47 protein-coding genes and 7 tRNA genes are annotated in these 52,162 nt (G+C 42.0%); 20 read left to right on the top strand and 34 right to left on the bottom strand.

Annotated features, from left to right (window positions below; all coding sequences use genetic code 11):
• Positions 1–236: 236 nt before the first annotated feature.
• A complete protein-coding gene (locus H6G05_RS19660) occupies positions 237–1,565 on the bottom strand; it encodes a sensor histidine kinase (protein ID WP_190580646.1) in 1,329 nt (442 codons plus the stop codon).
• A gap of 55 nt (positions 1,566–1,620) precedes the next feature.
• Positions 1,621–1,962: a DUF3181 family protein gene (locus H6G05_RS19655; RefSeq protein ID WP_322096403.1), complete on the bottom strand. Its 342-nt coding sequence runs from the start codon at positions 1,960–1,962 to the stop codon at positions 1,621–1,623.
• Between the two features lie 205 nt (positions 1,963–2,167).
• Between H6G05_RS19655 and H6G05_RS19650 the strand changes: the two genes are divergently transcribed.
• The 6 genes from H6G05_RS19650 (at position 2,168) to H6G05_RS19625 (ending at position 8,910) form a co-directional block, all read left to right on the top strand.
• A complete protein-coding gene (locus tag H6G05_RS19650; protein ID WP_190580644.1) occupies positions 2,168–2,833 on the top strand; it encodes a Uma2 family endonuclease in 666 nt (221 codons plus the stop codon).
• 134 nt (positions 2,834–2,967) lie between these two features.
• Positions 2,968–4,359, top strand: a complete 1,392-nt coding sequence (gene argH, locus H6G05_RS19645; RefSeq protein ID WP_190580642.1) for an argininosuccinate lyase — start codon at positions 2,968–2,970, stop codon at positions 4,357–4,359.
• Positions 4,360–4,458: 99 nt separating this feature from the next.
• Positions 4,459–4,701, top strand: a complete 243-nt coding sequence (locus tag H6G05_RS19640; RefSeq protein ID WP_190580640.1) for a 2TM domain-containing protein — start codon at positions 4,459–4,461, stop codon at positions 4,699–4,701.
• Between the two features lie 156 nt (positions 4,702–4,857).
• Complete coding sequence (gene patD, locus H6G05_RS19635; protein ID WP_190580638.1) at positions 4,858–5,202, top strand: heterocyst frequency control protein PatD; 345 nt, start codon at positions 4,858–4,860, stop codon at positions 5,200–5,202.
• A gap of 249 nt (positions 5,203–5,451) precedes the next feature.
• A complete protein-coding gene (locus H6G05_RS19630) occupies positions 5,452–7,326 on the top strand; it encodes an NAD(P)H-quinone oxidoreductase subunit F (RefSeq protein ID WP_190580636.1) in 1,875 nt (624 codons plus the stop codon).
• 60 nt (positions 7,327–7,386) lie between these two features.
• A complete protein-coding gene (locus tag H6G05_RS19625; protein ID WP_190580634.1) occupies positions 7,387–8,910 on the top strand; it encodes an NADH-quinone oxidoreductase subunit M in 1,524 nt (507 codons plus the stop codon).
• Positions 8,911–8,954: 44 nt separating this feature from the next.
• Here the strand turns inward: H6G05_RS19625 and H6G05_RS19620 are convergent, their stop codons facing one another.
• The 14 genes from H6G05_RS19620 to H6G05_RS19555 all read right to left on the bottom strand — a co-directional run bounded on the left by H6G05_RS19620 (position 8,955) and on the right by H6G05_RS19555 (position 15,939).
• Positions 8,955–10,169: a glycosyltransferase family 4 protein gene (locus H6G05_RS19620; RefSeq protein ID WP_190580632.1), complete on the bottom strand. Its 1,215-nt coding sequence runs from the start codon at positions 10,167–10,169 to the stop codon at positions 8,955–8,957.
• 4 nt (positions 10,170–10,173) lie between these two features.
• Complete coding sequence (locus tag H6G05_RS19615; protein ID WP_190580630.1) at positions 10,174–11,088, bottom strand: class I SAM-dependent methyltransferase; 915 nt, start codon at positions 11,086–11,088, stop codon at positions 10,174–10,176.
• 111 nt (positions 11,089–11,199) lie between these two features.
• Entirely contained in the window at positions 11,200–12,420 is a 1,221-nt protein-coding gene (locus tag H6G05_RS19610) for a DUF4336 domain-containing protein (RefSeq protein WP_190580628.1), read from the bottom strand.
• A 169-nt stretch (positions 12,421–12,589) separates the two neighbouring features.
• Positions 12,590–12,661: transfer RNA gene (locus H6G05_RS19605), tRNA-Arg, on the bottom strand.
• A gap of 40 nt (positions 12,662–12,701) precedes the next feature.
• Complete coding sequence (locus tag H6G05_RS19600) at positions 12,702–13,172, bottom strand: hypothetical protein (RefSeq protein WP_190580626.1); 471 nt, start codon at positions 13,170–13,172, stop codon at positions 12,702–12,704.
• Positions 13,173–13,321: 149 nt separating this feature from the next.
• Positions 13,322–13,394 (bottom strand) — tRNA-Thr (locus tag H6G05_RS19595).
• Positions 13,395–13,445: 51 nt separating this feature from the next.
• Positions 13,446–13,522 (bottom strand) — tRNA-Met (locus H6G05_RS19590).
• Between the two features lie 71 nt (positions 13,523–13,593).
• Positions 13,594–13,665, bottom strand: a tRNA-Pro gene (locus tag H6G05_RS19585).
• A 245-nt stretch (positions 13,666–13,910) separates the two neighbouring features.
• Positions 13,911–13,983, bottom strand: a tRNA-Leu gene (locus tag H6G05_RS19580).
• Positions 13,984–13,997: 14 nt separating this feature from the next.
• Positions 13,998–14,070 (bottom strand) — tRNA-Asn (locus tag H6G05_RS19575).
• A 110-nt stretch (positions 14,071–14,180) separates the two neighbouring features.
• Positions 14,181–14,254, bottom strand: a tRNA-Phe gene (locus H6G05_RS19570).
• 202 nt (positions 14,255–14,456) lie between these two features.
• Positions 14,457–14,843, bottom strand: a complete 387-nt coding sequence (locus H6G05_RS19565) for an alr0857 family protein (RefSeq protein ID WP_190580624.1) — start codon at positions 14,841–14,843, stop codon at positions 14,457–14,459.
• Positions 14,844–14,930: 87 nt separating this feature from the next.
• A complete protein-coding gene (locus tag H6G05_RS19560; protein ID WP_322096404.1) occupies positions 14,931–15,389 on the bottom strand; it encodes an HNH endonuclease in 459 nt (152 codons plus the stop codon).
• Between the two features lie 250 nt (positions 15,390–15,639).
• Positions 15,640–15,939, bottom strand: coding sequence for an acylphosphatase (locus H6G05_RS19555; protein WP_190580619.1), 300 nt, complete (start codon positions 15,937–15,939; stop codon positions 15,640–15,642).
• A gap of 92 nt (positions 15,940–16,031) precedes the next feature.
• On the opposite strand from H6G05_RS19555, the gene H6G05_RS19550 reads away from it, so the two are divergent.
• The 3 genes from H6G05_RS19550 to H6G05_RS19540 all read left to right on the top strand — a co-directional run bounded on the left by H6G05_RS19550 (position 16,032) and on the right by H6G05_RS19540 (position 19,104).
• Positions 16,032–16,367 carry a hypothetical protein gene (locus tag H6G05_RS19550; RefSeq protein ID WP_190580617.1) on the top strand — a complete coding sequence of 112 codons (336 nt, stop codon included), beginning with the start codon at positions 16,032–16,034 and terminating at the stop codon, positions 16,365–16,367.
• A gap of 434 nt (positions 16,368–16,801) precedes the next feature.
• Positions 16,802–18,139, top strand: a complete 1,338-nt coding sequence (locus H6G05_RS19545) for a glutamate-5-semialdehyde dehydrogenase (RefSeq protein WP_190580615.1) — start codon at positions 16,802–16,804, stop codon at positions 18,137–18,139.
• Positions 18,140–18,276: 137 nt separating this feature from the next.
• Entirely contained in the window at positions 18,277–19,104 is an 828-nt protein-coding gene (locus H6G05_RS19540; protein WP_190580613.1) for a hypothetical protein, read from the top strand.
• Between the two features lie 139 nt (positions 19,105–19,243).
• Here the strand turns inward: H6G05_RS19540 and H6G05_RS19535 are convergent, their stop codons facing one another.
• Both H6G05_RS19535 and H6G05_RS19530 read right to left on the bottom strand, forming a co-directional pair.
• Positions 19,244–20,380: a glycosyltransferase gene (locus H6G05_RS19535; protein WP_242025663.1), complete on the bottom strand. Its 1,137-nt coding sequence runs from the start codon at positions 20,378–20,380 to the stop codon at positions 19,244–19,246.
• Positions 20,381–20,697: 317 nt separating this feature from the next.
• Positions 20,698–21,210: a Dps family protein gene (locus H6G05_RS19530; protein WP_190580611.1), complete on the bottom strand. Its 513-nt coding sequence runs from the start codon at positions 21,208–21,210 to the stop codon at positions 20,698–20,700.
• Between the two features lie 164 nt (positions 21,211–21,374).
• Between H6G05_RS19530 and H6G05_RS19525 the strand changes: the two genes are divergently transcribed.
• Complete coding sequence (locus H6G05_RS19525; protein WP_190580609.1) at positions 21,375–25,445, top strand: GAF domain-containing protein; 4,071 nt, start codon at positions 21,375–21,377, stop codon at positions 25,443–25,445.
• 175 nt (positions 25,446–25,620) lie between these two features.
• Entirely contained in the window at positions 25,621–26,757 is a 1,137-nt protein-coding gene (locus tag H6G05_RS19520; RefSeq protein ID WP_190580607.1) for a SpoIIE family protein phosphatase, read from the top strand.
• A 57-nt stretch (positions 26,758–26,814) separates the two neighbouring features.
• On the opposite strand, the gene H6G05_RS19515 is transcribed toward H6G05_RS19520, so the two are convergent.
• Together H6G05_RS19515 and H6G05_RS19510 are read right to left on the bottom strand one after the other, a co-directional pair.
• Positions 26,815–27,159 carry a hypothetical protein gene (locus H6G05_RS19515; RefSeq protein ID WP_190580605.1) on the bottom strand — a complete coding sequence of 115 codons (345 nt, stop codon included), beginning with the start codon at positions 27,157–27,159 and terminating at the stop codon, positions 26,815–26,817.
• A gap of 68 nt (positions 27,160–27,227) precedes the next feature.
• Positions 27,228–27,584, bottom strand: coding sequence for a hypothetical protein (locus H6G05_RS19510; RefSeq protein ID WP_190580603.1), 357 nt, complete (start codon positions 27,582–27,584; stop codon positions 27,228–27,230).
• A gap of 143 nt (positions 27,585–27,727) precedes the next feature.
• On the opposite strand from H6G05_RS19510, the gene H6G05_RS19505 reads away from it, so the two are divergent.
• On the top strand, positions 27,728–29,686 hold the full coding sequence (locus H6G05_RS19505; RefSeq protein ID WP_190580601.1) for an ABC1 kinase family protein: 1,959 nt from the start codon (positions 27,728–27,730) through the stop codon (positions 29,684–29,686).
• Between the two features lie 36 nt (positions 29,687–29,722).
• Here the strand turns inward: H6G05_RS19505 and H6G05_RS19500 are convergent, their stop codons facing one another.
• On the bottom strand, positions 29,723–30,595 hold the full coding sequence (locus tag H6G05_RS19500; protein WP_190580599.1) for a hypothetical protein: 873 nt from the start codon (positions 30,593–30,595) through the stop codon (positions 29,723–29,725).
• A gap of 17 nt (positions 30,596–30,612) precedes the next feature.
• Positions 30,613–31,380: a 3-methyl-2-oxobutanoate hydroxymethyltransferase gene (gene panB / locus H6G05_RS19495; protein WP_190580597.1), complete on the bottom strand. Its 768-nt coding sequence runs from the start codon at positions 31,378–31,380 to the stop codon at positions 30,613–30,615.
• A gap of 149 nt (positions 31,381–31,529) precedes the next feature.
• On the opposite strand from panB, the gene petP reads away from it, so the two are divergent.
• The 7 genes from petP to H6G05_RS19460 all read left to right on the top strand — a co-directional run bounded on the left by petP (position 31,530) and on the right by H6G05_RS19460 (position 37,178).
• Positions 31,530–31,721, top strand: a complete 192-nt coding sequence (gene petP / locus H6G05_RS19490) for a cytochrome b6f subunit PetP (RefSeq protein WP_190580595.1) — start codon at positions 31,530–31,532, stop codon at positions 31,719–31,721.
• A gap of 65 nt (positions 31,722–31,786) precedes the next feature.
• Entirely contained in the window at positions 31,787–32,104 is a 318-nt protein-coding gene (locus H6G05_RS19485; protein ID WP_190580593.1) for an HU family DNA-binding protein, read from the top strand.
• Positions 32,076–33,137 carry a Get3/ArsA fold putative tail anchor-mediating ATPase NosAFP gene (locus H6G05_RS19480; protein WP_190580591.1) on the top strand — a complete coding sequence of 354 codons (1,062 nt, stop codon included), beginning with the start codon at positions 32,076–32,078 and terminating at the stop codon, positions 33,135–33,137. The genes H6G05_RS19485 and H6G05_RS19480 overlap by 29 nt, the downstream gene beginning before the upstream one ends.
• 11 nt (positions 33,138–33,148) lie before the next feature.
• A complete protein-coding gene (locus H6G05_RS19475; RefSeq protein WP_190580589.1) occupies positions 33,149–34,645 on the top strand; it encodes an Ig-like domain-containing protein in 1,497 nt (498 codons plus the stop codon).
• A gap of 169 nt (positions 34,646–34,814) precedes the next feature.
• Positions 34,815–35,378, top strand: coding sequence for a Uma2 family endonuclease (locus tag H6G05_RS19470; RefSeq protein ID WP_190580587.1), 564 nt, complete (start codon positions 34,815–34,817; stop codon positions 35,376–35,378).
• The gene (locus H6G05_RS19465) at positions 35,362–36,528 is read left to right on the top strand and encodes a beta-ketoacyl-ACP synthase (protein ID WP_190580585.1); all 1,167 of its coding nucleotides are present in this window, start codon (positions 35,362–35,364) and stop codon (positions 36,526–36,528) included. The genes H6G05_RS19470 and H6G05_RS19465 overlap by 17 nt, the downstream gene beginning before the upstream one ends.
• 80 nt (positions 36,529–36,608) lie before the next feature.
• Positions 36,609–37,178, top strand: coding sequence for a biotin transporter BioY (locus H6G05_RS19460; RefSeq protein WP_190580583.1), 570 nt, complete (start codon positions 36,609–36,611; stop codon positions 37,176–37,178).
• A 66-nt stretch (positions 37,179–37,244) separates the two neighbouring features.
• Here the strand turns inward: H6G05_RS19460 and H6G05_RS19455 are convergent, their stop codons facing one another.
• The 9 genes from H6G05_RS19455 to H6G05_RS19410 all read right to left on the bottom strand — a co-directional run bounded on the left by H6G05_RS19455 (position 37,245) and on the right by H6G05_RS19410 (position 47,242).
• On the bottom strand, positions 37,245–37,670 hold the full coding sequence (locus H6G05_RS19455) for an STAS domain-containing protein (protein ID WP_190580581.1): 426 nt from the start codon (positions 37,668–37,670) through the stop codon (positions 37,245–37,247).
• 483 nt (positions 37,671–38,153) lie between these two features.
• On the bottom strand, positions 38,154–39,491 hold the full coding sequence (gene rimO / locus H6G05_RS19450) for a 30S ribosomal protein S12 methylthiotransferase RimO (RefSeq protein ID WP_190580579.1): 1,338 nt from the start codon (positions 39,489–39,491) through the stop codon (positions 38,154–38,156).
• Between the two features lie 220 nt (positions 39,492–39,711).
• A complete protein-coding gene (locus tag H6G05_RS19445; protein ID WP_190580577.1) occupies positions 39,712–41,196 on the bottom strand; it encodes a phospholipase D-like domain-containing protein in 1,485 nt (494 codons plus the stop codon).
• 527 nt (positions 41,197–41,723) lie between these two features.
• Positions 41,724–42,077 carry a YkgJ family cysteine cluster protein gene (locus tag H6G05_RS19435; RefSeq protein WP_190580575.1) on the bottom strand — a complete coding sequence of 118 codons (354 nt, stop codon included), beginning with the start codon at positions 42,075–42,077 and terminating at the stop codon, positions 41,724–41,726.
• 246 nt (positions 42,078–42,323) lie between these two features.
• Positions 42,324–43,211 carry an alpha/beta fold hydrolase gene (locus tag H6G05_RS19430; RefSeq protein ID WP_190580573.1) on the bottom strand — a complete coding sequence of 296 codons (888 nt, stop codon included), beginning with the start codon at positions 43,209–43,211 and terminating at the stop codon, positions 42,324–42,326.
• Positions 43,212–43,279: 68 nt separating this feature from the next.
• Positions 43,280–44,095, bottom strand: a complete 816-nt coding sequence (gene pstB, locus H6G05_RS19425; RefSeq protein WP_190580570.1) for a phosphate ABC transporter ATP-binding protein PstB — start codon at positions 44,093–44,095, stop codon at positions 43,280–43,282.
• A gap of 48 nt (positions 44,096–44,143) precedes the next feature.
• Positions 44,144–45,115 carry a phosphate ABC transporter permease PstA gene (gene pstA, locus H6G05_RS19420; protein WP_190580568.1) on the bottom strand — a complete coding sequence of 324 codons (972 nt, stop codon included), beginning with the start codon at positions 45,113–45,115 and terminating at the stop codon, positions 44,144–44,146.
• Complete coding sequence (gene pstC / locus H6G05_RS19415) at positions 45,108–46,070, bottom strand: phosphate ABC transporter permease subunit PstC (RefSeq protein ID WP_190580566.1); 963 nt, start codon at positions 46,068–46,070, stop codon at positions 45,108–45,110. Before pstC ends, pstA begins: the two co-directional genes overlap by 8 nt.
• An 80-nt stretch (positions 46,071–46,150) precedes the next feature.
• Positions 46,151–47,242, bottom strand: coding sequence for a PstS family phosphate ABC transporter substrate-binding protein (locus H6G05_RS19410; protein ID WP_190580565.1), 1,092 nt, complete (start codon positions 47,240–47,242; stop codon positions 46,151–46,153).
• Between the two features lie 441 nt (positions 47,243–47,683).
• Here H6G05_RS19410 and H6G05_RS19405 point away from each other — a divergent pair, with 441 nt between their 5' ends.
• Positions 47,684–48,805 (top strand): esterase-like activity of phytase family protein, encoded by a 1,122-nt coding sequence (locus H6G05_RS19405; protein ID WP_199310659.1) that lies wholly within the window; start codon positions 47,684–47,686, stop codon positions 48,803–48,805.
• A 10-nt stretch (positions 48,806–48,815) separates the two neighbouring features.
• Here H6G05_RS19405 and H6G05_RS19400 read toward each other — a convergent pair whose 3' ends face one another.
• The 3 genes from H6G05_RS19400 to H6G05_RS19390 form a co-directional block, all read right to left on the bottom strand.
• Entirely contained in the window at positions 48,816–50,555 is a 1,740-nt protein-coding gene (locus H6G05_RS19400; RefSeq protein WP_190580560.1) for a helicase HerA domain-containing protein, read from the bottom strand.
• Between the two features lie 133 nt (positions 50,556–50,688).
• Positions 50,689–51,021 (bottom strand): RNA recognition motif domain-containing protein, encoded by a 333-nt coding sequence (locus H6G05_RS19395; RefSeq protein ID WP_094532620.1) that lies wholly within the window; start codon positions 51,019–51,021, stop codon positions 50,689–50,691.
• Positions 51,022–51,391: 370 nt separating this feature from the next.
• A complete protein-coding gene (locus H6G05_RS19390) occupies positions 51,392–52,063 on the bottom strand; it encodes a hypothetical protein (RefSeq protein WP_190580552.1) in 672 nt (223 codons plus the stop codon).
• Positions 52,064–52,162: the final 99 nt, after the last annotated feature.

The raw sequence follows: 52,162 nt of genomic DNA, 5'->3' as shown, positions 1-52,162 counted from the left end.
GAAAATCTACCTATCATTTTTGATGAATATCTTCCTAAATGGAATTATAGAGCTATTCCTCAAAATAACTGAAATGCATAAGTTATTTATTTTTCATTCCTAAGCAAAACTTACGTTGCTATAGCAAAAATAGAGATGCCGAATTTCTCTCCATATTCACGGTTAATTAGCGTTGTTTGAGATGAGGTAAGAGGCTTATCACTAACTTGTATTCGGCTAAGTTCGTATTCGTATAACTAAAGATTAGAATTAAAAAAACTTACCGTAAATATTGTTCCCTGTCCGACCTTGCTCTCCACCTTGATTTGTCCCTGATGACTTTCAGCGATCGCTTTGGCAATTGCTAATCCTAGCCCAGAACCACTGGTATAGAGATTACTAGATTTAGAACTAGATTTACTATTTTTTTGCGGTTGGTAACGATAGAAACGCTCAAAAATTTGAGATAGCTCTGCTTCAGGAATCCCCATCCCAGTATCTTGAACTTGAATTTGAATTTGATTTTGAGAAGTGATCAACTGCGCGGTAATTTGGACTTTCCCACCTGCGGGAGTATAAGCGATCGCATTACTGACGAGATTGGTAAACAAACGCCCTAGGCGATCACGATCACCTGACACAATTAGTTTTGGTTCTAAGCTAGGTAACTCCAAACTGATTTGTTTTTGTTGTGAGATCGCCTGTTGCTCCTCGCCCACTTCTCTCAAAATTTGCGATAAATTGCAAGGCTCACGCCTTTGATTAGTAATACCACCATCATGTCTTGCTAAAAATAGCAAATCTTCGATTAATCTACCTAACCGTCTAGTAATTCTCTCAATTGCTTCCAGTTGCGATCGCTGAAATTCTAGATCAGGATGAGGATCTGCTAAAGCAACTTGGACATTCGTTTGAATTACAGCGATCGGATTGCGAAGCTCATGGGAAGCATCGGCGGTGAACTGTTTTAAACGTTGGTAGGATTCGCGCACAGGTTCCATGGCGATCCCTGCTAACCACCAACCGCATAGTAAAACCACAAATACCATCAGCGTTGTGCCGATCGCCAAATCGAGAAACAACTGCTTGACAGGTTTAGTAACTTCAAACCAAGGATGACTAATTCGCAAATATCCCAATAGTTTGTCATTAATCACAATTGGCTCAATCATCTGTCGCAATGGCTCTGCTTCTGACAAATGGACAGTGCGATAAAGTGGTTGTAAGATTCCTCTCTCTCGCTGTTGTAATGGCTCCGTATTCGCATTAGTCGTCCAGAGAATCTCTCCACTGGGGCTAAACCAGTCAATATCAATATGATCAGCATCGATCGCTTGAGCATTTGCCGAAAAGCTGCGACTAAAATCTGATTCTAAATCAATTAAGTTAGACCGAATCAGCGATCGCTCGATTACTTCCGCAACATGGTCGATTGTGTCGTCAATGCGATCGATTAAGGTTGTCTGCACATATAGATAAAAGCCTGTCGCAAACACAATTAATAAAATTGCTGTGACAATCGCATACCACAGCGCCAAACGGCGGCGCATTGACTGAAAGACAGGATTAGGAGTAACAATGGTCATGAGTAATTTAATGGCTAACCTGTAGCGCACGATGTGCGCTACAGGGCTTAGGGTTTTAATATTCAAACTCTTCTAAAATCGTTACTAATCGATTTTGACAAGACTTAGGAATCAAGTCACTTAAAGGAATTTCACGATTACCACCACCGATCGCAATCATCGTTTCATTTAATACTTTAGTAACATCTGCTGCTTGAATCCCCTTTAGCAACATGGGATAGAACTTTTCAGCAAGTGGGCGATGCAAATGCGCGTCATTTAAGTACAAGTGCCACTTGGCAATGTCAATATAAACATCTTCGGCGATTATGGCAGCTAGTTGTTCGATACGTTCTGAGGTACTCATTTGTTTAGTAGTTAGTGATTTATAGCGATCGCTATCATGGAGATGGCGCAAAGTCCCACCTACATGATAGCGATCGCTATATCTGAATTACCCAAGATTAGGACAATATGACAAGTTAAATCACATCAATTACCGATCAAACGAACCACAAGAAGAGTTTTGAAAGCGTTGCTTCGCAACACTTTCAAAATTCTTCTTGGTTTGGGTCTGAGCGCAAAGCGCTGTATGATCATTTGTGTTGCGCGATCGCAAATTTATGACTACTACTCCCCTCCCTCTCAAGCCAGAAATTGCTACAACAAACATTAGTAATGCGAGTAATGCTGTACTAAAAAATATTAGCTGGCAAACCTATCAAGCCATGCTTGCTGACATGGGCGATCATCGCTCTATTCGCCTAGCCTACGATCTCGGAACCTTAGAAATCAAAATGCCATTAGAATTTCATGAAGCTATTAATCGGCTCCTAGAGAGAATTATTGTCACATTGACTGAAGAACTAGAGCTAGATATCAAAAGCTTTGGCTCGACAACCTTTAATCGCAAAGATTTAGAAGTTGGTGTAGAGCCAGACTCCTGTTTTTACATTCAAAATGCTCATCTCGTTCGCAGATTTCAGATAGATATTGAAAAAGATCCTGCCCCCGATCTCGTAGTTGAAGTTGACGTTCATAGTTCTAGCATCCGCAGATTGGATATTTACAAACAGTTAGGCGTACCCGAAATTTGGAGATATACCAGAACAGGGATAAAAATCTATAATTTACGAGATAGTGAATATGTTGAGCAGGAATATAGTGTTACTTTTCCGATAATGTCTGGCGAGGTTTTAGATCGCTTCTTGGCTTTATCAGAATCAACTGATGACAACAAATTGATTCGTGAGTTTAGAGCATGGCTCAAACAAAGGCTAGGTCAGTAGAAACCAAAATAGATTGTCAGCGCTTTGCATCGAAAATCTATTTTGGTTTCTACAAATGATGAGTTCATAACAAAAAAGCGCAAAACCGCCTTTCAAAAAGTAAACTAAATCTTCAAGTACTACAGTTTTTTTGTATGAGCCAGCCAACAGCCCCCCAACCTTGGAGTCAGCGTTTCGAGACAGCGCTGCATCCTGCGATCGCGCGATTTAATGCCAGCATCAGTTTTGACATTAATTTAATTGAATATGACATCACAGGATCGCAAGCGCACTCGCGAATGTTGGCGAAAGTGGGGATCATTAGTGCCGAAGAAGGGGAAATGCTTGTTAATGGTTTAGAGCAAATCCGCCAAGAATATCGGTCTGGAAATTTTAACCCTGGGGTTGATGCCGAAGATGTGCATTTTGCGGTAGAGCGTCGCCTGACTGAGTTGATCGGTGATGTTGGCAAAAAAGTGCATACTGCGCGATCGCGTAATGATCAAGTTGCTACCGATGTGCGTTTATATTTGCGTGACCAGATTCGCAAAATTCAAACTGATATCAGGACTTGGCAGCAAACTTTAGTGAATAAAGCTGAGCAGTATGTCGAGACTTTTATCCCAGGATATACCCATCTGCAACGCGCTCAGCCGATTAGCCTCGCCCATCATCTGCTTGCTTACTTTGAGATGGCGCAACGCGATTGGACAAGACTTGATGAAATCTATCAAAGAGTCAATGTTTGCCCCCTTGGTTCGGGCGCATTAGCGGGTACACCGCACCCCATCGATCGCCATTACACCGCCGAACTTTTAGATTTCGGCTCCGTAGGACGCAATAGCCTTGATGGTGTATCCGATCGCGACTTTGCCGTAGAATTTCTCTGCGCGGCAAGTTTGATCATGGTGCATCTCAGCCGCCTTTCTGAAGAGGTAATTCTGTGGTCATCACAGGAGTTTAGTTTTGTGAAACTAAGCGATCGCGTCAGTACAGGCTCTAGCATCATGCCCCAAAAGAAAAATCCTGACGTTCCCGAATTGGTACGTGGCAAAACAGGGCGTGTATTTGGACATTTGCAAGGTTTACTGACTATTATCAAGGGCTTGCCTCTGGCTTATAACAAGGATATGCAAGAGGATAAGGAAGGTATCTTTGATGCAGTGGTCACGGTTCGCGCTTGTTTGGAAGCAATGACAATTTTGATTGATGAAGGGATTGAATTTCAGACCCAACGTCTTGCAGAAGCAGTTGCTGAGGACTTCTCTAATGCGACTGATGTTGCCGATTATCTAGCATCTAAAGGGGTTCCTTTCCGTGAGGCATATCAACTGGTTGGCAAACTTGTGAAAACCTGTACTAGTGAAGGGATTTTACTCAAGGATTTGTCAGTGGAACGTTGGCAGACTTTTCATCCTCAGTTTGAGGCGGATATTGTTGAGGCGATCGCCCCTGCCCAAGTCGTTAAGGTGCGTAATAGTTACGGTGGTACTGGCTTCGAGCAAGTCAGAATCCAAGTAGAAGCTGCCAAAAAACTTATTGCTTAAATCCAAAAATTAGTGTCAGCACTTCGTGCTGACACTAATTTTTGGATGCTTTTGCGTTAGCATAAGTTTTAGTTAATTTTGCCAAATTTTCGATTTTCTATGCCCAAGTTATCAAAACCACCAGATCCCAACGATCCTGAATACCAAAACCTCGAACGCAGAGTTAACTTTTATCTACACCTTGCTATCTATTCGGCTTGCATGACCTGTATGTGGTTTATCCAGTCAATTACTGAGAAGGTCTGGATCTGGTCAATTTGGGTCGCTGTGATCTGGGGAATACTAATCCTCGGACATGGGATTTGGGTATTGACTCAAGAAAAGCTGATTCAGAAAGCTTGAGATAGTCAGGCTAAGGTTAGAAGTAAAATTTTTTAAGATTTACACAAAAGAACGAAAAGTAGGGGCAACTCATGAATTGCCCTTACGTTAAGATAAGACTTTTAGAACATTTTTGCGTAAGTCCTAATTTTTGTAAAAACAAGGTCTATTAATTAAGTGGCACAGGACTATGGAGCTTTGATTGATGATTTGCAAGAGCAGTTAGAAAGATTGCAAATATCGATCGCTCCACAGTCAGACCCCGCCTCTGAAATCGTCAAAGAATGGCGGCGATCGCTTGATGAAATTCAAAAGTTTTTTCAGTCAAAAATTATCAACACCAATTTAGAGATAACGCCCCAAAATTTATCTTTGCAAGTAGAAATTGATAAACAATTAAAAATGCTCAACGTGGATTTGAGCATGTTGCAAACTTCCCGTAGTCAAGCCACATGGCAAAAGCGACATCAACAAGCCTGCGATCGCTTTACTTTATTAGCCCGCTATTGCCAAATGCATTAGCATCTCTCCCCCCTAGGATGGCATCGCAAAGCACTGCCATCCCAGAGGCATTTGGTCTGAACTAGTAATGCTTCTTTTCTATGAATATAGAGTCTTGGATAAAACCCTCTCTAGGTAAGATTTGCAATCTCTCAAAAGATAGAATTATTCTTTAGTTTGAAGACTGAGACACGAAACATTTTGATGTAGACTTATGGAACAATCGATAGATCTTAATATAAACATAGTAAAAACTCTATAGTAGAATCAATGATCCTAGAAACAGCTTGGTTACTTCCTTGCTATGGTTTGCTGGGCGCAGGGCTTACCCTTCCTTGGTCATTAAGGATCGTACGTCGTACTGGTCCCCGTCCTGCGGCTTACCTAAATATTTTAATGACAGCACTTGCCTTGGTGCATAGTTGTTGGTTATTAACATCAGTTTGGGGGCAACCTCCTCAACAATTTGAGTTTATATGGTTTCAAACGTTTGATTTAAATATAGCCTGCTCCTTTGAGCTTTCCACGATTAGTGCTGGTGCATCAGTGATGATCGCCACCATGAGCTTAATCTCACAGGTCTATGGGTTAGGATCGCTAGAAACTGACTGGGCGATCGCCCGATTTTGTGCCTTAATTGGCTTCTTTGAGGCGGCGATTACAGGGATAGCCTTTAGTGACTCCTTATTTTTTAGCTATGCCTTACTAGAAATGCTGACCCTCTCCACCTATTTATTAGTGGGATTTTGGTATGCACAGCCCCTAGTAGTCACCGCAGCGAGAGATGCTTTTTGGACAAAGCGGGTCGGTGACTTGTTTTTGTTAATGGCTGTAGTTACACTCGCCAATCTTACGGACAGTCTAAATTTTTCTGATCTAAACTCATGGGCTGCCGCACCACAAACGATCGCCTATTTTGCCGAACATCAACAATTTGGCACTTTATTGGGGCTAGCTCTAATTGCGGGTCCATTAGGTAAATGCGCTCAGTTCCCACTGCACCTCTGGCTTGATGAGGCGATGGAAGGACCAAACCCAGCGTCGATTTTGCGAAATTCGGTAGTTGTGGGCGCTGGAGCCTATGTGCTGATCAAGTTTCAACCTGTATTGTCTTTGTTTCCTGTTGCTGCGGAAGTCTCGGTGATCATTGGCGCAATTACCGCGATCGGTGCATCGTTAGTAGCGATCGCCCAAATCGATATGAAACGCGCTCTATCCCACTCCACCAGTGCTTACCTCGGTCTAGTTTTCATCGCTGTAGGGATGCAACAACCTGATCTAGCTTTGGGTCTACTCTTTAGTCATGGCATCAGCAAAGCTCTGCTATTCCTAAGTTCAGGTGCGGTGATGATGTCTACCATGACTCAAGATCTCACGGAAATGGGAGGCATTAAAACGCGAATGCCCGCCACCCTAGTCGCCTTCATTGTCGGCTCCTTGGGATTAGTAGCACTGGTTCCCTTTGGAGGATTTTGGACACTCTTACGCTGGGAAGAAACTTTTTGGAATAGTGACCCTTGGCTAATTGCGATCGCCTTATTAGTGAATAGCATTACCGCCTTTGGACTGATGCGACTATTTGGGCTGGTATTCCTCGGTCCCGTTCAACCTAAAACCCGTCGTGTTCCTGAAGTCGCTTGGCAAGTTGCAATTCCATTAGTCTCACTGACAATCATTACTTTACTTGTTCCCATCTTGCTTCCATCATGGGATTTTGTGGATATTGACTTAGATACAGTCGATATTTGGGGTGCGTTAGTGTTATCTGCTTCAGGCTTATTTGGTTTTGGGGTAGGTGCATACATCTATATCAAACCCTATTTTGCCACTACCACTTCAGTATCTATGCCTCCCAAATTTATTCGCAGTTCATGGAAAGCGGTACAGGATTTACTTGCATACGATCTCTATGTGCAGACTATCTATAAATATACGGTGGTCTTAATTGTGGGTGGTGGATCTAAGATTTTAGCTTGGATAGATCGCTACTTAGTTGATGGTTCTGTCAATTTTTTGGGATTTGCTTCGATATTTAGTGGCGAGAGTCTGAAATATACGGTGACAGGTCGCTTACAGCAGTATGTACTGACGATCATGATTGGACTTATTCTGATCGCCTTTGCTGCTTTTTATGGTCTTCATTAAAAGTTCAGGGTCAGAAATACTGAACTTTTAATTTTTTTAATTATTATTTTTTAATCAAACATGCTTAGTACATTAGTGTGGCTTCCGATCGCAGGTGCGCTGCTGATCGTTTTACTAGGAGCAGTCCTCGACTCTCAAAATTTACGACGAATATCATTAGGAATTGCGATCGCTACATTTGGCTGGTCGATCTTTTTACTGACTAAATTTGATATTAGTCTTGCCACAATCCAATTAAGTGAATCCTTAGCTTGGTTAGATCCCATTGGGCTTACCTATCGGCTTGGTGTAGATGGTCTATCTTTTCCACTGGTTTTACTGAATGGATTGCTACTGATGATCGCCATCTACATCAGCAATGATATTCAACGCCCTCGACTGTATTTTCCATTAATACTAATACTCGGCGGTGGCGTAAATGGAGCTTTTCTTGCTCAAAATCTCCTCCTCTTCTTCCTCTTTTTTGAGGTCGAACTAATTCCACTCTATCTCTTAATCGCCATTTGGGGCGGTGAAAGACGGGGCTACGCAGCTACTAAATTTTTGATTTATACCGCCATCTCAGGCGTTCTAATCTTAGCAGCTTTCTTTGGTATGGCAGTCTTCGGTAGTGCTGATGGAATTGCCTTTACCTTCAACTATCAGGACTTAAATCTCGAAGGAGTATCAAAAACCACTAAAGGAATTTTACTAATTCTGCTACTCCTCGGATTCGGTATCAAAATTCCGATTGTGCCATTACATACATGGCTACCCGATGCTCACGTTGAAGCCTCAACCCCAGTTTCCACCTTACTTGCAGGAGTACTTCTTAAACTGGGAACCTATGGCATATTGCGCTTTGGACTAGGTTTGTTACCAGAAGCATGGCAAGAGATCGCCCCTTTTCTCGCAGGTTGGGCTGTAGTCAGTGTGATCTATGGATGTCTTACCGCCATCACTCAAACTGACATGAAAAAAATGGTAGCCTATAGCTCCGTTGGTCATATGGGCTATATCCTCCTCGCTCTAGCTGCGGCTACGCCCCTTTCTCTAGTGGGTGCAACCTTCCAAATGGTCAGTCACGGTTTGATTTCGGCACTGTTATTTATTTTGGTAGGTATTGTTTACAAGAAAACAGGAACCCGCAATATCAATTCTCTTAATGGATTACTCAATCCTGAACGAGGCTTACCGATCACAGGTTCACTGATGATCTTGGCAGCAATGGCAAGCGCAGGTACACCAGGGATGGTGGGATTTATTGCCGAGTTTGTGATTTTCCGTAGTAGCTTTGCAGTTTTCCCTGTGCAGACGCTTCTCTGTATGATTGGTACTGGTTTAACGGCTGTTTATTTCCTCATCATGATTGACCGCGTATTTTTCGGTCGTCTTGCGGTTGAGAAAACTGTGAATAAACCACCAATCAGTAGTTTTCCCTTTGCCAAGTGGCAAGAAAAATTCCCTGCGATCGCCCTAGCCCTAATCATCGTTTTCTTTGGATTAATTCCCAATTTTGCTACCCAAATAATCGAGAATTCGGCAAAGGCGATCGCGCCAAATCACACTAAAAAAACTCAAGTTGCTTTAGTACAATCAACTTAACAGTTATTTAAAAGGCTTGCTTTACAAGCCTTTTAAATAACTGTTTACAAAATCTTTTTATATAGCTCAATGTAACGCTTAGCTTGTAGTTTTAGAGAATATTCAGCAAGGGCGATCGCCCGACAATTAACACTCATTGTCTGCCGTAATTGATCATCTTCTAGTAACATCACAATACCCTTACAAAAATCCTTAGCATCTTCAGATTTTGCTAAATAACCAGTGACCATATGCCTTACTAAATCTGGAACACCACCGATATCAAAGGAAACCATTGGAGTTCCACAAGCCATACTTTCTTGTAGGACTAGAGGTAGGTTGTCAGCACGGGTAGGAAAAATAAACAAATCAGCCGCCGAATAAGCAATAGACTTTAAACGATCACTATTAATATATCCCAAATTAATAGTTTGCATTCCTAATTCAGAGGTAATAGTTTCACCACCATTACCAAAAGTTAGAAGTACTGTTTCAGATTTTAAAAATCGAGGTAATTGTTGCAGAGTCTTTAATAATAAATCTCCTCCTTTTCGTTGGTCTTTAAGGCTATCTGCACCAAATAGAAGAACTCTTTTATTCCTAGGAATATCTAAAACAGCTTTACATAACAGACGATCTAATGGTTGGTAGGAATTTGTATCAATACCATTAGGAATGTGGTAAGTGGGAAAGCGATTGAGCATACTTGTTTTAGATTGCTCCGTTAACCAATTGCTGAGAGTAATGATTGTCAGATTTGATTTACTGTAAACCCAGTTTTTGAGCTTCCATTCAAGGCTAGTACTATCACGATAAATAGCAGGATAAGTTTCAGGATAAGGACATTTACCGCAGCCAATTTTCCAGCGATCGCAGTCATAGCTATAGGCACAATGTCCAGTAAAACTCCACATATCATGGAGAGTAAAAATAGCAGGTTTAGTTTTAGTTAATGCAGAAATAGCTAAATAGTTAAAGTAACCAGTATGTAAATTATGAAAGTTGAGAATATCTGCATCTTGATAAAAATTATGTTTTGGAATATTAAAACTGCTAAACAGATTAATATAGTTAAGCCCAGAATATTTTGTAAACCGATTCAGTTGATTTTCAAAACGTGATTTACGAGGGAAAGATGCTATGCGATCACTATCAGTCTTCATAGTACCAACTAGCATCTTAGAATCAATTCCTTGTTCTAATAACCCTTGATGGAGACGATATCCTGCGATCGCTGCACCACCAGAAATATCAGATTGATTAATATGAAGTACTTTCATTCTGTTAACATGACTTACTAAAACAAATGTATATAGTATGACCAGTAATTAATCTTCTTAAAAACAAGCTTTTTTTCAGTAATGGTTTTATAAAAACTTGAATTGCTTTATTAGCAATACGACTTAATGCCCATATCTTTGGTAGTCTTGCTATTTGAGTTCTGAGATACCAGTCAACGTGGTATTCAGCTAAAGGTTCGTAACTATAATGCTCAAGTTTTATGGGAAGTAATTGAGTCAAAGAATGAAAAGTTGTAAGACTCCACTGGGTCATATGATGTGGAGGTTGATCCAGCAGATTTTTGTCACAATATCTAGTAAATGATAGATAGTTAGGAACAGAAATAATTAATTTGCCATGTGGTCTTAGTAATTGAATCATAGATTCAAGAAAATGAATAGAATCAGGAATATGTTCTAGAACTTGAAAAGTACAAATTGCATCAAAAGAGTTAGGTTTTTCTGCTGCTAAGTCATGAATATCCTGCTGATAAATAGGCACTCCATGTCTTTGACCATAATCAACAGCTATACTGTTTAATTCTATTCCTTGAGTTTTTATTTTTTCCTCTTGGCACAGACGTTGGACAAAATCGCCTCTCCCACATCCAACTTCTAAAACTTCATTACATCCTCTCAAATCTTCCACAGCGACATCATGCTCCCATTTACGAGGCATATAGTACCAGTCAAACTCTTCTAACTGTTCATACAGTTTATCAGATCCAGCAATATCAAATGGGAAAAAGAATCTAAGTTTGCTTTCATTGCATTGGAATAAATAGACTTCTGGGTAATTGTGTAATTCTTCAGTTATATCTATATTAAAAATATTTTTCCAATCATTAATCAACTGATCAGTATTAAATGTTTTTAGTAAGGTTAGATTTTGAGAATGAGTTAGGGGGCTGGTTATCATAGCTGAGATCTCACACCATTCTAGAAAGGGGTTGGGGTTTAAGAAAGAATAAAAATGAAAAAGAAGGACATAGCAGTAAATTAAATAGCGGTTATGAAAAGATATGTCAGTTTAAATTTTTTCCTTGGCTTCAAAAATAATTCGATTGCCCTGTAAAATATTATTGATTTGATTGAGAACTTCAAAGTCTTCTTCAGGCAGGTTCGTAATTGTAGAAGGTTGCGGATTCTTTTCTAAAAAGCTAAAGGCTTGACGAAACTCGGTGGGTGTTGCCGCGATCGCATTGTCAAAATGACAAGGAACAATCCGCACAAAATTCCAGCTAGCAACTTTATCTGCCCATGCAATTACTGTTTGCGGATCGCGATTGAGAATGAGAGTCTGAAGGATGGGCGCGACAAAAATGCGTCCATTGCCTCGTAGAGATTCAAAGGATTGATGCCAGTTATATTTCCAGCGAAAAGGGTATAGACCGAACAAGGCTTTACGCGATCGCTCAGGTGCTTTGGTAATATCTAGTAAGGCTTGAAAAAAGGAAACAGTTTCCAAAACTTGTGGACGGAAATAGAATAGAAATAAAGCCGTTCTTTGCCAACCGCGAATCCGATTCACTTCTGTATCGACAATTGGTTCATCTGCGCTGTCTCTTGCATGAAAAAGCAATGGATAAGGATCAATTTGTAATATTTCTGGCGGCTTTTCAGGAACGGAAACAATCGTGTCCGTAACTAAAAGAGTCTGCGATCGCTTGTCAAATAGTGCTACCTCCGCAAATTTTCCTAATCCCAGTTCAATCGAACCTAGAACCGCATAGTCCAACTGATCAGCAAAGGGAACCTTTGAGCTATCCTCAGGTAACAGCGATGTGCGTCCCCAAGGTAAACCTAACCAACTGAGCGGCAAATTGAATGGGAAGCTCCATTGGTGTGGCGAGACATAAACGTGAGCCTTGGGAAACTGCCGTGCAAATGGCCCCACAAAAACCTTATGCTCAATTCCTGACACGGTGGGCAAAATGATGTATTTGATATCGCCATGCTCAGCGACCAATTCATTTACGAGGCGAATACATTCAGGAGTCGGAGCAACGGGCGCATATACCAGCAGTCCTCCAGCCGCTAGTTTCACCACCGTCATGCTGATTGGAACAACTACATAAAAAATCCCCTGAATCTGCTCGAAAGTCCAGATGGCATCCTTAACAATTTCTTTGCGAATAGTGCGTCTCTGACCATAGGGATACAGCGGCACGACCTGCCAAAATTTCCACGACCAGTCCTTTGGGCTGCTTGGCTCATGCTCAGACTTGTGATGTGTTGTTTGGGCAGTCATTAACCTCGCTCTCAGTACGCATACTATTTACAGTGCAAATATCATAATGCGATCGCTATCCCCAATCAAACTTTCATTAAATAATCGCATGTTTTGCGTGAGCTATAAGTACATCGGTTTAAAAAGCAAAAGAATCTGATTTGCCCACGAAGCGGGCAAATCAGCTTTACAGGAATGGTAGGACTCGAACCTACACAGATCGATTTAGAAGATCGATGCCCCTCCATTAGGCGACATTCCCAAATAAAAATAGAGAGTGGGCAAAGCCCACTCTCTATTTTTTAAAGCAAGCGTTTTGCTTCACATAGCAACCCTGTTTCAGGATGAACATAAAATTCGTCATACCTTCTGCCAAAACATCCGTCGCCAAGGTAGCGAGGTTGATATGGCTTACGGCAGGGTTTGCCATCAACAATTTCGACATAGCGTTCCACGTACTGCCAGAGATGCGTAACCACATGCTGTCCAGTCGCCGTTCTTTGGTCAAGGCGATCGCATAGTTTGCTATACACCAAATCCCAAGGTTGACCAACATGCGATCGCAAAAATCGTCGTAATGGAGCCAGATGATCGGAGAAGTATTTGGTTTTCTGTCTTACTTTAATTAAGTAGGGACTGAGTAAACCATCTTCGGCAGCCACAAGGGTTAAGCGATCGAGTTTCTTTCGTACACCTTTTAATCTGCGAGAGCTTTGTCTCATGCCACCACGCGGACGTTCGATCACAATTTCTTCGAGGCGATGTTCGCTCATAATCTCAAATATCTAATAACGGAGTGCTGAATGCTGATGATGCAGTAGAGAAATTTCAATGAATGGGATAAGTAAAAATGCAACATGATCGTTCTCCTGAATTAGTAGGCAATAGATTTCTCCGTAGGAGAAATCTATTGCGGGTTTTAAGCTGATGACAGGAATTGAACCTGTAACATTCTGTTTACAAGACAGATGCTCTGCCAGTTGAGCTACACCAGCAAAAGTATTTTTAGATTCATCGTGCTTTGCACGATGAATCTAAGTGATAGTTGGTTGCAGAGGCAGGAGTTGAACCTGCCGATTTTGAGGTTATGAGTCTCAAGAGCCTCCCTTGCTCCATCCCTGCATAGCTTTTCCAATTCAAGAAAAACTTACTTCGCAAGTTTTTCTTGAATTGCTCTCAGCGCTTAGCGCTGTATCCAAGTGATAGGGATTGAACCTATGACCTTCTGCTCCCAAAGCAGCCGCGCTACCTCTGCGCCACACCTGGTAATACCAAATCACAAAATGGCTACGCCATTTTGTGATTTGAAAACCCTTACTGGGTTTGGGTTTTAACCCCCAAAAGTGTAGCCACACTTTCGGGAATTGGTATAATACTAGTTTTGAAAATGGCTTTGCCATTTTCAAAACTCACAAACTTTACTGGATATAATTTCCAATGACCTGATGTAGTTAAATCAAGCAATTGTTATGAAGAGAATAGAAGTAATACAAAGTATTACTTCTATTCGATACTCCTGAGAGGATTTGAACCTCCAACGCTTCGGTTCTAAGCCGAACGCCTCTTCCATTGGGCTACAGGAGCGAAAAAAATACCAACTGCCTTGGTAGGCATTGAACCTACGACCTCTCGCTTAACAGGCGATCGCTACTACCACTGAGCTACAAGGCAATAATCCAAGTTTTAAAAATGGAAAAGCCATTTTTAAAACTTCAAAACCTTACTGGGCAATGATTTTAATCATGTGAAGTGTAATACACTTCACATGATTATGGGATAAGCCCCTTAGGTCAGAATTGAACTGACGACCTCCTGTTCTTCAGACAGGCGCTACTACCAACTGAGCTACTAAGAGTAATGTTTTATAGTTTTGAACTTGTGATGATTATTCAGTTGTCAAGGTTCAGAGGCTTTTGTAATTGCCTTGTAGTATATTTGTAGTACATGTACTACAAGATTGTCAAGTGGTTTCTCAAAATTATTTTGATTCTCTTTGAAAAGCTTTTCAAGAAAGATGACATGTATTTCCTAAGCAATACATGTCATCTTTCCGAATGTCAATTTGCGAATGTCAAAGTAGACTCGCTGATCTTCCAGAGTTTGTGTAAATAGAACTCAACGCGATCGCCTAAAGCAGTCACTAGAGTTCCTTCCTCAGCACAGAGATCGCTAGATATCCAAGTACCACTGAAGCAAACTTCAACATAGCGATCGTCAACTCTATCCACACTAAGCTTATTAGAGAGGCGATCGGACATGACAGACTTTAGTAACAATAAATCCACAACATCCGCAGTTAATAGAAATGCTGCTCGACTGGATTCGATATGTATTGATAAGCCAGAACGCAAGCTGAGCAACATCCGATTGGTGACAAACTCCTCTAAGGAGATATCTAATCTCTCTAAGTGCAATCCAGCTTCAGTGTAAGTGAGTTTCAACATTGGGATTGATTCTCCAGAATATACAACTCTAAATTGGGAGCGATTTTCAAGCTGTCATCGGCAACTTGAAAATCGCGATATGGATCGCTATCCACTGTTTATTTCTTGCTGCGATCGCCAGAATTGTTCAGCAAAGGCAACGGTAGGATGCATTGGGGCTTTGGGCTTAGTCCGCAAAGTCATATTGGCTTCATGAGGCGTGCGATTTCCCTTACGGTTATTGCAAGGTTCACAAGCAATGACAACGTTTTCCCAAGTGTTCAAGCCACCCTTAGCGCGGGGAACGACGTGATCGATCGTCAGGTTTTTAGTGTTGCCGCAATATTGACAAGTGTGATTGTCACGACGCAGGATTTCTCTACGGGCGACAGGTGGAACTCGCCAAAATCGTTCCGATTTCGTCAGCGTCAGACGGATATGCTCTGGCACTTGCAGGACGAGTCTGGGGGAAACAACTTGCCAAGTTTGTTGGCTCATTAGTTCCAAGGGTTCAGCGCGACCTGTGACGAGCAAAGCGATCGCACGTTTGATATTGATACGGCTCACAGGCAGATAGTTTTGCGAAAATACGACTACCGATTGCCTCAATACATCTGGTTCATACTGGTTGATAGATTGCACTGGCTTCTCCTCACGATATAGCTGGTTTCATTTTGCCGTAGGCAAAATGAAACCTCAAAACTCTTACTAAGATTGATTTTTTGTTTTCCAATGAGTATGTACTCATTGGAAAACAAAAAATGCCCCCGCTTTCTTAGGTGTGAAAGCGGGGGCGAAAGACTTAATTGTCTACTCGTTATGTGGGTATGGCGATCTGCCGATACCTCCCGCTTGGGTATGTCTCTGGATTAATTGCACTAATAAATCGGCTAACGCTGGTGAGAGCATCTCTCCTCGATCCCTTGTTGTCTGAATAGTCGGGAGATTCTAAGTTCCTGCGATCGCCAGAAATATCACCGTAAATATCGCCACAAATCCCAATTGAATCTCTGTCCAAAATGTTCATCACAAAGCCAGATATTGCCAAGGTATTGGCTCGCTGCCAAACTTGGGGATATCCGCTCTGATGCTGACCGATGGACAAATGGGATTTCATGGGAATGTACTTGGAATTTCTTAGATAGTCATACTACACTTGTAGTATAAACATAGATATCTAAGTTTGTAAACTAACTAGGAGAAATATTTATGCAGACACTACATCAAAGCCCTGCAACTACCGAGATGGAAGTTACCAGTATTCGCCTAGAACGCGAGTTAAAGGAAAAGCTCAAGGAACTTGCTGGAGGACAAGGCTATCAGGCTCTCATCCGTGGTGTTTTGTGGGATTACATTGATCAGCGGCAAACATCACCGACGCAGAAGCAGATCTCACCCGAACAAATTCGCGCTAGTGTCACGGCGACAGCTCAGAGAAATGAATCTTGTGCGCTTACTGGTAAATCAATCCGATCGCAAGAGTCCATGTTTTTAGGCTTAACCACCAAGGGTGATTGGGTTCCCCTGAGTGTAGGTAGTTTCTAAAACTAAGAAGTGATGCTTTGCGTCCCTTCTTATAAGTGAAACCAAAACCCATAAAGTTGCGCCCCGCAGGGGCGCAACTTTATGGGTTTTGGTAATTTATTTTGCCCAAGTACTTAGTTAATAAGGAACCAAATTTTGATAGCGCGGCTTCGCCGCGCTATCAAAATTTGGTTCCTTATTTTACGGCGCAAGCTTTATTGAGAATAACTTAGGGAGGGCCTTGTCCGCTTTACCTTTGATCTTTTCGTATTAAGATAAGACTTACGCAGTAGCCCTACACTCAAGTGCGATGCTCAAAGCTCAAACCCATTGAAACGGGTTAATTAGAAGTATTCTTCAGTCTGCTTCAGCAGACTTGAGCTTTTAGCCAAGAACTTGAGTTCTTGGTTTATTTGCTTCACAACTGTAATCCACGAAAAGTAATAGAGATTAACGTGTCTGGGAATGTACCTATAGATTTGTCACAAGATTTGCCACAAGATTTATTAGAGTCGATCCAACGTACTCGCACCGCCGCGATCACCTTAGCGAAATTGCCGACGGCTGCCAAAAATGCGGCTTTAGAAGCGATCTCGATTGCTCTAGAGCAACAAACTGAAATGATTTTGGCAGCTAATCAAAAGGATATCGCTACGGCTAATGCGAACCAATTGTCCAGCGCCTTGATCGCTCGTCTCAAACTGGATGCCAATAAACTGAAAGGCATGATCGCAGGTGTGCGCGATGTAATTCGCCTTGAAGATCCCATTGGCGATCGCCAAATTCATCGTGAGCTAGATGCAGGTTTAGTGCTAGAGCGTTTGTCTTGTCCTTTGGGCGTAATTGGGGTGATTTTTGAGGCGCGTCCTGATGCTGTTACCCAAATTGCAGCGCTGGGCATTAAGTCAGGTAATGGCGTAATTCTCAAAGGTGGTAGTGAAGCAGTACATTCCTGTGAAGCGATCGCTTTAGTCATGTACAAAGCGTTAGAAGAGCTATTTACAAAACAGGGTGGCGTATCGCCAAATGTGGTGCAGCTATTGACCACCCGCGCCGAAACTTTAGCTATTTTAAAAATGGATAAACTGATCGATCTGATTATTCCTAGGGGTTCTAATCAGTTTGTGCGCTACATCCAAGACAATACGCATATTCCCGTCCTCGGTCATGCCGATGGAGTCTGCCATCTATATGTAGATGAGTCGGCGGATTTGGAAAAAGCTGTAGCGATCGCAGTCGATAGCAAAACCCAATATCCTGCGGCTTGTAATGCGATCGAGACAATGTTAGTGCATAGGGCGATCGCTTCTAAATTCTTACCTCTAGCGTTCACTGCTTTGCAAGAACGTGGTGTAGAGCTACGTGGCTGCGATCGCACTCTGGAAATCATGGCGATCAATCCTGCTGAAGAATCCGACTGGTCAACGGAATATTGTGATTTGATTTTATCCATCAAAATTGTTGATTCTCTAGAAGAGGCGATCGCCCATATCACTACCTACGGCTCGAAACATACCGAAGCGATCGTCACCGAAAATCAAGCGATCGCTGAGATATTTATGAGCGACATTGATTCTGCTGGGGTATTTCACAACTGTTCAACCAGATTTGCTGACGGTTTCCGCTATGGCTTTGGCGCAGAAGTGGGCATTAGCACTAGCAAAATGCCGCCTCGTGGGCCAGTGGGTTTGGAAGGGCTAGTTACTTATAAATATCGCCTTGTGGGCGATGGTCATATTGTGGCTAACTACACAGGTGCAAAGGCTAAAGCCTTTACCCATCGTGATTTATAACCTTACATTAGCAAGAAGGGCGGCGCTTCGCGCCGCCCTTCTTGCTAATGTTTGAAACTAAAGGAGATTACGTGAGTCTTGTAGAGTATGGTACAATCGCGCCCAATTTCATTTTTTGCTACCTTCAGCTCAAGCATATGAGACTCCACACACAAAATACTCTTCGCAACGTTTCCCTTGGACTAGTATCTCTGTTGAGTATTAGCACCACTGCGATGAACGACTTTAGCGCCAACGCCCAGTCTTTCCCAAATGACTCCTTCCCAGTAGCTGCCCCCACCAATGCCAGTAGCACGCAGTACCTTGTCTATTTACCCAATGTGGCAAATGTACAACAGGCTAAGGTGTTAGCGCCCGACGCATTTGTCAGTCGCTTAGCCACAGGTGAGCAGGTGGTGCAACTAGGACGCTTCAATAACTTAAATCTTGCACAACGCCGTGCTGCTCAGTTTAGTCAAGCAGGGCTAAATCCCCAAATCCAAACAGTACAAAATAAATTTGCAACTTTCCCCTCTGCTCCTGTAAGTTCGATACCTGCCATCCCTAGCAATAATCCACCCATCTCATCCGCGCCAATTCCTGTGGAATCGATTCCAACAGTACGAGTGGATGAGCCATTACCCAACGTGCCTAACTCAGGTTTTCCAACTAACAATGCGATCGAAATTGTGCGATCGCCTCAACCACTGCCCCCACAAAATCAATCTTTCCCGACTCAAAGTATTCCGCCGATCACCGCTCAAAATTCGACCTCTGGCGCACAATTACGCTACTTCGTGATTATTCCCACGGGTTTAGTATCGGAGTTGCAGCGAGTCCAAGCGATCGCTCCTAATGCACAATTACGCTCTTCCCATCGTGGCACGTATATCGAAGTGCAGGGCTATCCTGATCGGGGCAGTGCTGAGACTCTCAACCTAACTGTTCGTCGTCAAGGATTTGATAGTCGTGTTGTATTTTTCTAGCTTCAAGCAGTGCTCAGCGTTCAACCCCAAACCAAGGAAATTTTTAAAAGCGTTGCCTTGTAACGCTTTTAAAAATTTTCTTGTGGTTTGTTTAAGCAAAATTTCCTATAGGACAAAGGCGGCTTAAGCCCCCTTTGTTCTATGAGTAAGTGCGACCGCGCCAACTTTTGGGTTTGGTGAGTGCGGAAATCCAAATCCGCATTACAGCAAAGGGATCAGCTAGAGGGGATAGCCAAAACCAAAAGCCCACTTCGGTGTAACTAGTGCGAATGCCGAATACTAGTAAGCAGCGAATAAATATGAGAAAGGCATTGAGCCAGAACCAAATATTTATCAACAGCGATGGTACAGGTTGCCAAATTGACAATGCTATTAGCAAAGGTATTGGTAAGCCTTGAACAGCCGTAAGTAAGAGGCAATCAGCAAAGGTTTGTGTCGGGGTTGAGGCATCCTTGAGATCAAGCGATCGCCCCCATTCGCGCCATGTTTCCGCCATTGATGTATACATTCTCACCTGCATCAGTGCTGCACCATCGAGAAATCCCACCTTTGCACCACGTTGGGCAGCGGCTCTAGCGAGGGTAACATCATCGCAAAATGATGATTTTGCGAGTTCATAGCCATTTAGCTCAACCAGTTTGGCGCGTTTTGATAAAAAACATTGACCATTTGCCATTACACGATCTTCGGTAAACTGGGTGCGATCGCCTGTTGCCCCAAATCGAAAAATCAGGGTGATTAATAAGGCAGGTTGCAACCATTGCTCACCTGCGGTTTTGAGAATAAACTTCGGCGATAGGGAAACAATATCAAAATTGTCCTCAGTGGCTTGCTGCACAAAACTAGCTACTAGTCCCTTTTGCGGCAATGTGTCAGCATCAATGCCCAGTACCCATTCACTAGTTGGATCACTATTTAAAAACCCTGTATGTAAAGCCCAAGGACGACCCACCCAACCTTCGGGCAGAGGATCGTCGGTAATTAGTTTGAGGGGAATAGGAAACTCTTTTTGCAATTTCTGCACATATTCGGGTGTGCCATCCTGCGATCGGCTATCCACCACAATAATTTCTTTGGCAGCTTGATCACGTAAGCCTTCTAAACAAGTCGGTAAGCGATCGATCTCATTGAGTGTAGGGATGACTATCGAAACTTTAGGCGATTGCTTGGCTAATTCTTCGGTTGCTGGCTCAAGGGGAATTAATGGTGCTGTGCGATCGCGGGCTGTGCTAAGGCGTTTTAGTAGTACAAGTGTCGCGGGGACTTGTAAAAGCAAAAAAAATATCGGGAAACCTATCAAAAAAAGCGGATTATTCAACTTCGATGGAGATGCTTATATTCTAAAAACTTATCCTATCGTAAATTAACGTCAGTTCGACGAAAGCGAAAAATGGTAAGAATCGCTAAGCGATTCTTACCATTTTTCGCCATTTGCATCGTGCTTCGCACGATGCAAATGGCTATATCGAACTCACGTTAAATTAAGCCGCGCATTCAAATGAACCCTAAGGAAGTTTTTAAAAGCGTTGCAAAGCAGCGCTGTTTAAAAACTTCCTTAGCTTAGGTTTAAGCGCAAAGCGCTCTAATTTATGATTATTCTTCTAACAAACTTCTCAACATCCATGCAGTCTTTTCATGGACTTGCATCCGTTGAGTCAATAGATCGGCTGTAGGTTCATCACTTGCTTTTTCAGCGATCGGGAAAATGGAACGCGCAGTGCGTGTTACCGCTTCTTGTCCTTCGACTAGCAACTTGATCATTTCTGTCGCTTTAGGAACTCCTTCAGTTTCAGGAATCGAAGTGAGTTTCGCATAGGCTGAATAGGTTCCAGGTGCAGGAATACCAAGAGAGCGAATCCGTTCGGCAATGAGATCGACAGCTAGGGCAAGCTCTGTATATTGTGCTTCAAACATGAGATGCAATGTATTGAACATTGGTCCCGTCACATTCCAATGGAAATTATGGGTCTTAAGATAGAGAGTATAGGTATCAGCAAGCAACCGCGATAAGCCTTCAGCGATCGCACTCCGATCTTCTTCAGAAATTCCAATATTAATTGCACCAGATAGCTCTTTATCAGTTGATTTTTCCTTGTTTTTGCCCATTTTAATTATCCTGTTATTACTGTTTGCATTATACCAAACCCGACTAAAATAGTTTAAAAGGACGGCGCAAAGCGCTCTCCTTCTAATTAGTAACTAATAGTTATGAGAGATTCTGTGAAACGGGGAATAAGCAATCAACTCCTATATTTGTTTAGTTTAATTTTATGCAAAAACCTCAAACACCCTCCAATGAAAGCGATCGCCAAGTTGCTCTTGAGAGATATAACATCCTCGATACATTGCCAGAGCAGGAATATGATGACTTGACGCAACTAGCTGCTAGTATCTGCGGCACACCGATCGCCTTGATATCTTTAATTGATCGCGATCGGCAATGGTTTAAGTCCCGTGTTGGCATTGACGTATCAGAGACACCGCGCGACATTTCATTTTGTGCCCATGCAGTCGCTAATGACGCAATCTTACAAGTGGCTGATGCACTTGAAGATCCGCGTTTTGCTGACAATCCTCTAGTAGCTGATGATCCGCATATTCGCTTTTATGCTGGTATACCTTTAAGAACTTCTGATAATTTCACCTTAGGCACTTTATGTGTCATCGATCGCCAGCCACGAGACTTAACATCTATCCAAATTCAACAACTCGAAGCTCTCAGTCGCTTAGTCATCAGCCAGTTAGAGTTAAGACGCAACAATGAAGCATCCAAGATTCTTGTATCTGTACTTGAGACCTCGAAGAAGGTCTCAATGCTTCAACAAGCGATTTTAGATAGTGTGAACTTTGCGATTATTGCCACTGACTTGCAAGGGACTATTCAATCCTTTAACTCAGGCGCAGAGCTGATGTTGGGATATAAGGCAACAGAAATAATTGAAAAAAACCTTACAGTCTTCCACGACACTAGAGAAATTAACGAGCGATCGCAGCAATTATCAGCCGAGTTAAACCAGACCATTGAAGTTGGTTTTGAAGTGTTAACAGCTAAAGTAAAGTTGGGGGAAGTATTTGAAAAAGACTGGACTTATATTTGTAAAAATGGCGATCGCCTTCCTGTATTACTAGCAATTACAGCTATTCGTAACGAGCAGAAAGAGATTACAGGGTTTCTTGGCGTTGCGAAAGATATAACTTCTCAAAAGGAAGCTGAACATGATCGGCTTCGTCGTCAACAGACGGAAAAATTGGTAACTACCCAAAATCAAATCGCACGAGTTCTAGCAGAATCATCGAGCTTTAGTAGCGCAGCCATCCGCATCTTACGCACACTTTGCGAACAATTATCTTGGGATATTGGGGAACTGTGGCTTACCAGTAGCTATCCCCACACTTTGAATCTCATGACAAGTTATACCAATCCAACAATTGACTCAACAGAACTAATCCAAACTCATCAACTAATGTCAATTAAGTATGGATCGGGTTTGATTGGTTCCGTTTGGGCTGAGGGATGTGCTAAGTGTGTGAAGGTTGACCAATATCCTAATTTTCATAAATTAGAAGCTGTTAAGAAATTAGGTATCAACTATGCGTTAAGTTTTCCTGTCTATGGTGAGAACGAGACAATATTAGCTGTGATTACCTTGTTTAGCCGTCAAGACCAAAATTCTAGTCCTGAACTACTCAACGTAGTCACAGCAATCAGTAGACAGATCGGTCAATTCATGGAAAAGCGGAAAATTGAGAGGGATTTACATAAACAGAACTGGCGATCGCTGCTACTTTCCGATATTGCTTTACGCATCCGCCAATCCTTAAATCTTAAAGAAATACTCAATACATCCGTTAGTGAGATCCGCAAACTAGTTAGAGCTGATCGTGTCCTCATTTATCGATTTCAGTCCGATTGGAGTGGGACTGTAGAAGTAGAATCGATTAATCCAAAATGGCAATCCTCCCTAAATACGAATATTCAAGATACTTGCTTTCAATCAGGATATTGGCAAGTTTATCAACAAGGACGGAAATTAGCGATCGACAATATTGCTGAATCTGATCTCAGTGAATGTCATAAAGAACTTTTAGTTAGTTTTCAAGTGCAAGCAAACCTTGTTGTTCCGATTATTGAAAATGCTCGTTTGTGGGGATTGCTGATTGCCCATCAATGTTCTGCGCCAAGGCATTGGGAATCTTTTGAGATCAGTCTTCTGAGCCAGCTTGCCGATCAAATTGGAATTGCGATCGCCCAGTCCAGATTGCTAGCCCAGGAAAAAGAACAACTTAAACTTTTACAAGAACAAAATATCGCCTTAGATTTGGCGCGTGCCGAAGCAGAACAAGCGACAATGGCAAAAAGCTCATTTTTGGCAACAATGAGTCATGAGATTCGCACCCCGATGAATGCTGTTATTGGGATGACAGGACTGCTCCTAGATACTGAGCTTGATGAGCGGCAGAGAGACTTCGCAGACACAATTCGTTCTAGTGGTGACCATTTATTAAATCTAATCAACGAAATTCTTGATTTCTCTAAATTAGAAGCAGGTGAAATGCAATTAGAGAATCTTGATTTTGATTTAGATATCAGCATCGAAGAAATCACGGAAATTCTGGCACCATCAGCTTATTTTAAGGGTATTGAACTAGCATCATTTATTCATCCCAATGTGCCTAAATGCTTGCGTGGTGATGTCAGTCGTTTACGTCAAATCTTGCTAAATTTGACGAACAATGCTATCAAGTTTACCTCTCAAGGTGAAGTCATAATTGAAGTGACGCTCCAATCTGAAACTGAGAGTGATGCAGTCTTAAAATTTGCGATTATTGATACTGGTATTGGTATTTCCCCAGTAGCCCAAACAAAGTTGTTTCAGCCTTTTGCTCAAGTTGACACTTCAACAACTCGTCAATATGGTGGTACTGGCTTAGGCTTAGCCATATGCAAGCAAATTGTAGAATTAATGGGTGGTGAAATCCATCTACAAAGTGAAGAGAATAAGGGTTCTACATTTTGGTTTGTAATTACCTTCCACAAACAGAATAACTGCCCTCGCAATGATGCAGGCGCTGAAATCCTAGAAGGCGTGAGAGTATTGGTAGTTGACGATAGTATTACTAATTGCAATATTCTTTACCATCAACTCAGTAGCTTTGGAATGCGTGTTGATACAGTTCAGCAATCTAATTTGACTTTATTTTATCTAGAAAAAGCGATCACGGCAACCGATCCATATCAAATTGCCATTCTTGATAAGCAAATGCCTGAACTTGATGGTGAGCAACTGGGGAGACAAATTAAAAGCTCTACCAAACTCAAAGATATCCACTTAGTGATGTTGACATCCCTCGATCAAAGTGGCGATGCGACTCGCATGATCGAAATTGGCTTTACTGAGTATCTTCGCAAACCTGTTCGCAAGATGCGTCTTTTAAATTGTTTGATTGAAAGTATCTCAGGAAATACACAAAAATCAGTTTTTGAGCCTCCCATTTATCCTTCATGCGATCTTCCCCCAGTCTTACCTTCTAATCTAAAAATTTTACTTGCAGAGGATAGTTTAGTTAATCAAAAAGTGGCGATCAATCAACTTCAAAGCTTAGGTTATCAGACTGATATTGCAGCAAATGGACAGGAGGTTCTAGATCTATGTTCTCAAATTCATTACGATATTATTTTGATGGATTGTCAAATGCCGATCTTAGATGGCTATAGTACTAGTCGCCAAATTCGGGCTTTAGAAGCAGAAGAGATTTCTTCTACCAAGGTTATTATCATTGCGCTAACGGCGAATGCGATGCAAGAAGATCGCGATCGCTGCCTAGCATCGGGGATGGATGATTATCTAAGTAAACCTGTGCGTAAGGAAGATTTAGCAAAAAAAATATCTTACTGGGGACAAGTATTTGCCAATCGTAGTTCAACCAGACTAGAAGCCGAAATTGAAAATTCTTTGTCAAATACGAATACTGCCAACACTTTAAATCAAAATTCTCAAGATCTTGAATTTGTTTTAGAAATAGATTGGGAATATCTTGAGGAAATATCTGGCGGAAACATGGCTTTTCAGAAAGAACTATTGCACGCTTTTGTTAGCTCGTTGCCTGAACACTTAGACGCTCTAACGATCGGTATCTCTCAACAGCATTATGCTGAAGTCGAGCGTAGGGCGCATTTTATCAAAGGCTCCAGTGCAGCGATCGGTATTACAGGCATTGCTCAGCGTGCGAGCATATTGGAAGAAACTAGTAAACAGGGTGATTTACCTAAAAATGCCAAAATTCTTCTAGCGCAAATTATCGAAGGTGTAGAACAAATCCAAAATTCAAATAAGTTATAGCTGTAGGCATATTGTTAGGACATAAAACCAAAAGATGAGTGGCGACGCGAAGCGTCGCCACTCATCTTTTGGTTTTGATTTGTCTTCATGCAAGTGTCTGTATGTTATGGCAAAATACAAAATGGCTACGCCATTTTATGTTTTGCTATAATATGTAGCCCATAAGGTAATCAGAATGATACAAATTCTTGTAATCGATGATGATCTTGTCATGCAAATGATACTGAAAAATACCCTGCAAGCACAAAAGTATGAAGTAATTGTAGCTAAGAATGGGAAAGAGGGAATATCATTCGCCAAACAATATCAACCAGCGTTAATCATCTGTGGTTGGATGATGCCAGACATCGATGGATTAGAAGTTTGTCGTCAAATTAAGTTGGAAGATAAATTATCTTCAACAATTTTTATTTTATTAACTTCTAAAGGTGCTGTAGAAGATAAAGTACAAGCTCTAGATAATGGAGCTGATGATTTTTTATCTAAACCGATCGATAAAACTGAATTAATCGCCAGTGTCAGGGCTGGTTTGCGAATCTATCAACTTAACAAGGATTTACAACTACAGAAGCAATTACTAGAAGCCGAACTTGCTGAAGCTGGTGACTATATCCAATCTTTATTACCTTTGCCGTTAAAGGGTGACGTGAACATTACCGCCGAGTTTATTCCGTCTAGTCAATTGGGTGGGGACTGTTATGATTTTTATTGGCTAGATCCTGATCATTTAGCTATTTATTTAATCGATACTTCTGGTCATGGTGTAGGTTCAGCATTATTATCTATTTCAATTTTAAATCTCTTGCGATCGCAGTCCTTTGGGAAAGAGAAGTTTTATGAGCCTAGCGCAATTATGATAGAGCTTAATCGAGCTTTTCAGATGAGTCAGCACAATGGGCGCTATTTCACCATGTGGTATGGAGTTTATGAGCGATCGCAACGTAAGCTGATTTATGCTAATGCTGGACATCCCCAAGGAATTTTGATTTCTGGAACTCCTGAAAACCCGCAAATACAAGAACTTCCTAGTCTAGATATGCCTATAGGATTTTTCCCTGATGTTGATTACGCTAGCTCGGAGCTATTGATAGCGCCAGACAGTAAACTTTTTATTTGCAGTGATGGCATCTTTGAGGTTCTGAAAGAAAATGACAAAATATGGGGAATGCCTAAATTTTTCGATTACTTAGTAGAAAAGTTCTCCTTAAGTGAAGAAATTAGTACAAATTCAATTTTGCAAAAAATCCAAAGCGAAACTCCCAACGCCAAATTTGGTGATGATGTTTCGCTACTACAAATTCACTTCCCCTAACAGTTTGCATTTTGCTGTAAGCAAAATGCAAACTCAAAACCCCTTGCCCAATATTTATTAGTATTCAATCGTCATACTTTCGTAAGTCGCACCACGGATTGTTTGAATACGCTCTGTGGGCTTAGCTTTAATTTTGTTAACAAATTGTGCTTCTGACATTTCTGCACTTACAGCATTATTCTCCACCTCTAGATCCAACTGCGCGAGATTGCGATCAAGCTCGGCAAGACGATTAACTATTTGTTGCTGGCGATCGCTTACTCGTACCAGTTCTTCTTGTAGTCGCTCTTTCTCATTGGCGAGTTGATGCATTTGGATGTATAGCGCCGAAGGGGTTTTCCGTAGAGGCATAGAACGCAATTTCGGCTGAATTGGTCTACGAGATGCACGAGAAATAGTCATAGGAGTTAGTCCTGATAGACATTTAGTTTTAGATATAAAAATCTCTACTGTGTAAAGATTTTTATTATTTATTTTGTTGGGCTTGGCTCAAAGAATACTTTGTACAAAATAAAGCCGACTAGCGCCATAATGCCGATGGAAATGGCAAGTGATACTAGTTTAAATACAAAACTCAGAATTGTAAATGAAACTAGCCCGATCGCTACGATCGCAGCAACTTTAGTTGCTCCAGTTAGGCTATTTACCCAAGCAATAAGACTACCTAAGCCAGTTTTAGCTGCCTCTACGCTTTGCCCAACAGCCACAAATTCTGGTTCAGCGCGTTTATTAGGATCATGGGTCTGGCTACTCGCTTGTTGCTTATTGCCCATTACTTCGCGCTCTAGCTCACGAAAGCGTTCTTCTAGGTTATCGGTTTGACTCATAGCAGCAATAAATAAAAAATCTATGGTTTATTTTACTCCATTCACTGAAATCAAACTTAAGCCTAGAGAGCTATCCCGAATCTTGTTACAAATTGTTAAAATAATCTATACATTAAGTCTACAGATGAGTCTACAAAAATTCTATGCCCGTAACCAAAACAGACTTTGAGTTAGATCGTTATGACATTGACGCGATCGCAAACTACTACCGCAACCAACCTTTGCGGGTCTGGTGGCGCTGCATAGTGATTTTTGTCCCACTGATCTGGTTGATTTTGAGACTACGCCTCAGCGCCAAAGCCTCAGCCACAGAATTAAAAAAATTAGCGATCGAATCGAGAAAGTTACTAACCCGTCTCGGTCCAGCCTTTATCAAAATTGGTCAAGCCCTCTCGACCCGTCCTGACATCGTGCCACCTGTATTCATGGACGAACTCGCCGAACTGCAAGATCAGCTACCACCATTTCCTAACGAAATCGCCTATCAATTTATTCGCGATGCATTAGGAGCCGATCCCTCGGAAGTTTATGCCGAAATCTCCGATAACCCGATCGCTGCTGCTTCATTAGGTCAAGTCTATAAAGGCAAACTCAAAACAGGCGAACTCGTTGCCATCAAAGTCCAACGTCCTGACATTGCCGCAGGTATCGCGCTCGACATGTATATCCTGCGCGGTATTGCCACATGGCTAAAAAAGACTTTCAAGTTTGTGCGTACCAATTTAGCCGCCATCCTTGATGAGTTTGCTAGTCGCATTTTTGAGGAAATGGACTACACCTTTGAGGGTCAAAACGCCGAAAGATTTGCTGAATACTATGGTGGATTGGACGGGATTTATGTTCCTAAAATCTATTGGCAATATACTGCTAAGCGTGTATTGACGATGGAATGGATTGAAGGCATTAAGTTAACTAACGTACAGGGAGTCAAAGAAGCTGGCTTTGATAGTCGCCACATCATTGAAGTTGGTGTGCAATGCTCTTTGCGCCAATTGCTTGACTATGGCTATTTTCACGCCGATCCACACCCAGGTAATTTATTAGTAATGGGTGATGGCAAACTTGCTTATCTCGACTTTGGCATGATGAGCCAAGTTTCCTCAGAGCAACGCTTTGGACTAATCGAAGCGATCGTGCATTTAGTCAATCGTGATTTTATTGCTCTTTCTAAAGACTATGTACGTTTAGGCTTTTTGACTGAAGATATCGACTTTGATGCGATCGTCCCTGCACTATCGGAAGTCTTCAATCCGCCTGAAGGTCAAAGCTTGACACAAATGGATTTTAAAGACATGACTGATCAGTTATCACAGATTATGTATGACTATCCCTTCCAAGTCCCTGCATACTATGCACTGATCATCCGATCGCTCGTCACGTTAGAAGGCATTGCCTTTAGCGTCGATCCTAATTTCAAGGTTTTAGCCGTCGCCTATCCCTACGTTGCTAATCGTTTGCTGAATGACTCTGCTCCAGAGTTAAGAATGGCTCTCAAGGATTTACTCTTCCGTGATGGTGAATTCCGATGGAATCGTCTAGAGAATTTGCTCAGCAATGCTCAAACCAATCCTGACTACAACTTGAATGGAACTCTCGACAAAGGAATTGATTTCTTACTTTCTGATCGCAGTGAATTTATGCACGATCGCATCATCGATGAGATCGTCAAAGGCATCGAAGTTGAGGCAAGCAAGCGTTTACCAGAAAGATTTCGCACGTCACCCATCGGCAATATCGTAATTGATCCTCAAGTCAAAGAAACAATCGCTAAAACTGAGACTCCATCGAGTTTGGGCTATATTGCGAGACTATGGACAATTCTCCAGAAAGACAAGGCGATCGCTCCCACCGACATTTTGCCTTTAGCAACTCGCATTCTCACTAAGCGTCAGACACTTACCTTTGGGCGCGATGTCATTTCTAAACTTGCCCAGAGATCAATGGTGCGGGCAGTCCGTGAGGTGTTATTACGCGATGAGCAAAAATATCAAGATGATAAACAGCAAGATTTAATCAATAATTCTATGAGCAATTTTCAAGGCGAAGAGCGCGAATTGGTTGGCTCTGGCTTAAGGCGATCGGTAAACGGTCGCAGTTGGTAAGCCAAACAAAAGGAAAGCAAAGCGTTCCTTTTGTTTTTAGAAAAAAAGTTCTATCCCTGACTCTGTACAAGCAGTCTCTAACAAATCACTGAGGCTAAGTTCCTCAGCCCATTTTTGTAAATATCCAAAATCAAGGCGATCGCCTTGAATCTTTAGCACTCCCAAAACATCGCGCCATTGTCTCTGCGACTCATTCTTAGTCATCCGATACCAAACCAACTTTTGCAAAATAATATCTTCAGGAGTGGGCAATACCAGCATTTGGTCGGGATTTTGTCTCACTAATTGCGATCGGCGACGTTGAAACTCAATTTGAGGAAAAGGGTTATCTTTAAGCACAAAAACATCTATTTTCCCCAGAGAATCATTGTCGATTAGATTAAAGGAACGCTTGAACCTAATTGCATCTCTAACTGAATCTTCAGAGACATAGAATCTGGGTTGGAGAGATTGTAGTAATGGAATTAATTTTTCTATGGTTAAATCAGCAACAATATCTACATCTTCAGTTGCTCTCGGCTCTCCCATTAGCGTGCTTGCAACCGATCCACCGACTAAATAGGGAATATCTAAACCATTAAAAATTGCAGCTACATCCAGCGCTAGTGAAATTGGATCAGTAAGCATAAGTGGTTGCTCGTATGCAGAAATATTTTGATATACAGAATCAGAGAAATTAAATTTAAGTGTAGCTTTAGCAAATTCGTATCGCAACTTGCATAAACTTATATTTGGATAGCGCTGCTGAAGACCAACTAAATAGAGTTCTAAGCATCCTTTTGTCCAGCCGCTAACTTTTTCAGCCTTTTGAATTAGTGTCAGAGATTTTAATCGATTGAACAGATACATTTCAGCATCAATGCTGGTATCAACTGATTGGGTCTTATATCCCGCAGGTGCGCTTAGCATTTGATTTTACCTATCTTCTAAGATTTGGTTCTTACATCTTGGCAATACTGCTTAACAACTTCTGTTATCGAGCTTTGCAAATCAACATATTTACGAGCAAAAGGAGGCTGCCAATCGGATAAGCCTAAAACATCATGAGTCACCAAAATCTGTCCATCACAGCCTTGACCTGCACCAATACCAATTGTGGGGACAGGAATTAGTTCTGTAATTTTGGTCGCTAAATCCGCAGGAATATTTTCTAATAGCAGTGCAAAAATACCAGCTTCCACTAAAGCTTTAGATTGATGTAAAATCTCTTCGGCAGTGTCAGGAGTACCACCTTGGACTCGATAACCGATCCGATGCACCGATTGCGGTGTTAAGCCTACATGCCCCATAACTGGCATTCCTGCTTGTACTAACTTACGAATCGTTTCAACCATATCAGGATACCCACCTTCAAGCTTAATGCCCCGCGCATCAGTTTCTTTGAAAATGCGTCCCGCCGATCGCATCGCCTCTTCCGCAGAAATTTGATAGCTGAGAAATGGCATATCAACAATTAGTAAAGCATTATCAACACCACGCCCGACCGCTTGAGCGTGACGAATCATGTCATCAAGGGTAACAGGCAAGGTGTTTTTGTAACCAAGCGCCACCATCGCCAGAGAATCACCCACCAAGATCATATCCACGCCTGCTTTGTCGAGCAGTTTGGCGATCGCATAGTCACTTGCTGTCAAAGCCGCGATCGGCTTTTTTTGGTGTTTCCATTTTTGTATTTGGGCGATCGACACTGGCATCGTGGCATTCCTCGTGATTATATTTGTTGTAGTACAACGGAGCTTTACCACAACAAATTGGTTCTTTATTTTATAGAGCTAACATCTAATGTAAACTTTTTAAAGCAAACGCAACATATTAATCGAGTTCGGTACGAGAAGCAAACATTATGCAAGTTGGACAAAAAGTTCGTGTTCGTAGTTTCAAAGATGGCAGCGGTAAGGCAATCTCTAACAAAATTGGCGAAATCGGCGTAATCAAAGAAGAGAAAATTATGGATGGTAGCAAATGGGGCTACATCGTCAAATTCTCTGATAGTACCAAGTCTTGGTTTTTTGCAGATGAGTTAGAATCAGCCTAAAAGCATTAGGATGTTGCGTAGTACGCGACATCCTAATCACTAAATAAGCATCACTAATAAGCCCTATGGCAGATATTAACCGTCAAGATATCATTCGGGGCATGATGGCTGAGGTTGATGGGCTAAGCTATAGTATGGCTTCCGCTAGCCTCGAAGCTGTATTAACCTGTGTTACCAAAGCTTTATCCAATCACCAATCCATAACCCTTAGTGGTTTTGGTAAGTTTAGTGTGCGCCACCGTCGCGCCCGTTCAGGAAGTCATCCTCGTACACATCAGCCCATTACTATTCCTGAAGTTATTATTCCTCACTTTACGTCCAGTCCTCATCTAAAAAAGCTAGTGCAGAATCCCAATGAGCCTAATTCTGACATTTCTCGGTAAAGGTGGTGTTGGCAAGACAACGACTGCGATCGCGGTTGCGCGTGCTTTTGCCGCCCAGAACAAACAAGTCTTATATGTTGGTCAGCAAGCAGGGGATAGCCTCAGCATGAGGCTTGGTGCTGAGTTAACTAACGATCCGCAATTAGTTGCACCCAATTTTGCGGCTGTACATTTACAGTCAACACTTCTGCTTGAACGCTATTGGGACAAGATGAAAGGGTTGGAAACCCAGTATTTGCGGACTCCTTTTTTTAAAGAAGTGTATGGTCAAGAGCTTGGAATTTTACCTGGAATGGACTCGGCACTAGGTTTAAGCTTTTTGCGCGAGCGTGATGCAGAAGGTAAGTATGACGTAATTATTTACGATGGTGTTGGCGATCTCGAAACATTGAGAATGCTAGGAATGCCAGAGATTTTAGGCTGGTATCTACGCCGCTTTAAACAAGTACTAACAGGTTCAGCGATTGGGCAAGCAATTTCGCCATTTGTCGAGCCAATTTTAAGAAGTATTCTCCAAGTCTCTAGCACCGATGATATTTCGCAACAAGCGGGGGAAATGTCATCGGTATTAACTCGCGGTCAAAAAGCAGTTAACGATCCTAGTCGTGTGGCGGCGTATCTAGTCACCACTGGTGACCCCTATGCGATCGCCACAGCAAAATATTTATGGGGTAGCGCTCAGCAAATTGGCTTGACCATTGGTGGGGTGCTGGCTAGGGAGCAAATTAATGATGCAGATTTTGAACCTTTAGCAGTATGTCAAATCCCCGATCAGGTGACAGAATTAACAATCCCAGATCGTCTAGCTAGTCTTGCACCAAAACCCATTGAAATTAATGCAGTAACCAAGCAAGTCAAGTTGTTTTTGCCAACATTCAATAAAAAACAAGTCAAACTAATCCAACTAGGACCAGAAGTCACCATCGAAGCAGGCGATCAACGTCGTAATATTTTCTTGCCCAATGAACTAGCTGGCAAACAAGCCACTGGCGCAAAGTTTCAAGATTCTTATTTAATTATTTCATTTGGCTAAATTATTCAGCTATGCAACTTAGCCCTCGCTTTAAATTATTTTCTCAGCCGCTCGATCGCTATGCCATCGGTTTAGTAGCAGTGCTCAGTGTGGCGATCGCCATATTGTTGTGGGTGGGCGATCGCACAGCCCCACAGGTGAGAGACTTTAGTTGGCAAGGACAGAAGATTGATGCCACTAATATCTCTTTTGCCCTAACCTTTAGCCGCCCAATGGATCGTGACAGTGTTGAGCAAAATCTTAAATTTGACCCGCCCCTTGCAGGCAAAATCAGTTGGTCATCTCGGCGGATGTCCTATACGCCCCTAGCACCAGCTAGTTATGGAAAATCCTATACAGTCAAGCTGGAAAATGCCTATGATCGCTTTGCTCGCGAATCTGGCGAGAAGCAAGCGATCGAGCCTTTCACAGGAAGCTTTACAACACCCAACCCATATTTTGCTTATATCGGTCTTCAAGGAGAAGATAAGGGTCGCCTCGTACTTTACAATGTGCTACAAAAGGAAAAGCGTGTTTTAACACCTGCTAATCTGACAGTTCTAGATTTTCGGATTTATCCTGATCGCCAAAAGGTTCTATTTGGGGCGATCGAGACGGCGGGGCAAAGCCTACTTGACCAAAAACTTTATACAGTAACGACAGGAATTGATCGCGAAGATCGGCTCACGTCTAATTCACCAGAGATAAAACCTATACTTGGCAGTGATGACTATCAAAACTTCAAATTCGATCTCTCGCCCGATGGCAAAAACATCTTGGTGCAGCGTCTCAGCCGTCAGCAAGTTGGACGCTATGGACTCTGGCTCATCAAAGAGAATGAACCAGCACGAGCGCTTGACAACCAACCAGGGGGCGATTTTATGTTTACGCCCGACAGCGCATCGGTGGCGATCGCTCAAGGCGAAGGAGTTGCGATTTTGCCCCTTGAGCCGCAAGCCCCACCGTTGGACTTTCTCCCAAGATTCGGCACGGTTTTAAATTTCGGTAGAAGCGGTACGAAGGCTGCCACGATTAAATTTAACAAAGACTATACGCGATCGCTCTATTTGGTAAATAACCAAGGATTGCAGAAAGAACTTACAAAAATTAATGGGTCGATTCTTGGCGCTCAGTTTGATCCGCAGGAGAAGACCATTTATTGCTTGTTAACTGATGTAGAACAGGACACTGCAAAAAATATCTTTCGGGAGAAGCCATATCTTGCGGCGATAGATTTAGAATCTACTCAATTCCGAAGACTTTTAGAACTTCCACCCCAAAGAGAAGTTCAGTTTAATATTGCTCCTGATGGTCAATCAATTCTCTTGAATTCGGCAATTCCCAGCAGCAATGACTCTTCTAATGCTTCACCTGTTTCAGAAGACTCCGCTCAAGCATCTAGAAGTTCTCGCACTCCCCAAGTACCAACCCAACTAATTATGTTGCCGATTAATAATAATCAAGGTTCAAGTCCTCTACAACCTGAAGTATTACCAATGTTCGGCACAGTTCCACGCTGGTTACCATAATACATAAGAGAGTGTGACCCGAAGGGTCACACTCTCTTACAGCAACAAGAGGTTTTTGAAAAATGTTGCAAGGCAAAACTTTTCAAAAATCTCTTGGTTTGGGCTTAAGCGCAAAGCGCTGTAAAACATTTCAAGGTTAGAATAAAAGCAGTTCTACGGAGGTAAATATATGCCAACGACATCAGTACTTAAGCGCCTCTTTACCGTCAAAGAATATTATCAGATGGCTGCATCTGGTGTAATAGCTCATGGTGAGCGCGTAGAACTAATTAGAGGAGAAATAATTAAAATGTCACCGATTGGGAGAAGACATGCCTCTTGTGTAGATCGTTGTAATTATGCATTTGCGGCAAAACTTACAGGTAAGGTTGTAATTCGGATCCAGAATCCCTTGTCTTTGGATAATACTTCTGAGCCTGAGCCTGATGTAATGTTACTGAAATATCAAGATGACTTCTATGAATCAGGACATCCACAACCTAGTGATGTCTTGCTATTAATTGAAGTTGCTGATAGTAACATCGATAGCGATCGCGAGTTAAAAATTCCTCTCTATGCTGAAGATGGAATTGCGGAAGTTTGGTTAGTTGATATTAATAGTGCTTGCATAGAAGTTTATCGATATCCAAATGTTGAAGGTTATCAAGAAACCTACAAAGTCTATCGCGGACAAAATTTATCTATTCTTGCTTTTCCTGATGTAAGTATTACTGTCGATGAAATCTTGGGATAGAGAAGCTGGTAGCAAGACGGTCGTTGTGACAGGTATTGGCATAATGACAGCGATCGCAGATGATCGCGAAACTACTTGGGAAAGGCTACTAGCCAGTGAATCAGGAATTAAGTTTGACCATCAATTACAGCTTCCTATTGCTAGGATTAGTTCCTTAGGTGATACTCACTCGTCACGATCGCAATATTTATTAGAAAAAGCAACCTTAGAAGCGATCTCTGATGCAAATCTAGAAACTCCATTACCTAACTGCGGAGTTGTCATTGGTTCCAGTCGTAGCAATCAAAGAGAATTAGAACTACTTCTAGATAGCCCTGAAAAATTTCTAAGTGAGAACCAATGGTGGCAAAGCCAGCCAGCAAATTTATCTGCTCAAATTGCGAATTTATTAAAAACTCAAGCTCCTGTATTAGCCCCAATGGCAGCCTGTGCCACTGCCAACTGGGCGATCGCTCAAGCTTGTGAATTAATTCGTTCTGGGCAATGTGAGTTAGCGATCGCTGGTGCAACTGATGCAGCGATTACACCACTGACGATCGCAGGATTTCAAAAAATTAATGTATTAGCCAAATCTGGCGTACATCCTTTTAGTCTAGAACGCGAAGGTTTTGCCCTAGGAGAAGGTTCGGCAGTTTTAGTATTGGAATCATTAGAGACAGCTAAACAACGTGGCGCAAATATTTATGGCAAAGTTTTAGGCTGGGGAATTACCAATGATGCTTATCATGCCACTAGCCCTAACCTAGATAATCGTATGGCTGCGATCGCCCTCAAAGATTGTCTGCGGCGATCGCAAATTAATGCGGATCAGGTTGGTTATATTAATGTGCATGGTACGGCTACACAATTAAATGATGCTCGTGAAGCGGAATTAATTCAACAATTTTTTCCAAATATCGCCGTTAGTGCCACCAAAGGAGCCACTGGCCATACGCTAGGAGCGACAGGGCTGATCGAAGCAGCATTTTGTCTGTTAGCTTTACGAGATCGCCTTTTGCCACCCTGCGTAGGAATGCAAACCCCTGCCTTTGATTTACGGATTATTCATCAAGCTGAGCGCTCTCCCGATCTGCAATATGCACTTAACTTCAGTTTTGGCTTTGGCGGACAAAACGCGATCGTTGCCTTCGGTCAAGAATTATCAGGGTAATGCAGAGCCTCACCTTGATAATTCTTGACCAAAATTCATGTACGATTCTATATTGCATCTATTTTCTGAATAAGACACTTGTGCCAAAACCGTTACAGCTAATGTGGGCTTTGTCTGGACTTTTGCTAACAATAGCTAGCACGTTCATTCAACCCTCCCTGCTCTTGCCATCCCTCACTGGGCAGGGAAATAATATAGCGATCGAATCAATCAGCGTCACTATGCAAATTGGTGCAGTGTTACTTACAGGTTGTCTCGGTGGACGCTACGCTGCATTATTATCGCAAATCACTTACATTACTTTAGGCTTAAGTGGATTTGGCGTATTTTATCAAGGTGGTGGATTAAGTTATCTCAAATCTCCTGCTTTTGGATATTTGCTGGGATTTGTGGCAGGCGGATGGCTTTGCGGATTTCTTGCTTTTTTGAGACCACCAAGTTTAGGACAAATGGCAATCAGTTGTTTTGGTGGATTATTGGCAATTCATTTGGTCGGCATCATCTATTTAGTTGCAATTCAATTACCTAACTTTAGTGCCATCCAAACTTCATTTTGGCAATATTCTGTCCAAGTTTTATCAGGTCAATTTTTAGTCGTGTGTGCCACTATTGTCATTGCAACTATTTCCAGAAAATTATTATTTTATTAAACACAAAATCTTACATTAAAAGCCTCGCGCAGCGAGGCTTTTAATGTAAGATTTTGTGTTTTGTTATTAGGCTGCTAGTAGATATTCAGCGTCTTGTCCTTGCTTATCAAATTGATTGATAAATTTGTCAACGCTAGGGAAAACAGCAAACAATTGATCAATTCTTGTGATTTCAAATACAAGACTAACAGAAGGCTGCTGAGAGCAAAGTAACAAGTTACTCTTTTGAGATTGCATTAGTCTCAGACATGCTATTAGCTTTTGTAAACCTTGACTATCGATAAATTCTACATTTTCCATATCAACAATCAATACAGGAACTTCTTTGCTGTTCATCATCACATTAGCTGAGACCCAAGATTCAACTTTACCAAACAGTTCAGATCCTGCAAAGCTATCGAACTTGCTATTAGTCAATTTAATGGTGAAAGCAGTCTCGCTGTTTAAACCTTGGCGGAAGGATAGCTGATTCACTTTAGTAATTGTATCCATTGTTCTTCCTTGTTCGCTTCTTTTAAGAGAGTAATAGTCTGTTTTTAGGGCTTAGCATTTGATAGAGCAGTAAATTGAGATTGCTTGACAACGCAAATTTCTTTCTTGCTTCTTGGTTTAATTATTCACTCTTTTCTAGATTTTAAAACCGCTAATAGATATACAAAGGTTAGTAAAAAGAAGTTAAAAAGTTATATAAAAGTTATTTTTCTCAGTTAGCTATAAATTTAATAAAAAACATGTAGCTTCATATACCAAAACAAGGCTGTAATCCTTTGGGTATAGCTCTCATGCCAATTCACGAAAGTATGACAACACTTTTGTGAATTAAAAAACCTAACTCAGTAAGATTTTTTAATTAAACAATGGCATAGCCATTGCTTAATTTGGCATCACCAATTATTTAAAGTACAAATTTAAAGTACAAATTAAAATCAAGTTTCACAATGGCAGCGCTATTGTGAAACTTGAAAAGTAAGTATCCTAGACGATTTCGCCAAATAGGTCATAATGATCGGCGGCGGTGATTTTGACGGAAAACATTGAGCCGAGAGTTGCTTTGCCGAGTGGATCGCGGACATAGACTACACCATCAACATCAGGAGCGAATCTTGCCGATCGCCCAATGAGTTCGCCTGTATCTGGATTTTCCTGCTCGATCAACACATCCACGGTTTTACCGATCTCTAGCTGGTTATTCTTGAACGAAATTTCCTGTTGAGCTGCCATAATGCGATCTCGTCGGTCTTGTTTGACTTCTTCAGGTAATTGGTTGGGCAAATCAAAGGCAGGTGTACCTTCTTCAGCCGAGAACGTAAATACACCGACATGATCAAATTCATGACGCTTCACAAATTCTAGTAAATGCTCAAACTGCTCCTCAGTTTCCCCAGGAAATCCAACAATGAAGGTAGTACGGGTAACAGCATTGGGAAGAGCTGCTTTGAGTTGCTCCATAATCTTGTCATTGATCCGACCTTGCCAAGGACGATTCATGGCTCTTAGTACATCGGGATGTGAATGCTGCAAAGGTAAATCTAGATAAGGAACCACATTGGGCGTGGACTTCATCGCGTTGATTACCTTTGGAGTCAAGCCTGTGGGATAGGCGTAATGCATTCTGATCCAAGGCACATCAACTTGCCCAAGAGCGGTTAAGAGTTCGGCAAGGCGCGGCTGACCGTAAATATCTAGACCATAATTAGTAGTGATTTGCGAGATCAAGATAATTTCCTTGACTCCTTCACTAGCTAAGCGATCGCATTCAGTCACAATCGACTCAATTGATCGCGATCGCTGATCGCCACGTAAATGCGGAATAATGCAAAATGCACAACGATAATCACAACCTTCAGCCACGCGCACATAAGCTACGGCTTCATTGGTAGTACGGTAGCGTGGCACAGTGTCGTCAGCAATATAGGTAGGAATTTGGGTAACTTCTTTAACCCGTTCGCCTTTCTCTGCACGTTCGATCACATCGACAATCTTTTGATAGTCGCCAGTACCGACAAGGGCGACTGCTTCAGGAATTTCATCAAGTAGTTCTTGTTGGAAATGTTGCGCCATACACCCAGCAATGACGATGCGTTTGCCCATATCGGCAAGTTCAACCAATGTCCGCACGGATTCGCGACGAGCGTCTTCGATAAAGCTACAGGTGTTGACGATTACATAATCGGCAAGCTCTTCATTGCTATCAACTTGATAACCCGCTTGCACTAATAAGCCCAACATGTGTTCCGTATCGACGCGGTTCTTTTCACAACCCAAGTGGGAGAAAGCGATCGTGGGTTTGACGTTTTGAACCAGATTGACCATATTTCTATTTACGCAATTTTTGGCGCACAAAATTTCAGACACTCTAGCTTAACAAAACTTAAGCACCATGCGATCGCTATGATTGAAACTCCAGCGATTCTCATTATAAAGATCGGATTTTAAAAGCCTACCGTTGGCGGGCTTTTAAAAACCGCTTTTAGTGTTTCCAGCGCCGAAGGCGCTGGAAACACTAAAAGCGGTTTCATAATGAGAATCGCGGTTAAAACTCAGTCTCGTCAGGCATTTGCTTAGTTTTGCCTTTCACCCGCTCAGCACAGCTTTTGGAAGTAGCTTGAACTAGTTTTGCAGTAGGTCCAAAGGTAGCATCTTGATAAAGGCGATCGTATTCCCTTTGATAATGTGCTGCTACAGTCTCATTTTGAATGGCAACTAAAACCTCATCATTAGTATGATTCGCCGCATTAGTCCAATTGTGTGAACCTGTCAGCACTAAATTGCGATCAAGAATCGCGAACTTATGATGCAAAGTATCCCCAGATACAAGATTGGGAATGCCAGCGGTTTTAATTGGCTGTTTCCATGCGCTACTTTTCTCTGTTTTACAATCTTGGGTAGACCTTAAGCCCCACATATCGAGAGTAGCTGAGTAATCACGATAGGCAAATTGAGGTGATACTAGCGCTCGAATTTGGACATTTTCGCGTTGACGCTCTTCGAGCATTGTAGAAATAAATTGATCGGAGTAAACAAATAGAGCCATATCGACACTGTTTTTGGTTCCTGCGATCGCTGTTGCAATCAGTCCATTACTAGTTTGCTCTCGGGCGGTATCTATAGGGTCTGGTGAAAACTTGATGCGGATTTGTGCGCCACCCACAATTAGATAATCAATTTTACGGGAAGGTTTTTTAGTACCAAATAAACTGTCGGGATTGCCATTTGGTCCATCCCCCCACATCAGGTTAAATTCTTTCTTAAATCTTGCGGCAAGTTCTTTGCTGTCTACACGAATAAGATTGTTTGCATTACCTCTAGTCTCAGGTCTGGTAAAGTCACCATGAATATCGCTCATGGTCAAGTTTGCTGAGCCAAATAAAACAATCTGATCGTCAATCACCATAAATTTATGGTGCATTAGCCCACTGCCTTTCGAGCCATCGGCAGTATCGTCAATCCAAGGAACATTGGTAACTTTGATCAATCGCAAACCATCACGACGATCCAGTTCATCTTCACTTAAACGACCGTCATTATCAATATCTGCAAACTTTTGAAATTCTTGGTAGCGCTCGCGATCGCGGGGATTCAGCTTTTCAATTTCCTCAGGGATTAATTCGCTCCAAGCTCGACTATAGCTATTTTCAAGAATCAGTCGAACATTGACACCCCGCAATCTTGCATCGACGATAGCTTTAGCAATATTTGGCAAGCGTAATTCTTGGACAGCAACATCAAGGCTAAATTTAGCGTTGCTGACGTTATCAATCATTACCCTTTCAAGATTGTCCCCCAAACGCTCAATTTTGCGATATGGATCAGTGTATCGAGCAGCTTGATTTTGATTAAAGAATACTTGAATATTTGGATGCTGTGGTAAAGCAGGAACTATACCAGTATCAGATTGGCAAGCGTTTACGGCGATCGCCATCAGTAGCGTCACACCACAAAACAGCAGCCAATAAACCATCTTTCGAGGTAGCGATCGAAATTGATGATGTAGGCGCGAATAGGTCAGATAACCCATACATGCAAGACTTCAAATTTTGCAATCCTAGTCTACAGCTTTAGCAGGAAATCTAGTCCTTAGTTAGTTAATAATCGCCAATTATTAGCTAACTTGGCTTACTTTACCTTGATCAACGGCTTTCATGAGATATTCCAAAGCTTCGTAGTCAGGATCAGTAATGTATCCTTGCTCAGAAAGTTCATGGTTAATCATGTTTTCCAGTTCAGGAGTGAGTCTTTTAATGAGGAGGGCCCGGTTAACTAAATTTCTGATAACACTCTTGTTGTTCATGATCTTTTACTAGGCGTATATTGCGATAAGGGCTGAACTAGAGGAGTACCAGCTTTGCGGATGATGATAAATCGTAATTAACTTGATATATCGTCATGCATTTAGGACTCCCTTTATGAAAATAAGTTTCCGCCAAAATCAAAGCTTCAGATGTGACTGATATCTGTAAATAGATGTGACTCTTATATATAAACATGGGTGATCACAGTCACAAAAAAAGAGATGGCGGCGCTTCGCGCCGCCATCTCTTTTTTTCACGTAGCACTAATTGCTTGCTCAAAGCGTAATAGTTCTAATGATCGATCGCCATAAATCGACTCAATATTTTCTTCGCAACAGGCGATCGCAAACTCATCTAGTTCTTCTGGCTCAACACCAAACATGTCATAAAAAGTATCAGCTTCCACTCTGCAAAACCGAGGTCTTTTCTCATAGATTTTGCAGTTACGATTAAGGCGATCGAAGTTAATACACCAACCATCGCTACCCACCATACTTAAGTATTTTTGTAGCTCATCGGCGGTGAGATAATCTGCTAGGTCGGGGCGATCGCTCGGATCGAGATGACAGCAAGCGCCACAGCCGCTAATACATTGCCAAGTTGCCATTTTATATTTTCTACTTTATGCGTTTATCCAAATATATAGCTATAGCCACCTATATCAGGACAAATCAAAACCCAAATAGTGTGAGGCGGCGCTTCGCGCCGCCTCACACTATTTGGGTTTTATGTCCTAACAAGAATGGCGACAGCTATAGCTTTTACCAGAAGCCAAGAAGTGAGGGGTGGCTCGAAGAGCCACCCCTCACTTCTTGGCTTTTAATGTTCTCGCCTTCGGCGAAAACATTAAAAGCTATATGGACATGTACCAATCTCGAATTAATTTATCCACGATTTGGGGGCTTTCATCGTGGGGGCAATGCCCTGCATTAATGTAATGCTCTGTAAGTGATGGGTAAAACTCACGAAATTTTGCACCCCTAGCACGGGAATTCATCCAAGGATCACCTTCTCCCCAAATCGTCAGCAATGGACAAGACATCGCTCCCAGCAACTCATCAACCTTTTTGCCTTGGGGCGTACTAAATACTGAGGCAAATACCTGTGCAGCACCCTCATCGCAAGATGGTCGATAAATCTCCTCGACTAATTGATCGGTAACCGCCGATTGATCCAAATAAACTTTTTTTAAGGTGTTACGAATGCGCGATTTTTGGCGGACAAAGGTAAATAATAATTGATTTGCCCAAGGTTGGCGCAACACTTTCTGCAAGGCTGGGGCGATCGCTTTTTGGATGGGATTTACTTTTTTAGCCCCAAGGGGATTAGTATCTGTAAATGGTCCCGCACTATTGAGCAAGATCACACCTGCCACTGATTGCGGATAATCAGCAGCTACACACAACGCAGAATAACCACCAAGGGAGTTGCCTGCAATTACGGTTGGACGTTGAATTTTTTCGGTAATAAAATCATGGAGTTGATCCCGCCAAAGATAGCCGCTATATTGCCATGCAGGTTTCTGAGATCGCCCGAAGCCTAACAAGTCGATCGCATATACTTCAAACTCTTGACTAAGTTCCGAGATATTCTTACGCCAGTGATCGGTTGATGCACCAAACCCATGAACTAAGAGCAACGGTGGGCGCTGAGGATTATTTCCTGCTTTGACAAAATAAATTTTTTGTTCTCGCCACAGCCAATATTGACCAGCGATCGCTTCAGTACTTGTTAAAACCATGAAATTTATCAAAAACAAAAAAAATAGGTAAAGGTCGCGCAAAGCGCGACCTTTACCTATTTTAATCTTTATCCAAATCTACCGCTAATGTATTCTTCAGTTGCCACTTGCTTAGGACTGCTGAAAATAACTGAAGTACGATCAATCTCTACTAATTTACCCATCCGCTTGCCATTATCAGAAAGCTCGGTATTAAAGAAAGCCGTCATATCTGCCGATCGCGATGCTTGTTGCATGTTGTGCGTCACGATAATTAGCGTATATTTTTGCTTTAATTCCTGCATTAACTCTTCAATGCGAAGGGTAGAAATTGGGTCAAGTGCTGAGCAAGGCTCATCCATCAAGATTACCTGTGGCTCAACAGCGATCGCACGAGCGATACAAAGACGTTGTTGCTGTCCACCAGAGAGAGCCAGACCACTCTCATTAAGTTTGTCTTTTACCTCATCCCAAATTGCGGCTGATCGCAATGATTTTTCGACCAAATCAGCCATATCATTCTTAGAACCTTTAAATCCATTAATTCTTGGACCGAAGGCAATATTTTCATAGATTGACTTTGGAAATGGGTTAGGACGTTGGAATACCATCCCAATATGACGACGTACCGCCACAGCATCAATCTTAGGATCGTAGAGATTATGACCATTGAAGGTAATTTTCCCTTTCACCCTTGCGCCTTCGATTAAGTCATTCAGGCGGTTAAAGCATCTCAAGATTGTACTTTTGCCACAGCCAGAAGGCCCAATGAAAGCCGTAATTTGATTCTTGTAAATTTCTAGATTTACGCCTGCAACGGCTGGTGTATTTGAGCTGTAGAAAACATTAACGTCCTCTGCAACCAAGATTGACTCATGTTCGGCTTGCTTGTCACTTAAGTTCATTATAAAAAACCAAATTCGTTAGATTTATTCCTAGTCGAACACTCTGAATTACTGGAAGCGGTTGCGGAGGAAAATCGCCACTAAGTTCATACCTAAAACCAGTAATAGCAGCACTACGATTCCCGCCGACGCAAGTGTTTGAAATTCTGGTTTCGGATCGCCAACCCACTCATAGATTTGGTAGGGCAATACAGAAAAGAAGTTATCGTTTGACCATAATGTATCGGTAAATACATCTCCTATTTTACCACTGAATAAAGCTCCAAAATTGATAGGAGAAGCTTTTGGGTCAAATAAAACCGTACCCGCACCCAAAACCACAATTGGCGCAGTCTCACCAATACCTCTAGATGAAGAAATAATTACCGCAGTCAAAATCCCTGGCAAAGCCGCAGGTAGGACGTGATGGCGAATTGTTTGCCACTTAGTTGCGCCGACCCCATAGGATGCTTGGCGGACAGATTGAGGAACAGCACGGATAGCTTCTCTAGAAATAACAATTACTGGTGGCAAAATCAGTAAAGTAATCGTCAAAATTCCTGTCACTAAAACAGCGCGACCACTATATAAACCGCGTACAAATAGTCCTAGCCCTAATAATCCATAGATAATCGATGGAATACCAGCTAGGTTGTAAATATTTAGCTCGATTAACTCTGACAACCAATTCTTTTTGGCATATTCTTCTAAATAAATTGCTGAGCTAACTCCTAGGGGGACTACTAACAGCAATACATAAGCAAGCATCCAGATCGAGCCAAGAATCGCGGCTTTATATCCAGACTCCAGTGGACGACGAGAGGGATAATTTTGAAATAAATCCCAGTTTAATCGACTAGAGGCATCACTAAATACGTCGAAAATTAAGAAGGCGAGAATAATTAATCCAAGGGATGTCGCAAAAATGCAGAAAGCTGCAAATATTTTTCCCCATAATTGTCTTGACTCAAGCTTTGGATCAAATTTTGATTCGCTAGATTGCTCGTCAATATTTTCTAAGATGTCTAACCCTTTACTCATAGGTTTCTTGGAATCGTTTGCTAATTTGCTTGCTGATAATATTAAGAAGAAGCGTGATCAGAAATAGCGTCATCCCAACTGCAAAGAGAGCTTGGTATTCGACGCTGCCAACTCTTGAGTCGCCCTTGGCAACTTGAGCTATATAAGCGGTCATTGTGCCAACTGTTTGTCTAGGATCGAGAGTTAGTACTGGACGTTGACCCGCAGCGATCGCCACAATCATTGTTTCACCAACTGCACGGGATATACCCAAAATAATCGCAGCACAGATACCTGACAAGGCTGCTGGAAACACAACTGTGGTAGCAACTTCTTTTTTTGTCGAGCCAAGCCCATAAGCTGCTTCGCGCAGAGACCTTGGTACAGCGAGCATCGCGTCAGTACTAATTGAGGCGATCGTGGGGATAATCATCACACCCATGATCAAACCTGCGCTGAGAGCATTAAACCCATTTAATCCAGGAATAATTTTGCTGAGGATTGGGGTGATAAATGTCAGGGCAAAGTAGCCATACACGACCGTAGGTACGCCAGCCAATAACTCAATTATGGGACGTAAGAATTTACCCACCTTTGGTGATGCGTATTCTGACAAATAGACGGCGGTTGCTAAGCCTAAAGGTGTTGCCACCAACATGGCAATTAGAGCCACCATGATTGTGCCGTTCACAGTTGGCCAGACACAAAAGCCTTTATCAGCAAATTGAGGAGTCCAGCTACATCTATAGTTGCCATTCTCTAATGTTTTACCAAATAGAAACTCACCAATGTTGACCTTGCCAAAAAAACTGACTGTTTCTGATGCAAGTACATAGACGATCGCAAGTGTCGTCAACACAGAAACGAAAGCACAAAAAAGCAAGGCATAGCCGATCACACTTTCTTTGATATTGCGATCACGACGTTGATAAAGATCGAGATCTTCGACTGGAGGGGGAATTACAGGACTTGTCATAAAGGTTCCTAATCAAGTACATCAAAAGTCAAAGCCCCCCATCGATGATGAGGAGGGCTTAGCTCAAAACTAACTCAAAATTACTTCAAGTCCTTAGCCAATAATTCAGCGATCGGCACGCCAGCTTCAGCATCCATGAAAGTTGTACCTGTCTTTGCAGAAGATACGCGCTCTAAGATTTTAGGCATTGCGTCAGCAGGAAGAGGCACATAGCCTACTTCTTTAACAACCTTAAGATCCTTGTAATAGTAGTCAACAAAAGCCTTTACTTCAGGACGAGCAAGGGACTTTTTGCTAACGTAAATGAAGAGAGGACGAGATAGTGGTGAATATTTACCACTATTGATGTTCTCAGCAGTTGGAGCAACACAACCCTTACCGCCATCGACTTCGACAGCATTTAAAGTTTTGGCATTTTCTTCAAAGTAAGCAACTCCAAAGAAGCCCATTGCGCCCTTAGTACCTTGCACACCTTTAATGGTGATGTTGTCATCTTCGCTAGGTTGGTAATCCTTACGAATCACTTTCGACTTCTTGTTGATGGCTTCGGTAAAGTAGTCAAATGTACCAGAGTCAGCACCAGCGCCAAACAAGGCTAGTGGCTCATTAGGGAAGTCAGGGCGAACTTGATTCCAGTTAGTGATTTTACCTTCGGCATCAGGACTCCAAATTGTGTTGAGTTCTTTGACCGTCAAACATTTTGCCCAAGTATTTTCTTTGTTAACAACTACAGTCAGACCATCAATAGCAATGGGTAACTCGACAAATTCGACACCATTTTTTTTGCAGTCTTCAGCTTCAGCTTTCTTGATGGGACGAGAAGCATTAGAAATATCAGTATCTCCAGCGCAGAATTTCTTGAAGCCACCGCCAGTACCACTTGTACCGACAGGAACTTTTACGCCAGGGTTAGATTTTGCGAAGTCTTCAGCAACAGCTTTGCTAACTGGAGCAACGGTGCTAGAACCATCAATGGTGATATTGCCAGATAGGCTAGAAGCTGCTGGTGCAGGATCTTTCATCGCCGTTGTGGATGTCGCTGCGGGGGTAGTTGCACCAGTTGTGGGGGCTGTGGGGGTGCTGCTACCACTACAGGAGGCTAGAGCTGTAGCAAGTGTAACACCAGCTACAAACTTGACTACACTACGATTGATACTCTTTTTAGACATCATAGAAATCTTACTGCGATTATATCTGTTACGGTTGACTAGGCATTTAAACTAGTTAAGATTGATACTAAACTGCATCCGTCAACACAAGGTTAAGGAACGTTAAAGATGCAGTTAAGTTTAGTTTGGCAAAAAGTTTTTACGTCAAGATTAATTAACAATAAAGAGACAAGAGAGGGGTTACTAGTCCATCTTGTCTCTTTCGTCAGCTATGGCAATTTTCATGCTGGTAATTTATAGGTGTGGCTTAAGCTCCTTGATTATGCGCTTTAGATTCTCACGATTTATTTAGAATTGTTCCATAATATCCAGACTTCAGCAAGTGAAAATTTCATCATGCTAAAACAAAATCAAAAATCAAAAGAAGATGGCGACGCAAAATACCGCTATTCTCTTTTATCGAAAAAACTTAGAAATTTACTAATTGGGTTTTGCAGCGTTTTTTTGATAATTTTTAGTGTCAATCATTTATCAGTCATGGCTGGCGATCGCACATTTCTGAAAGTATCGCTGGACTTCGTTAATGAGTATCAATTACCAAAACAAAATTTTGAGCATACTCCCGTGGGCGGCTTATCAGGACTGACGTACGATCGCATTGATGATGTTTTCTATGCGATTTCTGATGATCGCAGTGAATTCGCACCTGCGAGATTCTACGCGCTCAAGTTGAAATTTAGCACTCAAAAAGAACAGCCTAACCTTGAAAATGTTGAAGTAATTGGCGTAGATTTCCTCAAAGATAAAACGGGTAACACCTATGCTAAGGGCGAAGTTGATCCTGAAGGAATAGCATTAACAGGCGATCGCACGGTTCTCGTTTCCAGCGAAGGAGTAACTAGCAAGAGTATCCCTCCCTTTATCGACGAGTTCGACCTATTGACAGGTAAATGGATCAGAAGCTTACCAATTCCTCAGCGCTATCTATTCGAGCCAAAAAAGGAACCAAATCCTAACAAGAATCAACTTCCTAATCCAGAGCCACAGGGCGTAAAAGACAACCTTGGATTTGAAGCTCTTACCGTAGTTCGTGACTCCATCGGTGATCCCTATCGCGTTTTTGCGATTACTGAAAATGCGCTTGCTCAAGATACTCAAACCGATGAAAGTCAGCCATCTGAAAGCCGATTTTTGCATTATCTTGTTGGTAATATTGCGCCGCTAATCGTTACTGAGCATCGCTATCCCGTCGAAGCAATGACTCCAACCGTCACTCAAATTGGAGTCAATGACATCATATCCCTTGATCGCGGTGGTCACTTTCTCACCCTTGAGCGCTCTAACGGAAGCAATGGACTGAGTGCCAAAATTTGGCAGATTTTTACAGGTGATGCTAATGATACTTCAGCAATTAAGAGCTTTCGGAACAGTCCCAATGTGCGATCTATCCGTAAAAAGCTAGTTTTAGATTTAGCCACTCTGGGGATCAAATTAGATAATTTAGAAGGAATGACTATTGGACCTCGTTTAGCCGATGGTTCGCAAAGCCTGATATTGGTAAGTGACGATAACTTTAGCAATAATCAATTCACTCAATTTCTAGTATTTCGATTAAATCGTAACTAGAATAGATATTCTAAAATCCTAAATCTGCTTTAGCGGCTTCTGCAACTCGCAACACTTCTGGTGTCGAGATTTCTTCCCAAGGCACTTCGCCGATCTCGCGATAGAAAGTTTCATCGTAGGGACGAGTTTGGACGACCACAGGCATTGGGACAGCATGACCTAAAACGAGGGCTTGTTGCTTAGAATCTAACTTCGATAAAATGGTTCGCAAATTGCCACTACCAGCTACACCTGTAAAGATTGCATCAATATCTTTCTCATCATTGAGTAACGCCGTAATTCTCGTTCCAATTTGGGACATCACTTCATTATCAATTCCCGATGGACGCTGATCGACGATGAGCAAAGTCACAAAATACTTCCGCATCTCGCGAGCGATCGTCCCAAAAATAGTTTGTCTAGCTGTATTCGGAGCCAGAAATCGATGGGCTTCTTCGATGGTGATCGTTAACTGCTGCGGGCGATCGCTAATATTTTTGGTCTGCAAAAATCTTTCAGCTTGCTGCACATAGGAATGATGAATCCGCCGCGTAATGATATTTGTCGCCAACATATAGGAAAGCAGATTTGACTGCGAACCAAACTCGATTACGATGTGTTTACCTGCGGCGATCGCATCGAGAATCCGCTTAATATAATTTTCGGGACAGGTGGGGCGTAAATATTTGAGATCGTCAAGGCGGGTGAGTTTGCGCTGGAGAGCCATAATTGAAGATTTACTGCCCATCTTCTGCTCACAAAATTCTTGAATTTCGGAATTAGTCATCGCCAATAATCGCGAAATCCAATTCTTTCCAAATTCATTCCGTAGAATAATCGCATTTTCCAAACTGGCTTCCGAAAGATTCAATTCATCCCGAATTAGCATCAAATCTTCAACATCGATCTGGTCATAACTAATGTAAAGCTCCTGTGCATCGCGCACTCCCCGCCGCTTCGTCGAATCTGGATCGAGAGTATAAATCTGCACCTGAGCAGGAAATAATTGCCGTAACCCCTTAACCGTACTAAATCTTTTGCCTTCAGTGGCAGCTTCCCATCCATATTCCGAATGCATATCAAAAATTAAATTTACGGCTGCTTGCTTACGGATAATCCCCGAAAGTAATAGGCGCGTTAAAAAGGATTTTCCTGTTCCCGACTTACCAAATACGCCATTACTACGCTCCACAAAGCGATCGAGGTCAAGACAAATTGGCACAGGCATATCAATCGGTTGCCCGATCGCAAAGTTCCGTTTATGGGGATCATCTTCCCAACCAAACACAATCCGAAAATCACGCTCAGTCGCATCAAATACTTGCGAGAAATGACTGGGGATCGTCTTCACTGGCAATAGTTGAAAGTCATTTATTTCTTCTACCGTTTCATAAACAGGGGATTTCTTGCGTTTAGTCTTTTTGACGCGATCGCTACTCTGACTAGACGAGCGTTGAGTGATCAGATCAAAAGGATTTGCAGGCACAAACATCAACATCGGCGTTAAATTGATCGTGCCAAAAGTCCCCGTTCCTGCCAAAATCTCGGTTAAGAAAGTATTCTCAGGATCAGGCGGATTCATGAGAATGCGAGGGCTAGCTGTACCGAGAGTAACATCAGTCAGAATGCAAAAAAAGCGTGTATGCCGACCATGCACTACCAGAAACTTACCGACGCGCATATCCTCGACTGAAATCTCGCCATTAAGTCGAACTTCTAAACCGTCGCTTAAAGAACCCTGAACAACAATCCCTAATGGTTGCAAATCCATGCTAAACCTACGTTAAGCGTGCATACTTTTGCTTAGCATAGCAAAACGGCGAAGAAAACTAAGTTTTCTTCGCCGTTTTGCTGTAATTAGCTGCTAATTCTTTTTAGAGTGCTTTGCACCCTAGAAAGCGAATTTAGTAGCGACCACCGCCGCCGCCAGACTTGTTATAGCCGCCGCGACCACCGCCGCCGCCTCTGTTACCACCGCCAAACGAGTCATTATTCTCGCGAGGCTTAGCCTTGTTAACTTTGAGTACACGACCCATCCATTCAGCACCGTCAAGCGCAGTGATGGCGGCATCTTCTTCAGCATCTGCACTCATTTCTACGAATGCAAAGCCACGGGCGCGACCAGTTTCGCGATCGGTAGGGAAATGAACACGAGTGACCTTGCCGTAGTCTTCAAACACAGGCTTCAAATGGTCTTGAGTAACTTCATAGGACAAGTTACCGACGTAAATAGACATTATGCTTTCTCCAAGAATTCAATGAGTATGTAGAGATAGAGATGTCGGAGAGAAGCTTGTCACGATGAAACAGAAAAAAACTGTCAGTACAGAAAACAATTGCTACAACCGATAACTACTTTTACCTTACGGATGATAGTCTAGCGCATAAGCTTTAAGTTTGGGTGTAATGTTACGTTTTGTTTATTTTTGTATCAAACATCATTTTCCTAAAAGCAAAGACAATATGAAATATCACCATTGTTTTTTGGGAATATTCCAATACACAGAAGCATGAAGCATACATAACCTCGCTTTTATGAATTAAAAACTAAATTTAGCAAAGTTTTTAAAGACAGAAAAATGACACTGCCATTTTTGGGTTTTAATATTAGTCCATCCAACCAATATTTTTATTGTTTATACGCTGCAATTGTTCGTTAGAGCCAGTTGGACGGGCATAGAGACTACGATCGCGTTGGGCATAGGGCTGATCGACAGGTTGCTTGCGAGGAGTTGCTCTATTATTTGGTGAATTATTTTGCGGAGTTTGTGACACCAATTGAGAAGAATTAGAGGTATCACTTACTGGGGTTGCCGCAACATCTAAAGCTTTAACCTGCTCCGAGAGTTGAATATTTGCTTCAGCCAAGCGTAAATTATCGCGTTTTACTTCCACAAGTTGTTGATCTAGTTCGTTTTTAAGGCTCTCGATCGCCGCCAGTGATTTCTGCAAAAGCTCAATATTGGTATGGCTAAATTTCAAATCTTTTTCTAGATCGGTTACAGTTTGCGAAAGGGAAGCTTCCCTTTGTTGTGATTGAGCAAGTGATCGCTCTAGTTCAGAAATTCTTGCTTTAGTATGCTCATCAATACTTTGAGAATTCTCTATAGTCTTTTGTGAATTAGGAACACTAGTGATTTTGCTAATCGCATCGGAGACTGTTTCTGCTTTTACTTCAATAGTTTGTTCAGTTGATTGATTCTGAACTGGTGCTTCAGTTTCTTTCTGAACTTCGTCACGCAATAAATCCGAAATTCCGACTTTCTTTTTAGTTGACACTTAGTACAGGACAAAAAGTTGCAAAAGTAGGCAGGAAGGGGTTTTATAAAAGATAACCACATCACAAATAAAACCCCTATGAAAGAGATTAACCTATTT

Origin of the sequence: Phormidium tenue FACHB-1050, from assembly GCF_014696925.1 — a bacterium.
In the GTDB taxonomy this organism is placed as follows: Bacteria; Cyanobacteriota; Cyanobacteriia; order Pseudanabaenales; family Pseudanabaenaceae; genus Pseudanabaena.
This window is presented reverse-complemented; position numbering and strand designations above follow the sequence as displayed.

Excerpts from the sequence above, each read along its gene's own strand:
- H6G05_RS19500 (WP_190580599.1), bottom strand. The coding sequence starts at position 30,595 with ATGCTAAGCGCACCTGCGGGATATAAGACCCAATCAGTTGATACCAGC.
- H6G05_RS19525 (WP_190580609.1), top strand. The coding sequence starts at position 21,375 with ATGCAAAAACCTCAAACACCCTCCAATGAAAGCGATCGCCAAGTTGCT.
- H6G05_RS19410 (WP_190580565.1), bottom strand. The coding sequence starts at position 47,242 with ATGATGTCTAAAAAGAGTATCAATCGTAGTGTAGTCAAGTTTGTAGCT.
- pstA (WP_190580568.1), bottom strand. The coding sequence starts at position 45,115 with ATGAGTAAAGGGTTAGACATCTTAGAAAATATTGACGAGCAATCTAGC.
- H6G05_RS19640 (WP_190580640.1), top strand. The coding sequence starts at position 4,459 with ATGCCCAAGTTATCAAAACCACCAGATCCCAACGATCCTGAATACCAA.
- H6G05_RS19600 (WP_190580626.1), bottom strand. The coding sequence starts at position 13,172 with ATGAGCGAACATCGCCTCGAAGAAATTGTGATCGAACGTCCGCGTGGT.
- H6G05_RS19650 (WP_190580644.1), top strand. The coding sequence starts at position 2,168 with ATGACTACTACTCCCCTCCCTCTCAAGCCAGAAATTGCTACAACAAAC.
- H6G05_RS19400 (WP_190580560.1), bottom strand. The coding sequence starts at position 50,555 with ATGGATTTGCAACCATTAGGGATTGTTGTTCAGGGTTCTTTAAGCGAC.
- pstB (WP_190580570.1), bottom strand. The coding sequence starts at position 44,095 with ATGAACTTAAGTGACAAGCAAGCCGAACATGAGTCAATCTTGGTTGCA.
- H6G05_RS19445 (WP_190580577.1), bottom strand. The coding sequence starts at position 41,196 with ATGGGTTATCTGACCTATTCGCGCCTACATCATCAATTTCGATCGCTA.
- H6G05_RS19480 (WP_190580591.1), top strand. The coding sequence starts at position 32,076 with ATGAGCCTAATTCTGACATTTCTCGGTAAAGGTGGTGTTGGCAAGACA.
- pstC (WP_190580566.1), bottom strand. The coding sequence starts at position 46,070 with ATGACAAGTCCTGTAATTCCCCCTCCAGTCGAAGATCTCGATCTTTAT.
- H6G05_RS19510 (WP_190580603.1), bottom strand. The coding sequence starts at position 27,584 with ATGAGTCAAACCGATAACCTAGAAGAACGCTTTCGTGAGCTAGAGCGC.
- H6G05_RS19475 (WP_190580589.1), top strand. The coding sequence starts at position 33,149 with ATGCAACTTAGCCCTCGCTTTAAATTATTTTCTCAGCCGCTCGATCGC.
- H6G05_RS19625 (WP_190580634.1), top strand. The coding sequence starts at position 7,387 with ATGCTTAGTACATTAGTGTGGCTTCCGATCGCAGGTGCGCTGCTGATC.
- H6G05_RS19505 (WP_190580601.1), top strand. The coding sequence starts at position 27,728 with ATGCCCGTAACCAAAACAGACTTTGAGTTAGATCGTTATGACATTGAC.
- H6G05_RS19620 (WP_190580632.1), bottom strand. The coding sequence starts at position 10,169 with ATGAAAGTACTTCATATTAATCAATCTGATATTTCTGGTGGTGCAGCG.
- H6G05_RS19485 (WP_190580593.1), top strand. The coding sequence starts at position 31,787 with ATGGCAGATATTAACCGTCAAGATATCATTCGGGGCATGATGGCTGAG.
- petP (WP_190580595.1), top strand. The coding sequence starts at position 31,530 with ATGCAAGTTGGACAAAAAGTTCGTGTTCGTAGTTTCAAAGATGGCAGC.
- H6G05_RS19430 (WP_190580573.1), bottom strand. The coding sequence starts at position 43,211 with ATGGTTTTAACAAGTACTGAAGCGATCGCTGGTCAATATTGGCTGTGG.
- H6G05_RS19540 (WP_190580613.1), top strand. The coding sequence starts at position 18,277 with ATGAGACTCCACACACAAAATACTCTTCGCAACGTTTCCCTTGGACTA.
- argH (WP_190580642.1), top strand. The coding sequence starts at position 2,968 with ATGAGCCAGCCAACAGCCCCCCAACCTTGGAGTCAGCGTTTCGAGACA.
- rimO (WP_190580579.1), bottom strand. The coding sequence starts at position 39,491 with ATGGTCAATCTGGTTCAAAACGTCAAACCCACGATCGCTTTCTCCCAC.
- H6G05_RS19550 (WP_190580617.1), top strand. The coding sequence starts at position 16,032 with ATGCAGACACTACATCAAAGCCCTGCAACTACCGAGATGGAAGTTACC.
- H6G05_RS19660 (WP_190580646.1), bottom strand. The coding sequence starts at position 1,565 with ATGACCATTGTTACTCCTAATCCTGTCTTTCAGTCAATGCGCCGCCGT.
- H6G05_RS19395 (WP_094532620.1), bottom strand. The coding sequence starts at position 51,021 with ATGTCTATTTACGTCGGTAACTTGTCCTATGAAGTTACTCAAGACCAT.
- H6G05_RS19470 (WP_190580587.1), top strand. The coding sequence starts at position 34,815 with ATGCCAACGACATCAGTACTTAAGCGCCTCTTTACCGTCAAAGAATAT.
- H6G05_RS19520 (WP_190580607.1), top strand. The coding sequence starts at position 25,621 with ATGATACAAATTCTTGTAATCGATGATGATCTTGTCATGCAAATGATA.
- panB (WP_190580597.1), bottom strand. The coding sequence starts at position 31,380 with ATGCCAGTGTCGATCGCCCAAATACAAAAATGGAAACACCAAAAAAAG.
- H6G05_RS19555 (WP_190580619.1), bottom strand. The coding sequence starts at position 15,939 with ATGAAATCCCATTTGTCCATCGGTCAGCATCAGAGCGGATATCCCCAA.
- H6G05_RS19435 (WP_190580575.1), bottom strand. The coding sequence starts at position 42,077 with ATGGCAACTTGGCAATGTATTAGCGGCTGTGGCGCTTGCTGTCATCTC.
- H6G05_RS19610 (WP_190580628.1), bottom strand. The coding sequence starts at position 12,420 with ATGACTGCCCAAACAACACATCACAAGTCTGAGCATGAGCCAAGCAGC.
- H6G05_RS19530 (WP_190580611.1), bottom strand. The coding sequence starts at position 21,210 with ATGGGCAAAAACAAGGAAAAATCAACTGATAAAGAGCTATCTGGTGCA.
- H6G05_RS19455 (WP_190580581.1), bottom strand. The coding sequence starts at position 37,670 with ATGGATACAATTACTAAAGTGAATCAGCTATCCTTCCGCCAAGGTTTA.
- H6G05_RS19515 (WP_190580605.1), bottom strand. The coding sequence starts at position 27,159 with ATGACTATTTCTCGTGCATCTCGTAGACCAATTCAGCCGAAATTGCGT.
- H6G05_RS19615 (WP_190580630.1), bottom strand. The coding sequence starts at position 11,088 with ATGATAACCAGCCCCCTAACTCATTCTCAAAATCTAACCTTACTAAAA.
- H6G05_RS19630 (WP_190580636.1), top strand. The coding sequence starts at position 5,452 with ATGATCCTAGAAACAGCTTGGTTACTTCCTTGCTATGGTTTGCTGGGC.
- H6G05_RS19465 (WP_190580585.1), top strand. The coding sequence starts at position 35,362 with ATGAAATCTTGGGATAGAGAAGCTGGTAGCAAGACGGTCGTTGTGACA.
- H6G05_RS19565 (WP_190580624.1), bottom strand. The coding sequence starts at position 14,843 with ATGTTGAAACTCACTTACACTGAAGCTGGATTGCACTTAGAGAGATTA.